The organism is Spartobacteria bacterium UBA695 (assembly GCA_002298145.1).
GTDB lineage: Bacteria > Verrucomicrobiota > Verrucomicrobiia > Chthoniobacterales > Chthoniobacteraceae > UBA695.
This window is the reverse complement of record DBMP01000024.1, coordinates 1-57,671: the sequence shown is the minus strand read 5'-3', so window position 1 is coordinate 57,671 and position 57,671 is coordinate 1. Positions and strand designations below refer to the sequence as shown.

Sequence of the window (57,671 nt, the reverse complement as noted above, 5' to 3'; positions counted from 1 at the left end):
GGTGGGCATCGACGGTGTAGTTGGAGGCCTGGGGCAGCAGCCGCCAGGCGTCAAGCGTGGCGGTGCGGCTGTCGTTCTCGGGAGCCAGACGGGTCAGAATGGTCCGTAAAAGCGTCTGGTATTTCGTGTTGATCTCGTCGGTTTCCTCGGGCGCGTTGAGGTATTTTTCGAACCGGGAGAGGAAGAGGCGCTGGTTGTTGATGTTCCAGTTTTTGCCATCCCAGGAGAGGATTTCGTTCCCCGGGTTGAGCATCGGGAGGTCTTTCCCCAGAAAGGAGCCGTCCGGCTTGGGCGTGCTGGCCGGGCCGGGGAGGAACGAGGTGACGCCGGGGGCCGACGGCGCGGGCTGGGCCGGGGCAGCCGCTCCGGGAAGCACGGGAGCGTCGGGAACCTGAGCTAAAACGGGGGCGACGGTGGCCGCGCAGAGGAGAGTGCAGAGGAGGCGTTTCATGCTTTGGTGAGGCTTTTCACGGTCAGGATTCCCTTTTCATTGACCTCGACGGAGAAGTTAAAGTGCTGGCCTTTCTGGATGTTGACGCCGTTGAACTCGGCCGGGATGAAGAGGGGCAGGATTTCCGCCGGGCCGCCATTGCCGCTGCCGCTACCGCCGGTCTCCACCGAAAAGAGCCGCCCCGTGGCGGTATCGCTGGCGAGGTAGTTCCAGATGGAGGCGCTGATTTTGTAGCTGTTGCCCCGCAGGCTGTTGGCGTTTTCAAGGTAGGCGGGGACGTCCAGCGGGGCGAGCGTCCGGTACGGGTCGTTGACACGGCCGACCAGGAAACGCCCCGCGGAAATCGCCGCGACGACTAGAACGAGAACCGCGACGATCCAAAGGGGGTGAATGGAGAAACTTGCGCGACGAGCCATGGTGATTTTGTAGGAGGGGCGGGGCGGGAATGCAATCCGCAGTTGTCGTTATAGATAAAGCTTTTGGCGCCGGTTTGGGGTGAAATTCTATTCCCACCGGCTTCGAATGCAACCGAGATAGGAAACAATGAGGCCGATGATGACATGGCAGGCGAGCGTCCAGACGCAGATCTCGGCGGGCAGCAGGTCGGTGGGCGAAACGGAGGCAACGATGTCGTAGTAGCGCGTGTCACGCATGGTCTGCAAGATTCCCGACCAGCTCCAGTAGGCCGCGATGAAGGGGCGCGTGATCCAGCCAAAAAAGTCCGGCAGCCCTAGCACCGCCCCAGAGAGCGGGAGCTGGAAGCCGACGAGGTAAATGGAAACCAGCGACGCCTGCTCGGGCGATTTCATGAGGCTCGAAATGGCCAGGCAAACCGACGTCATGGCGGCATTGGCCAAAAGCAGCAGCGTGATCTGCCCGCCAAGCTCGCCGGGGAGGTGGCAGATGTGGTTGACGAAGATGGCCATCCAGCACGATTGCAGCGCCACCAGTACGAAGAGGAACGCAGCCTTGCTGGCGAGGTAGCTCAGCGGCCGCAAGCCCCCCAGCTTTTCTTTCTCGAAAATAAGCCTCTCGGCGGCGATCTCGCGCGCGGAGTTGTTGGAGCCCATCAAGGTTAAGAGCACCACTTGCATGATCACCAACCCGGAAACGAGCTGCCCCACCTTGGCCGACTGGATCGTAAACGCAATGGCCTGCCGGAGCTGCTCAACGACGTTGATGTCGGCCGTCATGCCGGGGTTCTGGATCTGCGGCATCCCGCCAAGAGCGAAGATGGCCACCAGGCACGGGAAGCCAAGCAGGAGGGCCAGGTGCAGCCAGACCTGGCTGCGGTCGCGGAAAAAAATCCTCCAGCGGCGGGCGAGCAGCACGGCGAATTGCGCGAACGCCCCGGGGAGGGCCGTTTCCTTGCGGGTCCCCTGCCAACTTTGCACGGTTTCCTCGTCCATCACCTCACCTTCGAGCGCCAACACGGGCGCCTGGCTCGCGACGGGTTGCGCGGCGTCCTGAGGGGCCTCCTTTGGCTCGATCTCAGCGCGTTTCGTCGTCCACTGAGTCTCCCACTCCTGCGGGGTGCGCTTGGCGAGCCGGAGAAAAACGTCCTCGGGCGTTTCGGCGCGAAAATACTCCAGCATATCCGGTAGCGAACCGTGAAAAGCCATCACACCGTGGAACATAACGACCACGGAGTCGCACAGCGAAAGGTGGCGCAGGTTGTGCGTCACCGCCAGGACGATGCGCTGGCTGCCACGCGTGAGGTCGTACATGAGGCGCATGATCTCCTCCTCGGACTTCGGATCGAGCCCGCTCGTAACCTCGTCGGCGATGAGCAGCGAGGGGAAGGTGGCCAACTCCAGGGCCAGCCCAAGCCGCCGCTTTTCGCCGCCGGAAAGGAACCGCACCTTGCGCCCCGAGATGCCGAGGATGCCGACCTGGTTGAGGATCGACTTGGCCCGGAAGTAGCGCGCCTCTTCGCCGAGCCCCTTGACCCGCAGGCGCAGGGCGTCAATGAGGCTTTCCCAGACCGTCAGGTGATCAAAGGCGATGCTGAACTGGGGCACGTAGCCGATGTCGTAGGGGGCGAGGTCCTCTTCGTCGAGGTCGCGCCCGCACCAGTGGACGCTCCCCTCCGTCGGCTCGTGAAGCCCTGCGATGACCTTGATGAGCGTGCTCTTGCCGCTGCCAGCCGGGCCGACGATGCCGACCAGGCGACCCGCGGAAATTTGGAGAGAAACGCGGTTGAGAAGCGGAGCGGGAGCGGAGGCGACTTCGAGCGTGATATCGTGGAGGGAAAGCACTTCGCTGTTGTTTTTACGAGATATCGCCCCTGTTTGACAATTTCAATGATTGCGAGAATGCGGGGCCATGCGTATCTAGTTGCCATGCCTCCCATTCGAAAAACGGCCCCAAGATGGGGGACCCTCGTGCTGCGCTTCGGCATCGGCCTGGTCATCCTGGGCGTCGCCGCCTACCTCGCGGCCTCCTACGCGCTGAACCGTTACCTCCACGGCGAAGCCTTCCGCGCGCTGCTTGGCGAGAAGACCTCGGCCTCTCTCGCCGCCGACGGCCATTACGAGCCGATCCAGATCAGCGGCTTCTCCTTCTACTCCGACGGCTACACGGCCCGGGGCCTCTCCGGCAGCCCGATCCAGGCGATTAAAGCCGACCAGATTCGCGCGGAATTCGAACCGGCGGCGCTTTTCGAAGGGGCATGGAAGATCGGCAGCGTGCAAATTCAGCGCGTGAAGGTGGACCTACGGGAACCCATCTCCGCTACCGCCGCCGAACCGGCCCCAACAGCCCCTAGCCCCTCGCCCACTGCCGCCCCCTCGCCCGTCAAGATCCCCTCCTGGATTCCGAGCCGCTTCGAGCTCAAGGCGGCCAAGATCGAGGAAGCCACCCTCACCTGGTCGCATCCGGGCCGCGAAGGGGCGCTCAACCGCACCCGCCTGCTCCTGGAGCCCAACGGCCACGTGCTCAACGCTACGGGCTACGGCGGCACGCTCACCCAGGCGGGCCTGCCCACGCTCAACGTCGATCATTTTAAAATCCGCTACCATCACCCGCAGCTTTACGTCACCGACAGCCTGCTCCAGCTCGGCGAGGGCGAGGCGCTCGACGTCAGCGGCCAGGCCGATCTCGGGCTCGCGCGCTCGTTTGATTTCCTCGTAAAATACAGCGGCGTCACCATCTCCCCCTACCTGCCCGCAGACTGGCGGGCCGGGGTCAGCGGAAAGGCCAACGGCGAAGCCCGCGTCACCGGCGACGGAAGCACCCTCCAAGCCGCCGGAAACGTCGCCCTCACCGGAGCCCGGCTGGAAGCCCTCCCCGTTCTGGAAAAAATCGCCGCCTTCACCCGCACCCGGCAGTTCCGGCAATTCACGCTCCAAAAAGCGGAGGCCGACTATGTCTGGACCCCGGGGAAACTGGTCTTTAGCAACCTCAACGCCGAATCCGAAGGGCTCATCCGCATTTCCGGCACGCTCAGCGTCGAGAACGGGCACGCCCAGGGGGATTTCCAAATCGGCGTCACCCCGTCGAGCCTGAAATGGCTCCCCGGCTCGCGCAACCGCGTCTTTACCCAGGAGCACGACGGCTACGCCTGGACCTCCCTGAAAGTCAGCGGCCCCGTCAACCACATGAACGAGGACCTCACGGCCCGGCTCACCGCCGCCGCCGGGGAGGAACTCATCGAAGGCGTCAAGGGCTCGATCGAAAACGGGGTCAAATCGCTCTTTGACTTGATCAAACCGCAGTCGCGCTAAAGCAGACCGCAACCGCCGCCCCGGGCGCGGGCAGAGCCATTCCCCAAATTTCGGCTTCTCATCCGCCTGTTTTTACCCGATTCTCCCGGGGCTCATACGCTATGAAAGAACATTCTCTCTGGGATCGTTATACCACCCATTTGCTTCGCTACGAAGACCTCGGATTCTCTCTCGACATCAGCCGCATGCGCTTCGCTGATGATTTTTTCTCCACCTTGGAGCCCAAAGCCCAAGCCGCGTTCGCCGCCATGGATCAGCTTGAGGCGGGCGCCATCGCCAACCCGGACGAAAACCGCATGGTCGGCCACTACTGGCTGCGCACCCCCGCCCTCGCGCCCACGCCCGAGCTGCGCAAGGTAGTCCTCGAAACCAAGGCCGACATCAGCCTCTTCGCCGCGGGCATCCACTCCGGCAACATCGCCGCGCCCGGCGGAAAAAAATTCACCGACGTCCTCGTCGTCGGCATCGGCGGCTCGGCCCTCGGGCCGCAGTTCGTCGCCGACGCCCTCGGCTCCAGCTCCGATCCGATCGACGTCCACTTCCTCGACAACACCGACCCGGACGGCTTTGACCGCGCCTTTGACCTCCTGAGCGACCGGCTCACGACCACGCTCGTCGTCGTCATCTCCAAGAGCGGCGGCACCAAGGAAACCCGCAACGGCATGGTCGAGACCCAGGCCGCCTTCGAAGAACGCGGGCTCGATTTCGCCAAACACGCCGTCGCCATCACCGGCGAAGGCTCCGAACTCGATAAAGTCGCCGTAAAGAACGGCTGGCTTAAGCGCTTCCCGATGTGGGACTGGGTCGGCGGGCGCACGTCCGTCATGAGCGCCGTAGGGCTGCTCCCCATGGCCCTCCAGGGGCTCGACATCGACGCCTTCCTCTCCGGCGCGGCCGCCATGGACGCCAAAACGCGCTCCAAGACCACCGCCAACAACGCCTCCATGCTGCTCGCCCTCATGTGGTACTACGCCACCGACGGCAAGGGCAAAAAAGACCTGGTGCTGCTCCCCTACAAAGACCGGCTCGTCCTGTTCTCCAAGTACCTCCAGCAGCTCATCATGGAGTCCATCGGCAAACAAGAGGACCTCGATGGCAACAAAGTCAACCAGGGCCTCACCGTCTACGGCAACAAAGGCTCCACCGACCAGCACGCCTACGTCCAGCAGCTCCGCGACGGCGTGGCGAACTTCTTTGTCACCTTCGTCGAAGTGCTCCAAGGCCGCCACGGCCAGCCCGTGCAAGTCGAGCCCGGAGTGACCAGCGGGGATTACCTCCAAGGCTTCCTGCGCGGAACCCGCACGGCCTTATACGAGGGCGGGCGCGATTCCATCACGATCTCGATTCCGCAAGTCAACGCATTCCAGGTCGGTCTCCTGGTGGCGCTTTTTGAACGCGCGGTCGGGTTCTACGCAACGCTCGTGAACATCAACGCCTACCATCAGCCGGGTGTGGAAGCGGGGAAAAAGGCGGCCACCGCCGTCCTCTCCCTCCAGCAGACCGTGCGCGAAGCCCTCAAGCCCGAGGCCCAGAGCGCCGCCGAGCTGGCCCGCGCCATCAAGGCCGACCCGGAAGCGGTGTTCCACGTCCTCACCCACCTTTCCTCCAATGACCGCGGCGTCAAACGCATCCCCGGGGCCAACGCCGCCGAGGACCGTTTCTCCACCGCGGCCTAAATTCCACTGCGATGAACACACCCAACCCGCCCGGCGAAATCACAGTCCCCCTGGAGCGGGTTGCGCGCTTTGTCCGGCAGTTGACGCACGACGTTCGCAACGGCCTGAGCGCCGTCGACCTGGAAACCGCCTTCATTGCGGAAATTTCGGCCGATGAAGAAGTCCTCGCGGAGCTGCACAAGCTCCGCGAGATGATCGCGGAAACGGCGAAAATGCTTCGCCGCGTATCCCAGTATTTTCACCCGATCGCCGCCCACCCCATCCAGTGGTCGGCGGCCACGGTGATGCAGGAAATTCAAAAAACGGCGGAAATCGAGTTTCCCGACGAGGAAGTCGGCTTCGAAAACCGCTTCCAGACCGAGTCGGTGGAGATCGATCTTCAGCTCACCCTGACCATCGTGCTCTCCGTGCTGCGCAATGCCCTGCAATTCCGGCGCGACGAGAGCCCCATCACCGTGACGGGAACCGTTTTCAACGGGAAACCGGCCATCGAAATCCTCGAACGGCGGGTGGAAAACCCGATCCCGCCCGCCCAATGGGGCACCGAGCCGCTGCTCTCCACGCGGCCCGGCGGTTACGGCCTGGAGCTTTACCAGGCCCGGCAGATCGTCGCCGAACAGGGAGGCAGCCTCGACATCGAGCCCTCCGGGGAGCAGTTGCTGACCCGGCTGACGCTGCCGATCGAAGCGCCAAAGGAGGAGTAAGTTTTTTCACCACGGAAGGAAGGGACCGGTGGTGAGGCAGCACCTACATGCTCGCACATCACAAAAACACGGAAGGGACGGCGGGGCGGAAGATCCTCATTATCGATGACGACCGCGCGGTGGTGACTACCCTGGGCGGGTGGCTGGAGCGGAATGGTTTTCTCGTTTCCTCAGCGCCCACGGCGGCTGGCGGCCTTGCGTCCATTGCCCGGGACGAACCAGACGTCATCCTGCTCGACCTCGGCCTGCCCGATACCCCGGGCCTGGAAACCCTGGCGGAAATCCGCTCCCGCAAGCCCCAGGTAGCCGTCATCATCGTCACCGCCCACGACTCGCTCGACAACGCCATCGAGTCCATCAAGCGCGGCGCCTTCCATTTCATCAGCAAGCCCTACGTCCCCGAGGAGCTCCTCTCCCTCATCCGCCGTGCGGCGGAAAAGCGGGAACTGGTCCGCGAGACCGCGCATCTGCGCTCCCGGGCCGAGCTCCTCTCCCGGCGGCTGGAGGCAGCCGAGCAGCAGCTCGCCCCCTCCTTCCCCAGCTCCCAGATGAAGGAGGTCGAGGCGCTCATCTGCCGCGTGGCCCCGACCGATGCCAACGTCCTCCTGGCGGGCGAAAGCGGGGTCGGCAAAGAGGTCCTGGCCAATCGGCTCCACCGGCTGAGCTGCCGCGCCGACCGCCCGATGATCCGGCTCAACTGCGCCGCCTTCCCCGCCAACCTGATCGAGGGGGAGCTTTTCGGCTACGTCAAAGGGGCCTTCACCGGCGCCGTAAACGACTTTCCCGGCATGATCGCCCAGGCCCAGGGCGGCACCCTCTTTCTGGACGAGATTGTCGAGATGCCCCCGGAGCTCCAGACCCGCTTCCTTCGCGCCCTCCAGGAGCGCGAATACCGCCCGCTCGGCAGCACCAAGACCCATTCCGCCGATTTCCGCCTCATCGCCGCCACCAACCGCCCCATCCCCGAGGCCATCAAATCCGGCCAGCTCCGGCCCGACCTGTACTACCGGATCAACACCTTCCAGATCGAGATTCCCCCGCTCCGGGAGCGCAAAGAGGACATCCCCTCGCTCGTCGCCACTTTTTTAAAACACTTCGCCACCCAGCTCGGGAGGCCGATCCCGGCAATCGACCCAGCCGTCTTCGCCCGCTTGAAAGCCTACGACTGGCCGGGAAACATCCGCGAACTGCAAAACGCCGTTGAATACGGAATGGTCCTCACTCATGGCGACCATCTCACGGAAAAAGAGCTGCCCAAAGAGCTGCTCCTGCCCGCCTCCCTGCGCCCCGGAGCGGGCGGAGTGGTCCCCGGCGGCTCCCTCAACCTCGAAGCCCTGGAACGCGAAGCCATTCTGGCCGCACTAACAAAATCCGCTGGAAATAAAAAGAAAGCTGCACAACTTCTTGGCATTCATCGTCCGACCCTTTACAGCATGATGAAGCGCCACCGAATTCCATTGTGACTCCTTTCCTAAGACGACCCAAACAACCCGTCGCGGCGAAACCCGAACCCGCCGCCGCGCCGGTAGAACCCATTTCTCCCCTCTTCTCGGCCATGGCCGCCCGCTCGGCCCGGCACCGCGAGCTGGTCCTCGCCCACGCCGAGCAGGAGCTGGCCTCCCAGGGAATGGACGACGAGCCCCGGCTGCTCACACTGTACAAGAAATTCCTGCGCATCGAGAACCACCGCCTGCGCCTCAAACACCAAGCGGGCGGCGGCGGTCGCGAGATCGCCCAACAGCGGGCCGTGCTCGTGGACATCGTCCTGCGCCACCTCTACCGGGCCGCCAATAAACTGGCCAAGGCCCAGGACGCCCCCTGCCGCGTGGCCATCGCCGCCATCGGCGGGTTCGGCCGGGGCGAGCTCTGTCCCTGTAGCGACGTCGATCTGATGTTCCTCCACGACGAGTGTTCCAAGATGCCCGAGCAGACCGGAGCGATGATCGAGGCGCTCCTGCGGACCCTCTGGGACGTCGGCTTCAAGGTCGGCCACTCCACCCGGTCCGTGGCCGAGGCCATCCGCCAGGCCAATCTCGACATGCAGTCCAAAACGGCCCTCCTGGAAGCCCGCTTCATCGTCGGCGACAAGGGGCTTTTCGAGACCTTCCAGGCCGAGTTTGAGAAAAAGTGCATCAACGGCCACGAAAAAGAATACGTCCTCCAGCGGCTCGAAAACCAGCGGGAGCGGCACCTCAAGGCGGGCAGCAAGATCACCATGCAAGAGCCGAACGTAAAAAACGGCTGCGGCTCGCTGCGCGACTACCAGAACCTCCTCTGGGTCTCCATCTTTACCCAGCGCGTCAACAGCACCGCCAAGCTGGTGGCCAAAAAGCTCCTCTCCGAGACCGAACGGCGGCGGCTCGACAGGGCCTACGACTTCCTGCTGCGCGTCCGCACCGAACTGCACTACCTGACCAAGCGCGAAGTCGATACGCTCAACCTGATCCACCAGCTCCCCGTGGCCACCAAGCTCGGCTACAGCCAGAAGAGCCAGCTGCGGCGGATCGAGGAATTCATGCGCGACTACTACCGCCATTCGCGCGACATTTTCCAGATCACCGAGAGCACAGCGGCCAAGTTCTCCTTCCCCGGCCTCGAAGCCCCCAAGGGGATGCTCTCCTTCCTCAAGCGCAAGAAAAAGCGGGAGTGTTTCGACGGATTCTACCTCGTCGACGGGGTACTCTACCCCGAGTCGCGCGAGATTTTTAAAGAAGACCCCTTCCGCATGATGCGGGCCTTCCAGCACATCCAGCAGCGCCATGCCCGGTTCGCTCCGGAGCTGGAGATCCTCATCCGCCGCAACCTCCCCCTGATCGACCGGACCTACTGCTACGCCCGGGCCGCGAGGGAGACCTTCATGGCCATCCTGAGCCGCAAGGGCGAGGTGGGCCGGATCGTGCGCCTCATGCACGAATGCGACTTCCTCGGGAAATACCTCCCGGAATTCGCCCCGATGACCTGCCTCGTACAGCACGAGTTTTTCCACCGCTACACCGCCGACGAACACACCGTCATCTGCCTGGAGAAGCTCGATGAGCTGATCGACACCGAGGAAGAGCGCCTGAAGGGCTACCGGGAGATCTTCCAGAAAATCGAAGACCCCTTCGTGCTCTACCTGGCCATGCTCCTCCACGACGTGGGCAAGGCCTCCAACGTCCGCTACCACGCCGACGCCAGCGCCATGGCCGCCTCGCGCATCGGAGCCCGGCTCCAGATCACCCCGGAGCAGCGGAAAATGCTCATCCTCCTGGTCGATCAGCACACGCTACTCTCCTCCACGGCCCAGCGCCGCAACCTGGACGACCCGGCCACTATCTCGGAATTCGCCGACGCCGTTCGCAACCAGACCTACCTGGACGCCCTGATGCTCGTCACCCTGGCCGACGGCATGGGCGTCGGCGACAACGCCGTCTGGAGCGACTGGAAGGAATCCCTCGTCTGGCAGCTCTACCGCAGCGCAAGCCGCTACCTGGCCGAGGGCGAGGCCTTCTTTGAAGAGCGCGCCCGGCAGCGCCAGACGACCCACGAGGGCGTCCTCAAGCGCCTCGGCTCCCCCTACGCGGGCGAAGTGGAGGCCCACTTCGAGTTCATGCCGGACACGTACTTCAACATGTTCGACGAGAACGCCATCGCCTCCCACATCCGCCTCTTTCACACCTTCTTTGAAGGGCGCGGCATGGACGGTCTCGCCCCGGCGGTCCGCTGGATTCCCCACCCCGACCGCGGCCACAGCGAGCTCTGGGTCTGCACCTGGGACCGCAAGAACCTCCTGGCGAAAATCGCCGGGGCCCTCGCGCTCGCCAAGCTCAACATCTTGAGCGCCGACATCTACACCCGGCGCGACAACCTCGTTTTCGACGTATTCCGCGTCTGCAACACCCGCTTCCAGGCCGTTAGCGCCGCCAAGGACACGCAGGTCGTCGAAGAGAAGCTCACCGAGGCGCTCTCCAAGGAAGGCTTCGACTTCCCCGCCGCGCTGCGCAAAGAGATGACGCGCAAAACGCACCTCTCCCAGGAGATGGACTTCCCCACCCGCATCGGCATCGACAACGACACCCACCCGATCTACACCGTGGTGGATATCCAGACACCCGACCGCCTGGGGCTCCTCTACAACATCCTGCGCGGCTTTGGCGAAACAGGGCTCAACATCGCCCTCTCCCGCATCGCCACCGAGAAGGGCGCGGCCATCGACAGCTTCTACGTCACCGACGCCGAGGGGGAGAAAATCAAAGAACCCGGTGCCATGGAGCGCCTGCACAAGCTGCTCCAGAAAGCCGCCGAACGCTCCCGCCCCCAACCGGAAAAGGCGAGTTAAGCGCTGGAGACTTGCCGGAAGTTGTCAAACTGACGACAAATCCTAATACCAGCGCGTTTTCCCTGCCTCCGTGATTGCTTTTCCGGCAGCCCCCCGGTAGGGAAATGGGGATGCACCAATCGTACGCTCCTGGCCGGGTGGAACTCCTGGGTAACCACACTGACTATAACGACGGCGTTGTCCTCTCCGCAGCCATCGACCGCGGGATCACGCTCATCGGCGACAGCACCGGGTCTACCCGCGTGCAAGTGGGCGATCCCGTCGCAGGCCTTCACTACGAGACGGATGCCGAGAAGCTCGCCCCGACGAAGGAACAGGATTGGTCCAACTACCTGGTGGGCGTCCTGGATGTTTTCAAGAAAAACGGCCTCCCGGTAAGCGGTTTTTCCGCCGACATTTCCAGCACGCTGCCCCAAGGAGCCGGGCTCTCCAGCTCCGCCGCCCTTGAAGTGGCTACAGCGATGCTCCTCATCAAAATTTATGGCCTTGAGGTGAAACTCATCGACGTCGCCAAGATGTGCCGCCGCGCAGAGAACGAATTCGTCGGGATGAATTGCGGGCTGCTTGACCAGGCCTCCTCCGCCTTCGGCAAAGCCGGGCACGCCATCTTCCTGGACTGCCGCAGCGAAACCGTGGAGAACATCCCCTTCCCCAAGGGTGTGGAACTGCTTATTACCCGCTGTGGCGTCCCTCACCGGCTCATCGGCGGCGAATACAACGAGCGCCGGGCACAATGCTTCGACGCCGCGGCCCGCCTGGGCGTCAAAGCCCTGCGCGACGTTACCAGCGCCCGCCTTGAAGAAGCCAAAGCGACCCTCCCGACCCTTTCCTACCAGCGCGCGGCCCACGTCGTTGGTGAAAACGAGCGCGTCCTCAAAGGCATCGAATTCCTGCGCGAAGGCAACGTCGCCGGATTTGGCGAGCTCATGTTCGCCAGCCACGAAAGCTCCATCCGCAACTTCGAAAACAGCACGCCGGAAATCGACAAACTGGTGGAAATCGCCAAGACCCTGCCAGGCGTGCTCGGCTCCCGCATCACCGGCGGCGGCTTCGGCGGCGCGACCGTCACCCTGCTGCGCAAGGAGAACGCGGAGGAAGTCAAAGAGGCCATCGAAGCGAAATACAAAGAGCAGACCGGCAACACCGCCACGGCCTACATCTGCGAAATCGCCGACGGAGCGCACATCATCGCGTAGTATTTTTTAGTTCCCGGCCTGGCACCCAGGGAACAGCGCATTAAAAAGGCGGCAGGGAATCTCCCGGCCGCCTTTCTTTTTCTAAAGCGTTTTCGATTACTTCAGCGCCGCCCACACGCGGTGGACGTCGTCGTGGTCGTCGAGGCTCTGGAGGAACTCGCCCACGTCGGCGCGGTCGGCTTCCGAAAGCTCAGGGAAGTTCTTCGCCACGTAGCCCAGCTCGCTCGTGACCACGGTCCAGCCGTTCTTGCTGAGCCATTCAGAGACGTCGTGCACGCCGGTGCGCTCGGTGATGAACCGGGCGCCGGTGGCTTCGGCGGGAATGTCGTCGTTCTGCTCGTGCGTGAGGGGCTCGACTTCGTTGGCCCCGGCCTCGATGGCGGCTTCCTCAAGGTCGATCCCCGCGCCCGTCTTGTGGGCTTCCACGAGGCCCACGTGGTCGAAGAGGAACTTATTGCTGCCGGGCGTGCCGAGCTGGCCGCGCTTGAAGAGCACGCGGATTTCCGGCGCGGTGCGGTTGTTGTTATCGGTGAGGACCTCGACGATGACCGGCACCTTGTGGGGCGCGTAACCTTCGTAGGTCACGGTTTCGAGGCTCATCTTTTCGTCACCGGTCCCCGCTCCCTTCTTGATGGCGCGCTCGATGCCCTCGCGCGTACAACTCTCGCGCCGGGCCTTGGCGATGGCAGCAAAAAGGCGGGCGTTGCAATCCGGATCAGGACCGCCGAGTTTCGCGGCGATCATGATTTCTCTGAGTAATTTGCCGTTGGCCTGCCCCTTCTTGAGGTTGGCAACGACGCGTTTAGCTTGTAACCATTGGCGTCCCATAAGTTGGAGAGATGTAGCTGGAAAGCGCCGCCTTTTCAACTGGTCCGTGCGGGTTTCCGCGATTTTGCTTGCCTTTCCATGGGAAAAATTTTACTTCGTGCCACGAACTATACGGAACCACACTATCTCTCCCGTGGAAGAAAAACCATCACCGGAACCCGCTCTCGAATGCGCGGTGGAATTCCTTGAAGTGCTCCCGCTCATCATGGGATCGCTCCACTGCGAGATGCGTCGGGAGACGGCCTCCAAGCTGACGATGGCGCAGTTCCGCGTGCTGACGATTTTAAACCACCAGGGGACGACGTCAGTAACCAAGATCGCCAAACTGATGCACCTGGGGCTGCCCGCCACCTCCAAAATCATCGACGGGCTGGTCTCCTCCAAAGCAGTGATCCGCCGCGGCGACCCGGCCGACCGCCGCCGCGTCCTGCTGGATATTAGCAGCCGGGGCCGCAGCGAACTGCTCGCCACCCGGGCCATCACCCACCAGCACCTGGCCAAGCTGCTCGCCCCGCTCTCCGAAGACAACCGGACCAAGCTGCTCGAGGCTCTGCGCGCCCTGCGCCCGATTTTCGTAAAACTCTCTCCGGACATTCCAGATTTACCACCACCACCCGCAGATGAATAAATACAACCTCTTCTTAAGCGCGGCGCTTGTTTGCGCCACCGCCTCAGCCGCGCCCGATCCGGCCCCTTCGCCCTCGGCAGTTCCGTCCGCCACGGCTTACCCAACGCCAGATCTTTCGCCCACCATTTCCGGAACCTACACGCTTCCCGCCCCAGACCTCGTCCCGCAATCCCTGCCCGCCGCCTCCCTGGAGGCCAAAGCGAGCCCTTCGCCCAAGGCATCCGCAAAAACAAAGGGGGCCAAGGCAGATAAGACGGGGAAACCGGCGGCTGAAAACCGGGTCATCTCGCTCGAAAAAGCCTACGACATGACGCTCTCCTGCGACCAGTCGATCCGCAAAGCGTACTACGAAGTCCGCAAGGCAAACCTCCAGCCCTGGAGCGCACTCGCCAAGATGGGCCCCTCGCTCACCGGCAACGCCAGCTATTCCAACTCCCGGAGCAATACCCATTACGAGACGGTCACAACCTCCCTCAACAACACCGTCACCTCCAGCGCCTACACCCGCTACGCCGGGCTGACCTACTCGCAGACCCTTTTCGACGCCAGCGTCTTCCCGGCCTACCGCTACGGCAAGCTCGCGGCCAAGGCGGCGCGGCTAACGTACAAGCAGACCGTGCGCGAGACGCTCTACGGCGTCGCGCAGGCCTACTACAACGTGCTCAAGGAGCAGAAGCTCGTCGAGGTCAACCAACAGACCGTGGCGCTGGCCCAGGAGCAGCTCACCACGGCGCAAGCCAAGTTCGACGCGGGCTCGGTGGCTCGGATCGACGTGCTCCGCGCGCAATCGACCCTGGAGGACGCCCGCAGCACACTCATCCAGTCCCAGGGCACCCTGAACACCTACCGCGATACCCTGAGCAACATCCTCAACCTGGGCGGCAAAACCAACTTCACCGTAGCGGAGCCGCCGGACGAAGTCGACTCGGGCACGCCGTTCGACCTTTCGCTCTGCACAGCGTTTGAAAAGCGAGAGGACTACGAAGTCAGCATGATCTCCGTGCAGCAGTACGAAGCCCTCAAAGGCGAGGTGCTCGCCCAGTACGCCCCCAAGGTGACGGCCAGCGCCAGCACAGAGTGGAACGGCTACTCCGGCACGGGCTCGGACAGCAACCACGTGGAAACAGCCGTGGTGGCCGTCTCGATGCCGTTTCTCACCGGCGGCCAGCGCGAGATCGACCTCATCACGGCCAACCACAACATCTCCGAAGCCCGCCTGAGCCTTCAGACAACCTGGAAAACGGTGGAATCCGACGTGAAGTCGACCTGGATCGCCGTCCAGACCGGGCGCGAAGCGATCAAGGCGCTCAAGGCAGCCGAAGCGGCCTACGCGCAGAACTACACCGACGTCCAGGCCCAGTACCAGGCCGGGACCTCGACGAGCCTCGACGTCCAGCAGGCGCTCCGCGACCTCAACAACGCCCGCACGTCGCTCACCAACCAGGTCTACGATTACCAGATCGCCCTGCGCGACCTGAAGCGCGCCGAGGCAACCTTCGAGGCCGAGCGCGTAAAAAAAGCGCAGTGCATGGCCAGAATTAAGATCCAATAAAGGAGCCCGTACGATGAAACCGGTGATTCAGCTCGAATGCATCGAAAAGACCTACACCACTGGCGACGTGGAGGTCAAAGCGGTGAGGCCGGTTTCGCTCATCATCGAGAAAGGGGAGTTCGTGGCCTTCATGGGCTCCTCGGGCTCGGGCAAATCGACGCTCATGAACATTCTGGGCTGCCTCGACAAAGCCACCGCCGGGCGTTACCTGCTCGACGGCATCGACGTCTCGCAGTTGAACCGCGACGAGCTGGCGGCAATCCGCAACCACAAGCTGGGTTTTGTCTTCCAGAGCTTCAACCTCCTCTCGCGCACCTCGGCGATCGAGAACGTTGAGCTGCCCATGCTCTACGCCGAGCGCCGGTTTTCCACACACGAGATGCGCGACCGGGCCGAGCATGCGCTTGAGCTGGTGGGACTCGCGGGCCGCACACACCATCACCCCAACGAACTCTCCGGCGGCCAGCAACAGCGCGTCGCCATCGCCCGGGCGCTGATTAACGACCCCGAAGTGCTCCTGGCCGACGAGCCGACCGGGAACCTCGACAGCCAGACGAGCATCGAGATTATGACGATCTTCCAGAAGCTCAACGACAAGGGGATCACCGTCATCATGGTGACGCACGAGCCAGACATCGCCGCCTACACGAAGCGGAACATCGTCATGAAAGATGGGCTCATTAAGAGCGATCTCCGGGTGGAGAACCGGCTCATCGGCGAAGAAGAGCTGGCAAAGTACGTAGCTGTAGCGTAGGCCGGTTCCGCCTGCCTCGCGAGACGCGGGACCTTCCGGGGATATTTACGCACAAGAGGAACCGTGTCGAATATGCTATTTTCTTGGTAGTATCGAGTATTTTGTATAAACATTCCTCCCGCGCCTAACCGAACAACACGGAAGTCGCGACATGAGCATATGCTCGTAAACTATTTTCATATCGTTTTATCCATCCTTTGTTTTCTCGGGATCGGCCTGCTGATCGGCTACCCCATTTCCGCGTTTTTCGCCGGTAGAACGGCTTCGCGGCTGATGCTCGCGCCCACTTTGGGTCTCGGCATTTACGGGGCCGTGGGCATCCCCATCTTCAGCCACATCCCTTTCCGGGCACCTTTTATCCTGGCGTTGATCGGCCTGCTGACTGTGGTCTCCTGGATGATTGGGAAAAAAGCCCAGCCCATCATGCCAGACCAAGCCGCACCCCGTCCGGCGTGGTTTGTCTTAATTGCAATCGTTGCACTGTTGCCAGTCTTCACGATCCTGCCGATTCCAACCCAAGGGAGAGGGTGGGTTTTCGGCGGCCCGGTATTTGACCATACCAAAGTGGTCTTTGTCGATTCCATCGCCAGAAGTGATCTGCCTCCTGTTAATCCCCTTTATTCGGAAATCCCTGCGGCCCATTCCGAAGGCAAACCTCTGGGGCTTAACTACTATTATCTTTGGTATTTTGTTGCTTCGAATGCACTAAAGATTCTGCCAGTAACGGGTTATGAGGCAGATATCGCACTGACCTATTTGACGGCGGCAATATCGCTCTTAACCGTCGGATGGGTGGCGATCGCGGTGGCGGGGAATTGCGCCGTGGTTTGGTGGATTCTTCCCATCGCGTTTATTAGTCAATTGCGACTAATCATCGAAGTTATTAGCGGCCCATATCTTTCCAAGTGGATGCCTTGCCACGGGGTGGAACCTTGGATTATTCAGGCATCCTGGGTTTCCCAGCACCTCTTTTCCGCGACCATGGCAATCGTGGCGCTGGTTGCTTTTACCTATGTCATCAGCCGACCACACAGTTCCTTCATTTTCAGTCTGATCTGGGGAACACTCTCCGCCGCCGCTTACGCGAGTTCCACCTACGTGGGCATGGGACTTGCGCTATCCTATAGTGTAATTGTTCTTTTCTATCTCTCCACACTTTGGGCGAATAAGGGGCGGGCGTTGATGCATTTTGGGCTGGCTTTAACGGTCAGCGTGGCGTGTTCCTTATCCTTTATCCTCCAGCAAGCCGCGCTGGCGGGGCATCGCAAGGTGATGGCGGTCCGAGTTCTTCATGTGTTGGAAGTTAAAGAAGGATTCCAAGGCAACCTCATCAATGGGCTCGCTTATTGGCTCTTGATGCTTCTACTGGACTTCGGCTTTCTCTACCTAATGACCTGGCTTTTTATCTTCTGCAAAAAGGTGAAGAGAGACAGCTTCGAGAGGGATTTAAAAATCCTCCTCGGTGTGGCATTTTTTGTGCCGCTGGTTTCCGGGCAGTTTCTTTGCAGCGTCATTGCGAACAACGATCTCGGATGGAGAATCATCCTGCCTGCCGCTCTGGCGATGATGGTTGCAGCGGCGACCGTCGCTTCAGAAGCGATCAACGGCCAGCTTCCGAAGCTAAAGAATGCCGTGCTGGTTTTGATGGCGGTCACGATGATTCCGGGATGTATCGCGGGGCTGAATTTTATATTCAACGGCATAGCCTGCCGCCTGAATGACAAGCCTTCGCCTCAAATGGTCGAGTTTGGAAACGAACCAGCCCTGTGGAGGGATGTGCGCTCGGTAACCCCTCCAGACGAAAGGGTACTGAACAACCCCATGGCAAATGCCGCCATGACACCATGGCCCACAAATCTGGGGTGGGCTTTATTTGCCAACCGCAGCCACTGTGCTGGGGCCTATGATTTTCTCCGATCCTTTACGCCCACGCTAACGCCAGCAGGGGTGGCCGACAGAGTCAAGTATTTCAACAAATTCTTCAGCGGCGACATTCAGCCCGACGACCTTCGGATGATCAAGGAACGCTATCATTGCGCAACTCTCATAGTCACCAAGCGAGACGGCCTTTGGGATAAACCGATCCTAGAGCACAATGACTTTTTCCACTTGGTGATCGAATCCCCAAAAGGCTGGCGGATCTACCGCTGAGCCACCCATCTAGCGCTGAGCGAGCCCGTTATTCGCCCAGTTCCTGCGCGGTCTTGAAGTGGGTTTTGGCCAGTTCGCGCAAGATACCCGGGCCGTTCTTGGCCGTCAGCTCGCGCGCTGCCGCTTTTACCTGGGCCGAGACGCCCCGGTGAAGCTTGATGCCGTGGTTGCGCCCTGCCCGGTCGAGCCAGTCGATGAACCGCTCGCGGGCGAGAATCGACGCGGCGGCCACCGCGGGGTCGGACTCGGCTTTGGTGCGCTGGTCGAGCTGGATGCCCTGGCCCTTCTCCATCAGCGCCCGCTTAATGAGCGCCGGGTTGGCAAATTGGTCGGATAAAGCGCGGGGGCACTCCGGGCGCTGCTCCAGGAGGTTTTCGATCGTCCGGGCATGGCCCCAGGCCAGCAGGCGGTTCAGGTTGCCGATCTTCTCGTAAAGGGCGTTGTACTTGGCGGGCGGAATGGCGACGACGCTCACGCCGACGCCGGGCGTGTTGCGGATCACCTCGGCCAGGGCGCGGATGCGGGCGTCGGAGCCGATTTTCTTCGAATCCTGGATGCCCGCGTTTTTGAGGGTGCGCGCGATGTCGCCGTCGACGTAAACCCCGGCAATGACCAGCGGGCCAAAGAAATCGCCCTTGCCGCTTTCGTCGATGCCGAAGTGGGGGGCGTAGGCCTCGGGGTCGAGCACTTCCTCGTAGCCGAGCTTCGCCTCGCCAAGGATTTCCGGCTCCAGGCGAAAGGTCACAAATTCGCCGGTTCCTTTCCCTTGAATGACAATTTTCGGGCCTTTTTCGTAAACAGCCACATTGACCTTCCCCTTCCTGCCGTAATAGAGAGTGTATGGCTTTGGCTCGAACTCCCACCCTTCGTCTTCCAACAGCTTGCGAAGCTTCGCGGCTTGGGCGGCGGTCAGGGGGGAGGTGTAGAGAGTGAGGCCGTTTTCAGACATGTCGCCTCATATCAAACCGCATCGCTCCTCGCTCTCCGAGAAAATTCGGCTCGATATCCGGCAATTCCGCTCCGCGCTCACGGACTGGTTCCTAGACCATGCCCGCCCCCTGCCCTGGCGCACCGATCCGCCCCGAGACCCCTACAGTGTCCTGGTTTCCGAGCTGATGCTCCAGCAGACGCAAGTAGCCACGGTAGTCGATTACTTCCAACGCTGGATGAAGCGCTTCCCCACCGTCGCCGCGCTCGCCTCGGCCGATGAAGCCGACGTGCTCCACGCCTGGCAGGGGCTCGGGTACTACTCCCGGGCGCGCAATTTGCAGGCGGCGGCCCGGGCGATCCAGGAGAAGCACGGGGGCCGCTTCCCAACCGAAGCCGAGGCGCTCCAGGCGCTCCCAGGCGTGGGGCCCTACACGGCGGCGGCGGTGGCGACCTTCGCCTTTGACCGGCCCACCCCGCCCATCGACGGCAATCTTTCCCGGGTCACGGCCCGCTTGCTCGATTTTACTAAACCGGTGGACACGGCGCAGGGCCTGGCCTCCATCCGCGAGGCCCTGGAGGAGTGGCAACCGACGCTGGAGGAAGGCGGCGCGGGAATGCTGAACGAGGCCATCATGGAGCTCGGGGCGCTCATCTGCACGCCGCGCGGCCCCCGGTGTACGCTCTGCCCGGTGCGGCTTTTCTGCCACGCGCCGGACCCGGAAGCGCTCCCCGTCCGCAAGCCCCGGCCCAAGACGGTGGAAATGGACGAGCACTGCGCCTGGATCCTGCGCGAGGGCGAGGTGCTCCTGGAGCAGCAGACCGGCCGCCGTTGGCGGGGGATGTGGCGGCTGCCGCTCTTGAACGAACCGCACACGGGGCTTCCGCTGGCCCGGCTGCGCTACCCGTTTACCCATCACCGAGTCAATCTCTCGGTATTCCCGGGGACCATCCCGCTTTTCCTGGCTCCGGCCCAGCGTTGGTTTGCCCTGGACGAGCTGGAGCAGATCGCCATGACGGCCCCTCACCGCAAGGTGTTAAAAAAATTGCTGGCCCTCGACGAGCCCGATGGCATTCTCTTCTAGGTACCCCGAGCAATCCCATTTTATGGCCGATCCCGTCGCAGCTTCCGTTTTACAAGTCATTGACCGCTGGATCGGCGTACCCGTCTGCGCGACCCTGAGCGCTGCCAACCGCCTTCTCAACCTCTTTTTGCCCCCGAAAGAGGCCCTGGACGCGCCGAAAAAGATCCTTTTCGTAAAATTCGCCGAACAGGGCTCGACCGTCCTGGCCCAGCACGCCATTCGGCGGGCGGTCTCGCTGGTGGGCCCGGAGAATGTCTACTTTCTTGTCTTCCAAGAGAACCGCTTCATCCTCGATCTGCTGGCCCTGGTGCCCGAGGAGAACGTCATCACCTTCAAGCGCGATACGCTGCAATTGCTGATCTCCGGTGCGCTCGCGGCGCTGGGGCGGATTCGCGCACTGGAGATCGATACGGCGATCGACATGGAGTTTTTCTCCCGCTCCTCGGCGGCCTTTACCTGGCTGACCCGGGCTCCGCGCCGCATCGGCTTCCACACGTTCTTTGGCGAGGGGCCCTACCGAGGCGACCTCTTCACGCACCGGCTCCTCTACAACCCCTACCAGCACACGAGCCAGATTTTCGAGCAAATGGTGCTCGCCTCGCTCCAGAAGGCGGCCGATCTGCCCACCTGGGCGGCGCCCGCTCCGGCGCTCTGCGAAACGGAGCCAATCTTCACGCCCAAGCCCGGCGAGACGGAGCAACTGGAGGCGATCCTCAAGCAGACGTGCAACGGCGTGGTGCCCAAGTCGATCATCTTGATCAACCCGAACGCGAGCGACCTGCTCCCCATCCGGAAATGGGGCCGCGAACGCTACATTGACCTGGCCAAGCGGCTGCTGGAGCGGTTCCCGGATTCTCACGTGCTGCTTACCGGCGCGGTGAACGAAGCGGGGGCCGCAGGGGAAATCGCCCGGGAAATCGCCTCGCCCCGGTGCATCTCGTTGGCGGGCCGGACCACGCTGAGGCAGCTCTTCGTGCTCTACACGGCGAGCGAACTACTCATTACCAACGACAGCGGCCCGGCGCACTTCGCGGCGCTCACGCCGATCAACGTGCTCGTGCTCTTCGGGCCCGAGACGCCCGCGCTCTTCCGCGCCCCCACCCCGCGCAGCACCTCCATCTGGCTTGGCCTGGCATGCAGCCCGTGCGTCAACGCCTACAACAACCGCCAGTCCCCCTGCAAAAACAACCAGTGCATGCTGGGGATCACCGTGGACCGGGTGTTCGATGAAGCGGTGGAGATTTTGGAGAAACGTCACGCGGCGGTCGCAGCGGAGATTGATTAACTCCGTTCCCGCAAAAACTCCACAATCTGCTCGGCCAATTTCGGCCCGATGCCCGGGATTGCAGCGATCGCCTCCACCGGGGTCCGCTTCAGCCGCGCCACGGAGCCAAAGGCCTTGAGCAGCGCTTCTTTGCGGGTGCGGCTCACGCCGGGGCAGTCATCCAGGATGCTCTCGGCAATGCGCCGTTTCATGAGCAGTTGGTGGTAGCCGTTGGCGAAGCGGTGGGCCTCGTCGCGGATGCGTTGCAGCAGCCGCAGCGCGCCGGAATCCTCCGGGAGCCGCAGCGGATCAGGCCGCCCGGGGCGGTAAATTTCCTCAAACTCCTTGGCCAGGCCGACGATCGGCTGTTCGTGGAGCCCCAGGCGCTGCAATTCCTTGCACGCCGAGGAGAGCTGGCCCTTGCCGCCGTCAACGATCACCAGGTCCGGCAGCCGGACTTTCACCGCCCCCTGGCGGTTGAGCCGCTCCAGAGCCTCAGCGGGCGGTTCCTGGGAATACTCCGCCTCGTCGCCGGGGGAGACCGCCGCCTCGTCCCGCGCTTCGAGTAGCACTCGGGAGTACCTCCGCCGGATCACCTCGGCCATGCTGGCGAAGTCGTTTTGCCCCTCCACGGTCTTGATCCGGTAACGCCGGTAGCTCGACGGGTCGGCCGCGCCGTCGCGGAAGCAGACCATCGAGGCCACGATGTGAGTGTTAGAAATGTTCGCGATGTCAAAGCACTCCATAATGCGCGGCGGGCCCGCCAGTTGCAGGGCATCCTGAAGGGCCTTCATATCGGCCTCGGGGACCACCGTGCTCGGGAGGGTCTGCGCCGTGTAGCGCGTAAAGCGCCGGGTGGGGGCCATGGTGGCGCGCAAATCCGCGAGCATGTTGCGCAGCGTCGCCGCCCGTTCAAAGTCGAGCTTGCCTGCGGCCTTGTGCATCTCCTCCTCCAGCTCCTTAAGCATCTCCTTCGATTGCCCCGCGATGAATTCGCACGCCTCCTCCACCCGCTCGCGGTATTTCGACGGGTCCAGGCCGCTCATTTTGAGGAGCACCTGGAAGGTCGAGGTCTTCAGCTCCCGCTCCGTGGGCGCGCCCCGGCCAAAGGTCAGGATGCCGAAGCGCTTGCGCATGAAATGGAGCGTCTGCCGGAGCGCCCCGGCGTCCGGGTAGGGGCCGAAATACCGGGCGTTGTCTTCGCGTCGGAACCGGGCCAGCCGGAAGCGAGGCCATTCCTCGGCCATGTCCACTTTTACCATCAGGAAGCGCTTGTCGTCGCGGAAGGCGATGTTGTACTTCGGGCGGAATTCTTTGATGAGCCGCCCCTCCAGCAGCAGCGCCTCGGGCTCGCTGCGGACCGTGTGCCACTCCAGGTCCCAGACGCTCTCCAGGAGGGCGCGGGTTTTCGGGTCGGCGGTCCGTTTTTTCGACTCCATGAAGTACTGCCCCACCCGTTTGCGCAGGTCGCGCGCCTTGCCCACGTAGATCACCCGGCCCAGGCGGTCTCGCATGATGTAGACGCCGGGCTGGTGCGGTAAATCGTGCACCTTGGGTCGCAGGTCGGGCTTGTCTTTGGGGTGAGGCAGGGTCATAAATCTTCGTTAGGGTCCCCAGATTACTGGAAAAACGCGGTAATCTGCTAATATATACAACCAATTCCTAATGAAACGCTCTCTTTCGATCGCTTTTAGCCTCCTCCTCATGCCAGCCGCCCTGATGGCCCAGGGGGATAGCGCCGCCAAGGTGGCCGCCGCCGTCTCCACCAAGGGGTCCGACGTCACCCTTTGGAACCTCTTTCAATCCGGCGGCTTCACCATGCTGCCCCTGGCTTTCATGTCCATCCTGGCGGTGATGCTCGTTTTCGCCTTCTGGATCACGCTGCGCCGGGGCTCGGTCGTCTCCAACCAGTTCATGAACACCGCCGAGGTGCTCATCAAGAAGGGGGACTACGCGGGGCTGCTCGCCATCGCCAACCGCCACGGCGAGGCGGTCGCCCGGATCGTTCGCCGCACGCTCGATTTCGCCTCCAAGAACCCTCAGGCCCCCTTCGAGGTCGTCCGGGAGATCGCCCAGACGGAAGGGGCGGCCCACGCGGCCTCGCTGCAAAACCGGATCACCTACCTCGCCGACATCGCCGTCCTCTCTCCGATGGTCGGGCTGCTCGGAACGGTCTTTGGGATCATCCGCTCCTTCGGCGTCATGGCCAGCGCCTCGGCTACCGAAGCCAGCCGCCCGGTGCTGCTCGCCCGGGGCGTTTCCGAAGCCCTCGTGGCCACCGGAACGGGCCTCGTCATCGGTATCCTCTCCATGGCGTTCTACGCGCTCTTCCGCAATAAAGTGCAGAATCTCCTTTCGGAACTGGAACGGGCCACGGCCCACTTGCTCGGGCTCATGTCGGTGCTCTTCGTCCCCGCTCCCGCCGCCGCCGCGCCCGAAGCGGCCCCGCGCCGTGCCGAGGAGCCCCCCTCGGACTCGAAACCGCGCCGCGCTCCTGAAACCGGCCGCCGCCCGTCGGTGACGGTTGAGGACGAATTTTAGGCTCCTTTTTCCAAAACATGAATTTCCGAAAACGCGCCCAGCCTCAAACCCTCGGCTTTCAGATTGCCCCGATGGTGGACATTCTGCTGGTTTTGCTGGTTTTCTTCATCGTCACGTGGAACTACGCGATGACGGAAAACGAGCTTGATGTGAAGGTCCCCACGGCCACCGCCGCCAAGGAACAACAGCCCGTGGCCAACCAAACGGTGCTCAACGTGCGCCGCGACGGCACGGTGGTCATGAACCGCAAACAGATCAGCCTCGACGAGCTTCGCGCCCGGCTCTTGCAGCTCTCCGAGCTTTACCCGGACTACGCTATCATCGTCCGGGGCGACCAGGAGCTTTCGTTCAACAACCTCATGGCCGTCATGGACATCTGTCGGCAGGCCAACATCTGGAACGTCGCCTTTGCCACGGCGGTCGTAAGCCAGTAAACTCCGGGCTTGCCTTAAAAAGTTGGCGGCCCCGCGCTCTTTTCGTTACGATTTGAACCTTATGCTCCGGCGTCTTTTCATCCTGACCCTTGGCCTCTGGATCGCGGCCCAGCCCGCCCAGGCCGATACGTGGCTCCAGCGCTACCTGCGCGAACGCCGCGCAAAAGACGACGCCAAGAAGGCCATCGTCGATGACGACACCAACCCGGGCGAGGAAATCCGCCGTCCGGAGCCGGTCAATCCTCAGGACGTTGTTGATCCGACCGCCACTACCACCACGCCCTCCAGCCCCTCTACCCCCGCCACGGCTCCCGCCCCGGGCGAGGAACGAGTCCTGGTGCCCACGCCGGTCACCCCCGTCCCCGTAGCCACGCCCGAGCCGGTGCGGCGAGCCCAGCCCGTGGCGCCCCCGCAGGAGATTGGAACCCCCGCCGTCATTACCCGCCAGGCCCCCACCCCGGCCCCGAGCGTTCGCCCGAGATCGACCCCGCCTGCCACGGCCACCGTGGTGGTCAACCCAGCCTCCTCGCCAACGCCCGCCGCCACCCCGGCCCCGCAACCCGAGGAAACGCCCCGCGATGAGATGGACCCGAAAACCGAGGTCATCCGCATCTCTCCCTCCAACCAGCAGCAGGCCCCGGACTTGGTCCAGTTCAACTACGCCAACGGGTACTACGTAAAGAAGGACTTCTCCCGCGCCGCCGCCGAGTACGACCGCTACCTGATGAGCTACCCCACGGGAGCCGACCGCCAGGCGGCCCTCTTTCGGATGGCCGAGTCCCACCGGCAGTTGCAGAACTTCAACGCCGCCCGCCGAACCTACGAGCAGCTCGTCCTCGACTTCCGCCAGGGCGATTTCGTCGGGCCCGCGTCGTTCCGGCTCGCTGAACTCTGCTTCCAGGATAAAAGCTACCCCGACGCGCTGGCCTACTACCGCAAAGCCTCGGTGGAGTTAACCGACCCGGCCCTCATCCTTTCAGCCAAATACAACGCCGCCCGCTGCCAGGAGGCGCTCCGGGCCTCCTCCGCAGCCGTCGAGGATTACGCCGAGGTCATCAAAACGCCCGGCGAGAACCCCTACCGCGATGCGAGCCGCCTCTCCACAGCCCGCCTGCTGGCCGACATGGGCCGCCGCAAGGAAGCCGTAGCGCAGTACGAAACGCTCATTGCCGAGACAACCCGCCCCGCAGTCAAGGCCGAGGCGACCGTGCGGGAAGGCTTGCTCCTGCCCGACATGGGCGAGGCCGACAAGGCCATCACCGTTCTGAAAAGAGCGATCCAGATGCCCGAGGTCGGCCCGTGGAAGGAAACCGCCGCCGTCGGCCTGCTCCGCGCCGCCTACAACGCGCAAAAATACGCCGACGTGCTCACCGGCTACAAAGACGGCACGTTCTCCGACGACGCCAAGCCCGAGGTGCTCCTCATCGTGGCCAACTCCAACCGCCAGCTCGGCAAGGACAAGGAGGCGCGCGATCTTTACGAATCGCTCGTTCGCGATTTCCCCAACTCCTCCTACGCCAAGGAGGCCCAGTATGGGCGGCTGATCTCCCTCTACAACACCAACGCGCCCGAACTCGTCCAGGAAGTGGACAACTACCTCGCTCAGAACCCCGACGCGACCGACAAGCGCGACCAGCTCACGCTCCTCAAAGCCGAGGCCCTCTACAAGACCAAGAAATACGCCGCCGCCGCGCCGCTCTACGCCTCGCTGGAGGATTCCCTCCTCAACCCCACGCTCAAGGCCGAGGCGCGCTTCAAACAGGGCTGGTGCTCCACCCAGGCCCAGCCGCGCGACAACGCCGGGACCATCAAGGCCTTCACTGCGTTCCTCAAGGAATACCCCACGCACAAGCTCGCCCCCACGGCCCTGGCCCAGCGCGCGCTCAGCTACCAGCAGACGAACAATCTCAAGGCGGCGCTCGCCGATTTCGACCAGATCATCTCGCGCTACCCGCAGGCGGCCAAGGAACAGGAGCTGGCCTATGAACAGAAGGCGCTGATCCTCGGCCAGCAGAACGACAACCAGGGGATGTCCGAGACGTTCTCGGCGCTGGTGCGCAAGTACCCGAACAGCCCCGCCGCGGGCAAGGCGAACTACTGGATCGGCTGGGCCGCCTGCACCGCCAAGAACTACAAGGAAGCCATCAAGCCGCTGCAAACCGCCCGCAAGCTCGACAAGGAGCACTTTGGCGAAAAAGCGAGCCGCCTCCTGCTCCAGGCGCTGCGGGCGGAGGAAGACCGCCAGGGCATGGCCGAGGAGGTCGCCCAGTCCGAGGCCAACAAAGTCAAAATCCCCGCCGAATACCTCCGCTGGCTCGGCACGGAATTCTACAACTCGGGCAATGCGGCGGATTCGGAAAAGTTCCTGGCTCTGCTGACTGCGCAGGCCACTCCGGCGGAATTGCAGCCGGAGGACTGGCTGATGCTGGGGAGCGCACGGGCCAAGCAGTCGAAGTGGGCGGATTCTGAAAAATCGCTGAAAGTCTATCTGGGCAAAGTCACCGAACCAGCCCAGCAAGCCACGGGCTATCTGGCGCTCGGCGAGACGCAGCTCGGAGCCAGGGACTTCGAGGCCGCCTCGAAATCAGCCGATTCCGCCCTCTCGCTCCAGCCCGAGGGCCGCCTCAACGCCCAGGGCCGGATGCTCTCCGGCGACATTGCCATGGCCCGGGGGGATTTCCCGGCGGCGGCCAAGCTTTACCTGAGCATTTCCGTGGTTTTTGGCGACGACCGGGAGATCACGCCCAAGGCGCTGGCTCAAGCCTACGTGGCCTACAAGAAAGCCGGAGACACCCCGCAATCCGCCAAAACGCTCAACCAGCTGCAAAGCCGCTACCCGGAATACCCGGTACCGAAGGTGAACTAGGCATCCCAAGAGGGCGCGCGCAAAGGGTGAAAAGGAAGAGGGCTCACGCAAAGCCGCAAAGCCGCAAAGGCGCAAAGTTCAGAGTTCCCATTCTTTGCGGCTTTGCGTGAAAATAAAATTGGCTCCTCCGGGTGTTACCCCAAAGGAGCCACAGCTTTTTTTCGCTAAGCCATCCGCTAGGCGGCGGCAGCCACGAGCGCACGGTCAAGCTCGTGGGTGACCACGTCGGCGCGCTTGAGCCTGCGGCCCATGAATTCCGCCAGGCTGCTGACGCCGCCGCGGAAGTTCGCGGGCGGGCAGTTGTGCTTGAGCAGAATCGCCGAGGCTTTGTCGTAAAGTTGTTTCATCGAATCCGAGCTGGGCACATCGGCGCCGGTTTCGCGCTTGAGTTTGCGCCCAAGGCCGCCGACCAGGAACGGCGTGAGCAGCGTCGGAACACCGATACTGGCAAATTGTTCGAACCCATCCAGTAATCTCTTCTCATTTTGAATCCCGGCGATCAACTGGGTGGCCACTTCGCCGGGGAAGATCTCCTTCGCCTTTCGGAACGCCTTGAGGTAATCGGCGATGGGCCGGAAGCCCTTGGCGTTGGGCATCATGGCGCGGCGCTCGTCGGTGTCGTACACGTCAACGTCCATCTGGATGTCGGTGTAACCGGCGTCGCGCAAGGCATAGAGCCATTTTTCGTCGTGCGGCGGCTCGATGACGGCGCGAATGTAGGAGGCCTTGGGCAGGTAACCGAGCCGGGCTTTGATCGCTTCGAGCACCTTGATGTAGACGCTGGCGCCCTTGTCGGCTCCGGGCAGCGTGCCCGCATCCACCGTGATGGAGAATTTGCCGATCTCGTCGCCGATTTCGTCCACCGCCGCCTTCACCGCTTCGCCTAATCCCTCGAACCAGCCCTCTTGTTTATAGAGGACCTTGTCCTCGTCGTAGTTCCCGGGAATGCAGCAAAACCGGCAGGCATTCTTCGACTTCGTGTAGGTGCATCCCCACGAAGGCCAGATGCATAGCCCGTTGTAACAAGCCAGCGAGACAAACGGGAATTTGCCGCCGGTGAGTTCCAGGGTCGTGTTCTCGTTTTCCGGGAAATCCTCCTGGCCGCACGGGGTGAGCACACTGGAGATGCCCTCATCGAGAAAAATGCTGTTGGAGGCCCCGCCCTCCGCGTTTTTCTTGAACGCCCACTGGTGGCCCCAGAACTTCGGGCGCTTGTAGAAGGCAATGTTGGTGTAGAACTTGCCGTTCTCCCACACCTGCAACTGCCCGTCGATGCGCTTGACCTCAAAGGGCGACGTATTGCTGCCGTAGGCGTTGAACGAAAACGGCCCCGTAATATCGTCGCGCAGCCAGGTCAGCGGCGCGTGGTAGTACCCTTCGTCGAGAAGCGTTTGCTTGAGTTCCGGCGAGATAGTGAGACCCCGCCCCATGATTCTGATTTTTTGATCAACTGCACTGTCAATAACTGACATACGATAATCCTTCCTAGATTATTACATTTAGTGGTGATCCCGATACTGCTCGAGCGTAGGTCGGGGCCAGGTGCGAATGCCTCCTGGGTTAATCTCTATTAACGCGATTGAGATTGTCGTAATTCACGGAATCTGTCAAGAGGTTTATGCGAGGCCCCAAAACGGCCGCTTTTCAGCCCCGAAAGTTTCCAAAATGCCTTTGACGAATCCCCCCATTCTTTGTAATAAAATCCTACAAACTCTATGGGTTATATAGAGTTTAAACAACCATGACTTCTCCAGCTTCTTCATCCAGCCTGCCTTCCCGCCCCGACCTGAAGCGCTTTGACGACATTCGCGAATTGATCGGCAACCCCGACAACCCCACGCCACTTGTTAAGCTCAACCGGGTCATCCAGAAGGATTCCTTTCCCCTTTTCCTGAAGCTGGAGTGGTTCAACCCGTTTGGCTCCATCAAAGACCGCACCGCCGCCTATCTCCTGCGCGGCCTGGAAAAGCGCGGTGCCCTCACGGAAGGCAAGCAACTCGTCGAGCCGACCTCCGGCAACACCGGCATCGCCCTGGCTGCCCTGGCCACGCTGCGCGGCACGAAGCTGACCGTCACCATCCCGGACGGCGTGCCGGATGAAAAGAAGCTCCTCATCCGGATGCTCGGGGCCGAGGTGTGGGCCACCCCGGACGATCTCTGCCCGGTCAATCACCCCAAGGACGGTGCCATCGCGCTGGCTTACTCGTTCATCACCGGCCCCGCGACCAAGGACCAGTACGTCATGCCCAACCAGTACGAAAACCCGGACAACGTGGCGGCCCACTACGAGACCACGGGGCCGGAAATCTGGAAGCAGACCGAGGGGAAAATCCGCTACTTCTTCGCCGGATACGGCACCTGCGGCACCATCACCGGCGTCGCCAAGTATCTCAAGGAACAGGACCCGTCGATCCAGATCATCGCCGTCGAGCCGCAGAAGGGCCACCACATCCCGGGGCTGAAAAACTTCAAGGAAGCCAAGCAACCGGCCATTCTCGACCCCTGCCTCATTGATCACGTCATCCAGGTCAACGACGAACCGGCCTACGCCATGACCAAGCGCCTTTTCCGCGAGGAAGGGCTCATCATCGGGCCGTCCACGGGGGCGATTGTCCACGCAGCCAACGAGTTTTCGAAAGACCACGAGGGGCTCGCCGTCGGCATCTCGCCGGATAGCGGCTTCAAGTACGCCTCATATTTCCAGGATCTCCTCGGTGACGAGGGCAACCCCGCCGCCTAACCCGCCGCCTTATTTTATCGCCATGACTACCCAATCTTCCCGTCTCTGGAACCTCCCTGCCTCGCTGCCGGAGGACTTGCAGAAGTTCCAGTCCATGACCTCGCAATTTAAAGAGGGCTCCATCTCCGCGACACAATACCAGGTATTCCGCGTGCCGCAGGGCGTCTACGAACAGCGCGAAAACGGCTCGTTTATGCTGCGCGTACGCCTGCCTGGCGGCGCGGTGCTGGCTCATCAGCTCCGCACCCTGGCCGATACCGCCGCGAAATTCGGCAACGGCGTGCTGCACGTGACTACGCGCCAGGATTTCCAGGTTCACCAGGTGGCCGTCGATTCGATCCAGCCCGCGCTGGAGCAGCTCGCCGAGGCGGGCCTCTCCACCAAGGGCGGCGGCGGCAATACGGTACGAAATATTATCGGATGCCCCCACGCTGGAACGTGCTCCCGAGAGGCCTTTGACGTCACGCCGCACCTGATCGCGCTGACGGAGTACCTCCTGGCCGACCAGAACTCCTTCCAGCTTCCGCGTAAATACAAGATCGCCTTCTCCGGCTGCGGCAACGACTGCGCCGGGGCCACGGTGAACGACCTTGGCTTGATCGCAAAAATCAAGGACGGCGTGGAAGGCTTCAAGGTCTACGTCGCGGGCGGCCTCGGCTCCGGCAGTCGCGTGGCCGACGTGCTGGAGGAATTCGCCCCAGCCTCCGATATTCCGCTCATCGCCGAAGCCATCAAGCGCGTTTTCTATCAGCACGGCAACCGCAAGGACAAGCGCCAGGCGCGCATCCGCTACCTCGTGCGCCAGCTCGGGAGCGAAAAATTCGTCCAGCTCTACCGCGAGGAATTGGCGGAGTTGCGCAGCCAAGCCCCCGCCACACCCGCGCCGCGCCCCATCACCTTCAACGCGCCCACGGTGGCCGCCGCCTCGGTCGCCGAACCCGCCACCGAGAGCTACCGCGCCTGGAAACAGCACAACGTCAAGGCGCAGAAGCAGGCTGGGTACAACCGGGTGGAGATCCCGCTCGTCCTGGGCGACATCGCCTCCGCGACGCTCAACGGCCTGGCCGACCTAGTCGAAACCACCGGTGAGCAATCGCTCCGCGCCACCTCCACGCAGAGCCTAATTCTGCGTTGGGTCCACGACTCGGAGCTGCCGCACGTTTTCCAGGAGCTTGATAAGCTCGGCCTCGCCGTGGCGCAACCGGCCGTCCTGCGCCGCCTGGTTTCGTGCACCGGGGCCTCGACGTGCAAGCTCGGCATCTGCCTCTCGCGCGGGCTCTCGAAAGCCATTGACCGCGAACTGACCAAGAGCAGCGTCGACCTCACCGCGCTGGGCGATCTCTCCATCCACATCAGCGGCTGCCCGAACTCCTGCGGCCGCCACCAGATCGCCGACATCGGCCTTCACGGAGCCGCCCGGCGCGTCAACGATCACCTTGTGCCGCAGTATGCGCTGCAATTCGGCGGCCACGTGGCGGAGGGCGATACCGTGCTGGCCACGGGTCAGCACACGCTCCCGGCCCGCAACGTCCCCAAGTTCCTGGCCGAGCTGCTCGCCAGCTACGAAAAGGCCCCATCGCATGACGATTTCCGCGCGTTCCTGAAGAACGGTGGCAGCGCCACGGTCGATGCCCTGGCGGAAAAATACAAACCGGTGCCGGACTTCGACGAAGACAAGAACTTCTACTACGACTGGGGCGCTGACGAACCCTTCTCGATGGCAGGCCGTGGCCCGGGCGAATGCGGCGCGGGGGTGTTCGACCTGATCGACGTGGACCTTAAGAGCGCGGCACAGTCGCTCGCCGAGGGCCTCTACTTCAAGGCGGCAGCCCTGGCGGCCCGTGCGCTCCTGGTGACGCGCGGCGAACAGGCCGAGACCGACCGGGACGCCTTTGCGCTCTTTAACAAACACTTCGTGCAAGCCGGGCTCGCCGACGCGCGCTTCCAGCCGTTGCTCGAAGCGGGCGAAAGCGCGGCGGCAGCGGCCAACCCGGCCGGGGCCTTCACCGTCGCGGCGGCGGAAGTGACCGAGTTTGTCACCTCCATCCAGAACCTCTTCCAGAGCATGGATGCCTCGTTGCAATTCCCGAAGCCATCCACGGGGGCGGCCCCGACGCAGCCCGCGCCCGAAGCGCCCAAGCCCGTGGCGGCGGCGGTCGCAGCGGATCTGGAGAAGGACTTCCGAGGCATCGTCTGCCCGCTCAATTACGTGAAAACGAAAATGGCACTCGGGACCATTAAATCAGGTCAGGTGCTCTCCATCCTGCTGGACGAGGCCGGGGCGCGTAACGTCCCTGAAAGCGCCGCCAAAGACGGCAACGAGATTCTCACCGTCGCCCAGGAAGCCGGAGCCTGGCGGGTGATTATCCGGAAAGGATAAGGCTAGACCGCGTTGACGAATTAAAAGAGGAAACGGAAGTTTCCAGATGGGATGCAAGGGACAATGTCCCTTGCCGGGGGCCGGGGCAGAGCCCCGGAAGCCAAAACCATCGGCAAGGCGGGCGCAAAAAGCCGTACTTTTGTGTAACGGCCATCAACGCCCCGCCTTGCTCTCGCTGGAGAGCGAAGCGACTCCGCCAAGCGCCTTGGGCGCTTATCTTTGGGCGGCCCGCTCCCCGAAAATTCGCTGCGCTCTTTTCGGGGAGGCAAGGCGGGCACTGGGACAAAGGTGACGCGGGTTTAATCAGAGAGCACCGCTTTGGAATGTTGGGTTGAGGCCCGCCTTGTTGGGGAGATGGGAGGCGCTGCCTCCCAAACCCTCCGGCAGGGTGTTAAAGGATTTCCGCCGCTTTCGTAAGGCTTTGGTTCTGTGCGCCTTCTGTCGTGCATTGCGAAAACAAGGATCGCATAAAAGCGCAAGAAATGGAAGGCGTTTGTCCTGCTTTTGTCATGGTGGACTCAACTGGGCCGGGCAACTGTGACGCACCCAAAAGTTCGCCCAGGTAAAGTTTCGCTGCCGCTCGCCGAAGTTCCGCGCTTGATGAACCCCTCACGACCCTCGACACCGAATACTTCAGCGGTATCGCTATCAGCATCAGCAGGTGGACATGCTCGTAAAGCGCCTTGCACCTGCGTTTTAGGATACAGCACGTGGTATTTGCAATCCCATTTCGTTTGCGATAATGATTGGCAGTCGTTCAAGTTGAGTCTTTCTGTTGTGGTGCCTTAAGCGGTTCACATCAAAAGACTCACGGGAGGTTTGGAATTGTCAAACTCAAGGAGTCTCCTCAGGAGAGCTGTGGGCTTACCTTGGTATTAATATATGCAACCCTCTATGGTGTCGTTTCGCTCAGATGGCACTTTTTGATGGAAAATTATGAAGATTGTGAACAGATTTTACCCGATTTATGGGTCTTGTATTTGAAAGCCATGCATCCCGACGACAAAATCACTTCTTTCTACCAGCTTGCAACGCGATATCTGATTGGCGAAGCGTCATCCACGGAACGCGAGCAGTTGGTCTTCCGTCTCAGAGACATTGAGTGTCGGGATCTCTTTGCTGAAATGAGCAAAGGGTGGGAAAATGACCCGGAGAATTGCCAGAAGGGGTTTGATATTGACGCCATTTCACACCTTGTTGAAGCGGCGGTTGACTCGGAACGGTCTGCGGGACAAGAGGAACAATCGATGACCTCGATGGAAGCCGGAGAGGGGCGCAGCCGCTGGTTTACGCGTCCGGCAACGGTGGCGGCGCTGGCGGCTTCGCTCGCGCTTATTGCGATTCCGGCAACCCTTTATTTTAAATCCGGGCGTAGCGTCCTTACGTCGGCATCCCAGCCAATACAGTGGATTCAGAGATCGGCCGGCCCCAGTGAGCGGCTGGTTGTGACATTGAATGATGGCACTCAGATCACCCTCAATAGCGGCAGCTCTCTCTCTTATCCGGAAACGTTTGGGCCGCGTGCCCGCTTGGTTCGGTTGATGGGTGAGGCTTTCTTTGACGTAACCCATGATGAGACACACCCTTTCGTAGTCGAAACGCCAACGATCCGTATAAAGGTGCTCGGCACGCAATTCAATGTCCACGCCTTTGCCGACGGATCGGAGGCCAAAGTGTCCCTGATCAAAGGGAGAGTACAGGTTACAGACTTGACCGTGGGGGCGCGGGGATCGGAAAAACCGTTCAGTTTGGCGCCTGGGGAGGAGTTTGGATTTTCTCCGGAATCCCGGGTTTCCAAGATAACGCCCATTTCCGTGCAGGCGGCTACCGGCTGGATGCAGGATGTCTTCGTTTGGAAGAGGGAGCCGATTTTCTCGGCCATGCACCAGTTGGAGCGGCGTTTCGGTATTACCGTTGAGTTTGCCGACCCCGCGTTGGTTAGTGAAAGGGTAAGCGGCAGCTTTGAGAGGGAATCCTTGGAGGAAATCTTTGAAACCTTGCAAATGACGGGCGTTTTCAATTTCCAAATCATCCGGGACCAGGGCAAAATTGCGCGCGTGATCCTTTCGCGTGGCCAGCGGGGTTAGCGCGAAAGCCAGTCCTTGTTAATGAAATCAGACCAATCTGGAAGCGCCGCCGCGATCTTGCGCCGGGCGTGGGTCATGTGTTTTTGGACCACGGACACCGAAATTCCAAGAGCGCAAGCGATGTCTTTGTAGCGAAGATTTTCGAAACAGTTCATTCTGAAAACCTGCTGACATTCCGTCGGCAGGGTCTTCAGCATGGATTCGACGGCGTCGGCGAACTCGCGATATTGTAATTCACTGTCCGCCGCGGTTTTCCGCATGAACTCCCCGGCCGGGACTTCATCAATGGAGATATCGCCCGCGTGAATTTGGCTTCGGTGCAATTTTAACGAATGATGGCATGCGGCGGTGAAAAGGTAGGCCCTCACGTTGGTTTTGATGTGCAAGATTTCGCGGCGTTGCCAAAGCGTGATGAACACGTTTGCCACGGCTTCTTGAGCCAAGTCATGCCGATGCAGAATGGAATCGGCAAATTGGCACAAGTGCGGCGAGTATTTCCGCAAAAGCACTTGTAAGGCCGCCTCATCCCCGAGACCAATACTGGCTATAAGCTGTTTGTCTTCCTGGGCCGCGGCTTTCATGACGCTTGTTTTATGGTTGTATGGCGCCGACTTTTGCCGGAGCGCCCGCGGAGGCCAGGGGTGTGCGAACGATGATTTTCAAACCGTGCCTTTGGAAAATCACGTTGGATAATGAAGAAATGTTGGAAAATAACTGGGCCAGGGATTCGGTCGAGCCAGGTTCGATAACCATTTTCCCGTCGATCGGAATCCGGGTGGAAACATAAACAAAACGGTATTGGGTCTGGCCTTCGACGATGTTGAGAATGGCTTCCATTGAAAGACCCTTGCTGTTGATGGAACTGGTGTTGATCCATGTGTCAACCAGTGTTTTGTCGGCAAAATAATCCACAGGTTCTGCCCCGGCATTTTCGCATGAAGTCAAACAGCCCCATGCGATGGCCAAGCCAATGCCTTGGCGCATAATTCCTTGCAGACGATCAGCAAACCGAGATGGTTGGAACCGTTTGATCATACAAGAATACCGAGCCGAACTATGCATGATCGGCCCATGAAATTTGTCATTTTCGCCGGTTTCATATTGTATGGAAATTTCAGCATCTTCGGCTCATCTCATCCTCATTGTTGGGCCGTTTCTATTTTCTTATGCCGGGGAAGAAACTTCATCAAGGAAATTGGGAGCCGAGGGAGGACGATCTTTCTTGTCATCTGATTGTAACAACAAATCCGGAAGATTCTGCCCGGAAGAGGGGTCTTTAAAGTAGAACCAACTATTTTCATCCATCCAAAACAGGCTCGTAAAAACAACGACAGCATGAACAAACTCATTAAGCGAAATACATTTAAGACTGCGTTCGGTGCCTTAGCCGCCGCATTGCTGTTGGCGGGGGGATCGTTGCAAGCTGGCACGACGACGACAACTATTGCAACGGGAACGACATCCACCACAACCATCGCGAGTGATTTCAACACCTCGTCGGATCAGGACTATTTTAATTACACGTTCTCGGGAGCCTCCGCGACCTACAGTTCCAGCGCGGGAGTAAACAGCACCGGGGGATTCAGTGTCCCCTACAGTGTTGGCAGTCACTCGCTTTGGACCTCCAAGACAGCATTGAACAATGCGCAGGGGAACGCCTTGACGATCAGCGGCGCCTTTTATAACACTAATTCAAACTATGAGGTCCCCGAAGGCTATGGTTTGATCGGTTTTTCCTCGTTAAGCTCGAATGCGTTGAGCCCCGACTATCCAGCGGCGATTTCCTCCGGCATTGAATTCGCATTTTATGATGAAGGTGGCTATTTCATTAAAAACGGATCCATCGTGGGGTACTATAATTGGAACACGGCTAACGGAGAGCATGTCCTCGCAGTAAACACGTGGTTCAATGTAAGTCTTTCGCTTACCCTGGATGCCAGCAGCGACTATACCTTTCTCTTGACGATCTCCAAGTTGTCAGGGGATGTTATTTACAGCACATCCTATACATTTGATGACGCCGCCTTGGCCGCCGCCGCCTCAATCTACGGATTCGCGGGAACATCGAATGCAAGAATTACAGCGCTCGACAACGTTTCTGTTGCTGAAACCGTGCCAGAGCCTTCCACGTATGCATCCCTTATGGCGGGCGGCGTCGCGTTACTTGGACTAATGCGTCGTGGACGGGGGGAAAAACGGAATCAATGAAATGAGGAATGGAAGGGGGACGATCTTCGTAATCTGATTGTAACATTAAATCCGGAAGATTCTGCCCGGAAGAGGGGTCTTAATAACAGAACTACGTATCGTCAGCCATTCAAAACAGCCCTGTGAAATCAGTACACATCTTTAGTTTAGCTTTCTTGTTATTAGCCGTTTGCGCCGTCACGCTGGGCGCGGCGGAGCCCGCCGCGACCCAACCGCAGGCTGCGGCGCCTTCGCGGATCGACATATTTGAATATAAGGTATTGGGAGTGACTAAGTTAACGGCGGAGGAGGTGGAGGCGACGGTGTATCCGTTGCTTGGGGAGGCGCGGACGCCGGAGGATGTGGAGGGGGCGCGGGTGGCGCTGGAGAAGCTTTATCAGAAGCGGGGTTACCAAACGGTGTCGGTGGTGGTGCCGCAACAGCGGGTGGCGGATGCGACGGTGGTGATTCAGGTGGTGGAGGGGAAGGTGGGGCGGTTGCGGATTCACGGGTCGCGCTATTTTGATCATAATACGATTAAGGAAAAGGTGCCGTCGGTGGCGGAGGGTGAGGTGCCGGATTTCAATGCGTTTACGCGGGAGATGGTGGGGCTAAACCAGTCGGCGGATTGCAGGGTGACGCCTTCTTTAAGAGCCGGGGTGGTGCCGGGGACGGTGGATGTGGATTTGAATGTGGAGGATCATTCGCCACTGCACGGGAGTTTAGAGTTGAATAACCGGTATAGTGCAAACACGACTCAAACGCGCCTCAATGGTGCATTGAGCTACTCGAATTTGTGGCAGTTGGGGCACACCATTGGGGGGAGTTTTCAGGTGGCGCCGGAGAACCCGGATGATGCGAAGGTGTATTCGGGCTATTACATGATGCCCATCCCGGATACGCCGGTGAAGATGCTGCTCCAAGGGACGAAGCAGGATAGCGATGTCTCGACGCTGGGCGCGTTTGACGTGGCGGGGCGGGGCGAAACGGTAGGGTTGCAAGCGATCGTGGCGCTGCCGAGCACGGAAACGTATGTGCACAGTTTTACGGTGGGCATGGACTATAAGCACTATGAGGAGCTGCTGTCTTTGACGGGGACTTCTGCGACGACCCAGACGCCGATCACCTATTTCCCGATAGCCCTTGGCTATTCGGGATCGCTGATCGAGAAGCGAGTGATGACGCAGGTCAATGGGAGTGTGAATTTTAGCGCGCGGGGGATGGGGAGTTCGACGGAGGAGTTTGATAACAAGCGGTTCAATTCCACTGGTAGCTATATTTATTTCCGCGGTGATCTCTCGCAGACGCGGGACGTGATTGATGACGTGCAGCTTTTTGGGAAGGTGCAGGGGCAAGTATCGAGCGGACCGCTGATTTCTTCGGAGGAGTTTGGGGCGGGGGGCTTGAGCACGGTGCGCGGGTATTTGGAAAGTGCGGCGATGGGAGACAACGCGGTGGTCGGGACGTTCGAAGTGCGCACGCCTCCCTTTACGCTTGCCGGATATGTGGATGAATGGCGGGCGTATGTGTTCACTGATTGGGCGTATTTGACGGTGATGGATACGCTTGCGGAACAAACCTCCAGCTATTGCCTTGGGAGCGTGGGCGTGGGCTCGCTCTTGAAGTTTCACAAGCATTTCAACGGAACAATCGACCTGGGTTTCCCGCTGCAAAGCGAGGGGGACACCGAGCAGTATCACCCGCGGCTGACCTTCCGAGTATGGGCCGAATTTTAACCTTTGATCGTAGCAAATTACCCTTCAACCAAAAACCGTCTCCTATGATACGAACGACTCGAAACTGGCTAAAGAACGCGCTGCTGGCCATGTTGGCCTGCCTATGTGTGCCGAACGCAGCCCACGCCGCCTGGTGGAAAAGCGACTGGGCGCTACGCAAGAAAATCACGGTGGACACCACCAGTAACGGAGCCGGTGTTACGGAATCCGTTGGCGGCGTGCCGGTGCTGGTGCGGCTGCACGTTGGGAATTTCCAATTTGACCTGGCCAAGCAGGACGGATCGGATATCCGTTTCGTCAACGCGGATGATAAGACGGTGCTCCCGCATCATATTGCATCGTATGACGCGATGCTCGGAGAAGCCTTTGTGTGGGTGCGGGTGCCGGAGGTGAAGGGGGCGGCGCAAACGATCTTCTGGCTTTATTATGGCAACCAGGCGGCGCCTTCGGCCGAGAACTCGAAGGGGACCTACGACGCGGGGACTGAACTGGTGTGGCACTTTGGCGAACGCGGTCAGCCCGCGCGGGATTTTTCGGGCAACGAAAACAACGCGGCCAATGCGGGGATTCCCGCGGAGGGAACGCTCATTGGAACGGGCCTGCACTTTGACGGGAAATCACTAGTGAGCGTCCCGGCCTCTCCATCGCTGGCGTGGAGCGCCAATGGACCCATGACATGGTCGGTGTGGGTTAAGCCTGCGGACGCCCGGGGGCATTTGATTTTGTTCAGCCGCCGTGAGGGTCAGAACGCCTTTTCGATCGTGACCGAAGCGGGAGTGCCGTTTGTGGAAGTGACGAGCGGCGGGACGGTTTCCCGCACACCCGGAGCGGCCCCGCTGGTGGCTAATGCGTGGCATCACGTGGCGGCGGTTGCGGATGGAGGAACCGTGACGCTTTGGATTGATGGGCAGGTTTATGGCAAAATGGAGGCGGGCCTTCCCGCGCTCAACAGCCCGGCAACGCTGGGCGGCGAAAGAGCAGCCGACGGAACGGTTGCCTCGGGTTTCAATGGGGACGTGGTCGAGATGGAACTTGCCGGGGCAGTCCGTTCCGCGGGTTATCTTAAATTTGAGGCCATGACGCAGGGGGGCGAATCGGGGCCGAAGTCGGTGGTGTTTGGCGAGGAAGAAGGCGGCAAACGCAGCGGTGGGGGCTCGGGCTATATCGGCGTTATCGTTCGCAGCCTTACCGCGGACGGCTGGGTGGTCATTTGCCTGCTCGCCGTGATGAGCGTTTTAAGTATTACCGTGATGGTGCTGAAGAACCGCTACATCGCCGGCGCTCTCAAAGGCAACGAGTGCTTCCTGCGGCTTTTCGAGGAACGCGTTGGCGACGACCTGACCGTCCTTGAAAGCGCTGCAACCCAGCATTTTTCCTCCTCCGTCGGTGGCGAGTTGAGCAAGGAGGACGGCAACGCAGTGTCTCTCTCGCCCCTTTACCGGCTCTACCACATCGGCGCTCGCGAAATCCGCAAGCGCATCGCCGAAGAACACGACGTGCACAGCAAGAAGCCGCTCTCTGGCGCGGCGATCCGGGCAATCAACGTTAGCATGGATGCGGGCCGTGCCCGTGAGTTGCAACGGCTCCAGAAGTGGATGGTGCTGCTCACGATCGCCATTTCCGGCGGACCCTTCCTGGGGCTGCTCGGAACGGTGGTTGGCGTCATGATCACCTTTGCCGCCGTGGCCCAGGCGGGCGACGTCAATGTCAACGCCATCGCCCCCGGCATCGCCGCCGCGCTGCTGGCAACCGTGGCCGGTCTGGCCGTCGCGATTCCCGCGCTCTTTGGCTATAACTACCTGCTCTCGCGGCTTAAGGAAGTGACCGTCGATATGCAGGTATTCGTCGACGAATTCGTCGCAAAGGTCACCGAGTTTTATTCCAAGCGCCGCGAAAAATCGGCGGTATCCGTCGAGGTCTGATTCCTTTTTCATCTCAAGCGCCATGAATGTTCAAGACGAAGACAAGCCCTACGACGATATCAACATCACGCCGATGCTGGACCTGGCGTACGTGCTGCTCGTCATCTTTATTCTCATGTGCACGGCGTCGGTGGCCGGGACGAAAGTGAACCTGCCGAAATCGAGCAACACCCCGGCGAGCCTGGCCAAACCAAAGACCAAGGCCATCACAGTCAACAACGAAGGGCACATCTTCCTGGACACCGTGCCGGTCTCGCTCTCCGAGTTGGAGCAGCGGCTCAATTCGCAGAAGTCGGCCACACCGGAGTTTCCGGTGGTGGTGCGGGGCGATAGCCTCACGCACTACCAGGGCGTGATGGATGTCTTGGACGTGCTTGGACGGGTTGGAATTTCACAGGTCGGTCTCGCGACCAAATCGGGAAAATAACTAGTCATGGCACCAGAAATTCATACAGCGCCATCCCGCCCGAAACAACAACAGGCCAACCAGCGCAATGCCATGGCGTTTTTGCGCAGGAACGGCGTGGTTATCGCCGTTGCCGTAGTAGGCATCGCCGCGCTGGTCTGGGTTGTTCGCACGGTGGCGGGTTCCAAAACAGTCGCCAACAAACCGCAGGAGTTTTCCATGGTGCGGATCGCGCTGCCGCCGCCGCCCACGCCGCTTCCCCAAATTCAAAAGAAAGAGGAGCCGCCGAAGGTCTATGACAAACAGCAAATGATCGAGCAGGAGCCGGTGGCCAATAATGAGCAAAAGCCCGCCGAACAACCCAAGCCCGAGGAAGAAGCCGCGCCGATGGGGACGAACATCCAGGGCAATGGGCCTGACGCCTTCGGCCTCGTGGGGCGCGGCAACGGCGGGATCATCGGGGGCCGCGGAACCGGCAACGGCTCCGGCGGTGGAGGCGGGCGCTGGGGATGGTATGCCGGGCAAGTCCAGTCCGCCATCCAGTCCGCGCTGAGCCGCAATAGCAAGACGCGCACGGCAACCCTCGATATCTCGGTTCGCATCTGGCCGGACTCCACCGGGCGGGTAGAGCGCGCTCAGCTCATCACATCCACGGGCGACCGCGAGATCGACGACGCCCTCCAGAACGAAGTCCTCAAGGGCCTGACCCTGCGCGAGCCGCCTCCCGCGGATATGCCCAGCCCTATCGTCCTGCGGCTCACCGGCCGCCGTCCCTAATTTCAACACCTCTCCATCCTACCAACAACCATGACAACTTCGCTGCCACGCACCCGCCGCCACGGGCCCCGGCTTCCCCGAATCCTATCCACCGCCTGCCTTTCCGCGCTGATCGTTGCGGCCCAGGCCGCCGACCCCAAGGCGCCCGCTGTCGCGCCCGCATCCGATGAGGCGCCCTCGCTGATGCCCGTCGCCGCATCCACCAACGCGATGGTGAACCTAGTCAACTTGCTCGTCCAGCAGGGCGTGGTGAAAAAAGAACAAGGCGACGCGCTCATCGCCCAGGCCGAAACCGAGGCCGCCACCGCGAGAGCCGCCCAGGAACGAGCGGCCTCCGTGGCCGGTCCCGTCAGCAGTTATCCCCCGGTCGACGCCGTGCCCTATTCCACCCGAGGCGGCGACGGCGCAATCCGCGTCACGTACGTGCCCGAGTCGGTGCGGCGACAACTGCGCGAAGACATCAAGCAGGACGTCATGAAAGAGCAACTGGCGGAAGGCTGGGCGCTGCCCGAGCAGGTCGCCCCGTGGACCAAGGCAATTCGCATCAGCGGCGACGTGCGCGCCCGCTATGAGGGGGACTTTTTCCCGTCCGGTAACGACGCACTGGGCTACCCGAACTTCAACGCCATCAACAACGGCTCGCCCTACAACGCATCCCAAAGTAACACCAAGTATCCACCGATCTACAACGTTGACCAGGACCGCGAGCGGATGCGCATACGGGCCCGCTTGGCGCTCGATGCCAACCTGGGCGAAGGTTTCTCCGCCGGCATCCGGTTGGCTACCGGCAACGACAACTCGCCCATCTCCACCAACCAGACGCTCGGTTCCAACGGCCTCGGCGCAAAGTACGCCGCATGGGTGGACCGTGCGTTCATCCGCTACGATTTGCAGGGCTTCGAAGACACCAAGGCGAGCTTTGTGGTGGGCCGCTTTGACAACCCGTTCTTTTCAACCGACCTCATTTGGGACGACGACCTCGGTTTCGACGGCGTGGTCGCGCACGTGAGCCAGCGCCTGGGCCGCTTTACCCCGTGGCTGACCTTGGGATCGTTCCCGGTTTACAACACCGACTTCAACTTCTCCACCAACGAGGCGGCGAAGGTCGAGAGCAAGGACAAGTGGCTCATTGGCGCGCAAATCGGTACCGACATCACCATCACCAAAGACCTCACCACGAGGGCTGGCGTGGCCTTTTACGACTTCCTCGACATCCAAGGCGAGCTTTCCGACCCGATCTATTTCACGGACGAGGATGGCAACACCGACATCACCCGGCCGTCGTTCGCGCAAAAAGGCAACACCTACATGGAGCTGCGCAATAACGCCTACTATACCGATTCGTCCTCGAGTTATTACGGAAAATATGACTATCAGTATTACGGACTAGCCACGCCGTTCCGTGAATTGGCCTACACGCAGAAGATCGACTTCTCCCGGTTCGATCCCTTCCACATGTCGCTCGAAGGCGAGTTCGTTAAAAACGTAGCCTACGACGCAAACCGCATCAACTATTACGGCGCGCAGAATAACCTTGGCGACCACTCCACCAAGGTGGACGGCGGCGACACCGGCTGGCTTCTCAAGTTCACCGTCGGCATGCCAGTCATCGAGCAGCGCTGGGATTGGCAAACCTTCGTCGGCTACCGCTACCTCGAAACCGATGCCGTGGTGGACGCATTCGCCGATTCCGATTTCGGCTTGGGCGGCACCAATTTGAAAGGCTTCTTCGTCGGCGGCAAACTCGGTCTTTCCAAAAACGTTTGGGCCGGGCTGCGCTGGATGAGCGCCAACAACGTCTCTAGCTCGCCCTTTTCCGCCGACGTCATCCAAGTCGATCTCTCCGCCAAATTCTAGCACCTATTCCCGTCATGAAATCCCTACGATCCCTCGGCACCCTTCTCTTACTGGTGACGCTACCGCTCGGCGCCTTTGCCCAGCAAACGCAGGACAACAACGAAGCGAAGCTGCGTGACGCGCTGCGCAACTCCACCCTCCAACTGCGCAAAGCCCAGAGCGACACCGCCGCCCTTCAAGTTACCCAGGCCGAGGCGGAGAGCGAGCGCGACACGCTCAAAAAACAGCTCGATGACCTCACCAAGCGAAGCGAAAAAGATCGCGCGAAAGCCGAAAAGGAAATCGCCGATCTTACCACAAAGTCTACGACCCTGGAGGCTAACAACGCCAAGCTCCTCACCGAACTCAACAAGACCCGGGAAGCTTTCCAGCAAGCCGCGGACCTAGCCAAAACCAAGGAACTCGCCCGGTCGAACCTGGAAATCCGCATTGCCGAACTTGAACGGACCGTGGCCGACCGAGAAAGCAAGAACGTCGCGCTCGTCAAAGTTGGCCAGGAAATATTGAACCGCCTGGAGCGCTTCGGGCTGGGCGACGCCATCAAAGCCAAGGAGCCATTCATCGGAGCCAAGCGCGTGCAAATCCAGGCGCTCGTGCAGGATTACAACGACAAAATCCTCGACCAGAAATACCAGCCCGGAACCCCTGCTACCGCTCCTGCTCCATCGGCAACGCCAAAGCCCGAACCCAAGGCGCAAACGGCCAAGGCACAGCCCTCGCCGACCCCATCGACTCACTAGCTTAAAACCGACCCAAACCATGACTACACTTTACTCCACCAAATTTACCGCCGCCATGTACCGCAACGCGATCACCCTGGCAGTCGCCGTGAGCCTCATTTCCAACGCGTTCGCGGCCGACAGCATCCTGGCCCGCGTCAACGGCACCGACGTCAAAGCCGACGAAATCCGCCCGCTGCTGGAGAGCCTCAACCCGCAGGCCCAGGCCGAACTGGCCGCCAAACCGGCCGAGTTGAACCAAGCCATCCGCATGCTCTTAATCCGCCGCGTCGTTCTCGCCGAAGCCCAGGCACAAAAGTGGGACCAGAACCCGGCTTTCACGAGTCAACTGGACAAACTGCGTGAAACCGCGCTGGTCGAAAGCTACCTCCAATCCCAAACCGAGCCGCTCGCCGATTACCCCGCCGAGGCTGATCTGAAGGCCGCCTACGAAGCCAACAAAACCGCGCTCATGGCCCCGCGTCAATATCACCTGGCGCAGATTTTCGTTGCCGCTCCGAAAGGTGCCGACACCGACGTGCTCAAAAAAGCACAGGCCAAGCTCGACGGGATCAGCAAACAACTCGCCAAGTCCGGCACGGATTTCGCCGCCATCGCTCAAAAAGAAAGCGACGAGAAGGAATCCGCGACCAAGGGCGGCGAACTCGGCTGGCTCGCCGAGACGCAAATCCGGCCCGAGATCCGCGACAGTGTTACGGCTCTTTCCAAAGGAGCCGTCAGCAAACCGATCCAGCTCGCCGACGGCTGGCACATCCTTAAATTGCTCGAAGTCCGTGAAAGCCGCCAGCTCACCTTTGACGAAGTCAAAAGCGAACTCGGCAAACGGCTGCGCACCAAGCAAGCCCAGGTCAACCGCCAGGCCTACCTCGGCAAGCTGCTCGAAAAAAATCCCATCACGGTCAACGAACTCGCCGTGGCTCAGATGCTCACCCCATCCACTCCAAGCAAGTAATATTCGGAGCGTTCATGGCGGATTCCCCCGCCATGAACGGTATCGATTTTTTGGGTCGCCGGATTTGGGTGCGCTCGGGTGAGCACACCTGAGTCCGGTCACTTCCCACACTTTTTGCAGGTCTTTTCCCAGTCTCTCCTCAACACTGTTTTTCCCGATCCCATCTTTTCCTATGAACCGCCTTGTCCGCTTTAAGAGGTACTCGCTCACAGTCCTTGCCGCCCTTCCCGCCGCAATGCTTTGGACCGCCGACTTTATCGCGTGCTCGATCAAGGCGGCCTTCTGCATCCTGCTCGTCCTCCTGGTCCCCGCGCCGATGAGTATGGCCAGCCTGGTGGGCAACATGCGCGTCAAGTCCCCCGCCTCCAGCACCACCGGCAACAATTCATCTTCCTCCAGCGTCTCAGGCGGCAGCAGTACCGATAGCACCGCCTCCGCGCTCGCCGAACGTCAGTCGCTCGTGCGGACGACGCAGACCATCGCCGCCGTCCGGGCCGCCCAGGCTGCGGCGCGCGCTGCAGCCAAGTCTAGCGCCAGCAGCGTTCCCAACGGTCTGACTTCCGGCGGCCTTGTCGTTGCCTCCGGCGCTACGCCCGGCACCGATCTCTGGCAGGGAGCCGCCGCTCCGACGCAGTCTGTACAGAACGGCCGGACCGTGGTGGACATCCAACAGCAGACTGCAAAAGCCATCCTCACTTGGGAGACATTCAACGTCGGTCGCGAAACCACCGTCAATTTCGACCAGGGAGGCCGCGACTGGGTTGCCCTCAATCGCGTCACTGATCCCAGCGCCTCCCCCTCGCAAATACTCGGCCAGATCAACGCCCCTGGTTCCGTCTACATCATCAACCGCAACGGCATCATCTTCGGCGGTGCATCCCAGGTGAATGTCCACAACCTCGTTGCTGCCGCCGCGAATATTTCCAATAGCCAGTTCCTCAATAGCGGCATCTATTCCACTCAAGTGGGCTCCACCTACGCGCCCGCCTTTACCGACGCTTTTGGCAATGTCATTGTCGAGGCTGGGGCTGAAATCACCACCGCCGTCCCATCCAGTGTGACCAGCGGCGGCGGTTTCGTTCTGTTGCTTGGTAGCGAAGTTGACAACCACGGCATGATCACGACTCCGAAGGGACAGACGGAACTCGCCGCTGGCGACGACTTCATTCTGCGGCCCGGCTATAGCACAACCAGCAATTCGTATTCGACCACGCGTGGTAACGAAATTGCGCCGATCTTCGACGTCAACTCCTCGGCAGGAAGTGTGACCAACACAGGCTTTATCACCGCCGCGCAAGGCGACATCACGCTTGCCGGACGCACTGTCACCCAAGACGGCGTCCTCATTGCCAGCACGTCGGTCAACCAGCGTGGCACCATTCACCTGCTCAATTCTGCCACAAACGCAGACGGTTCTATTACGCTTACCGGCAACAGCCTTACCGCCATCCTGCCTGAACTCGACAGTGATACCACCGCGCTCGACAGCCAGCGCGATGCACTGATCGCCGATTCCGCCACGCAGAATACCGCTCGGGCCAATGCCGCATTCGGCCAGTTCGACAACCTTTCCAAGCTCGACGACCGCGAGGACCAGTCCCGCGTCGAGATCGCGACCGGCGGCAGCGTCGTCTTCAAAGGCGGCTCGGAAACCCAGGCCCAGGGCGGCCAGATCGCGGTTTCCGCCGCGGGCCGCATTATTACCGAAAGCGGAGCCGACCTCGATGTTTCCGGCGTTAGCGGTGTGTCACTGGCCATGTCGATCAACAACATCATGGTCAATATCCAGGGCAACGAATTGCGCGATTCGCCGCTCAATCGGGACTCGAAGGCTCTGAAAAGCAACAACGTCTGGATCAACATTAGCGACTTGGTCTACGTCCCCGCCGGAACCGGCGGCTACACCTCCGACCGCTATTATACATCGGGAGGGCTTCTTGAAGTCGGCGGCTACCTCTCCAACCTCGGCCATACCATTGGCGAGTGGACGGCTGTTGGTGGCAATATCATGCTTTCCGCCAACGAGGTCGTTGCGCAAGCCGGCTCTTCCTTTAACATCTCCGGCGGCTCTGTCGATTATGCCTCCGGCGTTATCAAATCCACCCGCCTCCTGGGCAGCGACGGAAGATATTACTCCATTGAGGACGCGCCGTCGTACCTTACTTATATCATTGCCAATAACGTCTTCAACGTCGATCACGCAAAGTGGAATGTTACCGAAAGTTATTACAGCCCGCTTACCGACAGAAGCACCATTTATACATCGGTGGACGGCTACACCGTAGGGCGCGACGCGGGCAGACTTATTCTCAATACGTCCAAAGGAAATTTTTACGGTTCGATTACCGCTGGCGTTGTCAACGGTTCCAGCCAAACCGGAGCGCGCTCCTCTGGCGTGACGGATGGCTACAAGCTGCCGGGCGGCACCGTGGCTCTTCCCGGCTCGCTTACGGTGCACAATAACGACTATTCGGCAGGAACAAAGCACCCGGTCACAGGCGATGTGACGATCTCGCCGGTCAAACCCGCCGATACCGCCGAGATATGGCTTGACGAAACGGCGCTCAACAGTGCCGGTTTGGGTGGCTTGCAGGTTGCGGCTACGGGCGCGGTAACCGTTGCCGGAGACCTTGCGCTGGCTCCGGGCGGAAGCCTCAGTCTTTACGGAGGCACCGTCACCGTGAACGGCGATATCACGGCTCGCGGCGGCTCGGTCGCACTTGGCCAGAATACGGACGGTTTTGTAACGAACATCGCTGTCACCGTCGCAGAGAATGTCACCATCGACACTCGGGGGCTCTGGAGCAATGCGCTAACCGATCCCGCGACCGAGTGGATGCAGGCTTTCGCTGACGGCGGCGACGTAACCATCCGCTCCACCGGCGATGTCACCCTTGGCTCAGGCTCTCTCATCAACGCCTCCGCGGGCGGTTTCGTTTCCGAGAAAGGCGCGACTATCGGCGGCGCCGGTGGCGACATCACGCTCATCGCCAGCTACACGATGAACTCGAAGGCGCCGGGCAACCACGGCGACCTGACGCTGGGCGGCACCCTCCTCTCCTACGGCTTTACCAAGGGGGGCAAACTGACACTGGAAACCGGCGGTGTTTTGTCGGTTGGCGAGGACGTTGCCAGCATTGGCGACACGCTCACAGCCGGCACGGCCGCACCCTATGCTCTGACCCTGAGCGAGGACACGGTCATTCCCGAGGGGACGGTCCTTCCCATTGCCGCGACGCTCAAGCTCGATACGCTTCCCGCCGGCGGCACCCTGCCGGTTGGCTACTGGTCGTTTGTCCTCTATGGTGTCCGGGATTATAAGGATTTCGACGGCGACAGGAATACGAGCGAATATCTTGTGACCCACGCGGCTTGGACCAACATCCCGGTCCAAACAAGCATTATCACGAGCGCCGGCAATTCGGTGACCATTGGCAAGGGTGGAACGATCCCCGCCGGGTCGCAGATCACCGGATTCGACAGCAGTTTCACCAACACTGCGGTCACATTTCCCGCGAACGTGTTCCCTCAAGGCGTGCCGATCATGCACGGAGGTGGATTCGCGGAGACGTATTGGACCGTCCCGGTATCTCTGGCGGCGGGGTCCATCGCAACCGCTGACGTCACGCTTGCCGCCGGCACCGTGCTGGCCAAGGGCACGGTGGTGGCGCGGGATGTGGCGGTCATACCGATCCAGTCCACCACCTTGCCAACCTCCCTGTTCCAGTCGGGGTTTTCGTCCTATTCGGTCAACGGCCAAAGCGGCCTGATTGTCCCGGACGGGGTTGCTATCAACGGGGTGATGCCGGCCTATTGCTTCACCGACGCGGCCTATGGGGCCTCCACCGGCAGCGATATCGCCGACGTTGCGAAGCTCTGGACGCCAACGCTCTATCAGGAGAACGCAAAAACGGCCACGCTGACCCGGCGCGCCGGAGCAAGCATCGCCCTGCTTTCGGGCATCGGCGCCGACGGTACCGACTACGGTTGCACGCAGGGCTTTCTGACCATCGGCAAGGGGGCGTCGATCACAGTCGATGACGGTCAGAGCGTGCGGATTGCCTCCAGCGGCCAGGTGACGGTAAACGGGGCCATCACCGCGCGGGGCGGGACCATCGATATTGTCAACACCTACACCCAGGAACACTACGTCGATCCCGGTGCACTCTCGGTGTGGATCGGCGGCGACGCGGTGCTGGACGCGTCGGCCAGGGCCTATATCGCCACCGATAGCCTGGGCCGCCTCTACGGTGTGGTTCCCGACGGCGGCACAATCAATATTGGCAGCACCGGCGGCAGCTTCACGGCGATTGGCGACGGCGGTCCCTATAAGCCGGGCATCGAGGCGTCAACCCATGCCTATGTAATCATCCGCCCCGGCGCAGTGCTCGACGCCTCGGGTGCCAGCGGCGAACTCGACGTTGTCGGCGCCGGGCTCTCCTCCCGGCGGGTAACGGTCGCAAGCGACGGCGGCACCATCGCGCTGCGGAGCTGGTCCGGCATCCGGGCCGAGGGCACGCTGCGAGCCTTGGCGGGCGGAGCGGGAGCCTCGGGCGGCACGCTCATCGTCAACCTCGAATCGCCCCTCCAGGCGAACTACGACTACTTTACCATTCCGACGGCGCTGGGGGTGGGCCGGGTGCTGACGGTTTCGCAGGAGGTGACGGACGCGCTCTCGGCGGACGTGGAGCCGGGCGAAAGCGACGCCAACCTCATCCTCGGGCAGGGCGGCATCGCCGTCTCGCAGATCAAGTCCGGCGGTTTTGACTCGGTGTCGCTGCTGGGCCGCACGGCGCTGCTGTTCGACGGCGACGTATCCTTAGGTGTCGCCCGCAGCCTGTCGCTGAAGGCGGGCACCTATGCCAGCGTGTCAGGCGGCAGCGTGCTGCTGTCCGCCGCCTACATGCTGCTGGCGGGGCAGGACAAGCTCAACTTCAACTACGCCAAGGTGCCGGAGACGCTCTCAACCACCTACACGGCGGACGGCACCCTGTCGGTGAGCGCCAATCTCATCGATGTGTCCGGCACCATCATCGCCCCATTCGCCGACATCGGCCTGGCCAGCAGCGGCGATCTGCGCTTCATCGCCAGCGACACCGTTTCTTCCCCCATCTTTTATGCCGCCCACGATCTCACCCTCTCGGCGGCGCGCATCTACCCGGCCAGCGGAGTGACCGCCACCGTGGAGGCCGGCTACACGCAGGGTTTCTACAGCAGCGGCAACGGCGGCAATGCCGCGCCATCCCCCAGCCTCACCGACATTGCGGCGGTGCTATCTATTACCCGGCCCAATCCCTCCGCGTCAGTTGAAACGCCCTATTCGGCCTTCGGCAGCCTGACCCTGGCGGCCTCCAGCATCCTTCAAGGCGGCGCTCTGTTTGCCCCCTTCGGCACCCTCAATTTATCCGCTCTCACCACCGACTTCGGCTATGGGACCAGCAGCACCGACGCCTTGGTGAAGCTTCTCGCCGGCAGCATCACCTCGGTGAGCGGAAAAGGGCTGGTGATGCCTTATGGCGGCACCACGGACGACGAAACCTGGACCGTAAACGGCGCCAGCGCCGGCACCATCAACCTGGTGTCGGCCCAATACAACACCAGCAACGGCACGACGGGCTCCCCCACAGGCATCAACCTTCAGGGCACCGGCATCATTGCCGAAGCGGGGGCCACCGTCGATCTGTCGGGCGGCGGCACGCTGACCGGTGCCGCCTTCGTCTCCGGGCGCGGCGGCTCGGTGGACACGTTGCTCTACCCGCTCCATTCCGGCGGTGCCGTCTACGCACTGGTGCCGGGGGTGGTGACGGCACCGGCGGCGGGCGGTTACTACACGGCATGGACTGGCGCCACGCCGGGCATCGGCCAGACCATCACCATCCCGGCGGGGGTGCCAGGCCTGCCTGCCGGCACCTATACCCTGATGCCCGCCAATTATGCGCTGCTGCCCGGAGCCTACCGGGTGGAACTGGGAGCCACCAGCACCACGGCGGTTCGTGGCGTGGCGACGCTCAGCAACGGCTCCTACCTATTGTCGGGCTACCAGGGGGTGGCCAACACCTCCATTCACGACGCTCTGCCGACTTCCATAACGATCACCCCGGCCGCCACGGTTCGGACCTATTCCCATTACAACGAAACCGGCTACGCCAGCTTCCTCGTTGCCCAGGCGGCCACCGTCGGCGCGCTGCGGCCGATGATCGAGGCAGACGCCAAGCATCTTTCCCTGATATTTGGCAGCACCAGCACCGGCCATGCGGCGTTCTCCTGGGATGCCATGACAGAAATGAATGGAAACGGGAACAGCGCCTATGACGGCGTTCTCTCCATCACCACAGCCTATATCGGTTCCAATGCCTACCAGAGTATTGCCATCGTCGCCGACGACGATAATACCACCCGCTCATCCGCGCGGGTGGTGCTTCGGGCCTCGGATATCGACGCCTTCGGAGCCGCCAGCCTATTTATCGGCGGCAGGCCCATGACCGACACCACCAACCCCAGCGACACGTCCTACATCGTCCTTGGCGATCCGGCCTCGCGCGCCAGCGTGGCTCAATCGGTGACGCTGGGCAGCGGCGCCGTGCTCACCGCCGGGCAGGTGGTGTTGAGCGTCATTCAAGGGGGGGCCATCCGCCTCGATCCGGGTTCCCTGATCGATACCCGCGCCTACGACAGCGCCGCCCGGCTGCTGGATGCCTCGACCGGCACCTATCTGGGCGGCGGCACCCCGCTCTTGGTCGTCTCCAACGGGAACGTCACGCTCAATACCACCATAGCCCAAAACGCCACCGGTGCCATCAGCATCGGCGATGGCGCGGCCCTCTACGCCGACGGCACCATCGGCTTCCTTTCCAAGACCGGCGCGACCTTTGACGGCACGCCGCTCCTGGGCGCGAAAACCCTCGACCTCACGGTGGACTCCATCAACATCGGCACCGCAGACGCCCTCGCGGCGGCCGAGGCTGCCGGTACCCTGGCGGTCGGCCTCAACCTGACACAGGATCTGTTCGCATCGCTGGTAGCCGGCGACGTGGCCCGGGATATCCCCGGGGTAAGCTCCCTGCATCTGGGGGCCGGCAACTCGGTCAACCTCTACGGTTCGGCGAACCTCGATCTGACAGCGCTCGGCTCCCTGGTGCTGACCACCCCGGCTATCTACGGCGCCGGGGCCGCCGGTGATGCCATCCGCATTGAAGTGGGCGACTTCACCTGGAACGTCGCGCGGCGGCTTGACTCCACCAGTGGCTACGCCAGCGCCCTGCCCGGCGCCATCACCACCGGCGGGGCGGGGACCGGCCTGGGCAGCCTGACCATCGCGGCCGACACCATCACCCTGGGCCACCCGGCCAGGCTCACCGGCGGCTCGACGGTGACCTTCAACCACCTGCTGCTGGGCTTCTCCGGCGTGACGCTCTCGGCCTCGGAGCGCATCACCAGCGTGGGCAATGTCTCGCTCTCGGCCTGGCAGCGCGGCCCCGATCCCTCCGCCAGCTTCGATCCCGCGACCTATGCGGGCATCGGCGGCTCCCTCACCTTGCTGACCCCGCTGTTGACGGCCAATGCTGGCAGCGTCGCCAGCTACCACGCGGGCGGCTCCCTCACCGTGGCGCTGCCCGCCGGGGCCACCGCCGCCGACACCGGGGCGGAAACGGCGCTGGGCGGCCGCATCAACTTGGTTTCCTCGGGCGGAGCCATCACCCTCGATACCGCCGTCGCCCTGCCCAGCGGCACGCTGACGGCGACGGCGGCGGGCGACATCGTGCTCGGCGTAAACAGTCGGCTCGACCTTTCCGCGCGCACCGTCCTCATGGAGGACAAGACCGAATACTCCTGGGGCGGCGCTGTGGCGCTGGAATCTACTTATGGCGACATTACCCAGCAGCAGGGCTCGGTCATCGACGTCTCGGCCTCCAACAACGACGCGGGCAGCATCACCCTGACCTCCACCGGCGACGCCCACGGCCACGTCATCCTTGGCGGCATCCTGAAAGGCGCAGGCGGCAGCGGCAGCAAGGGCGGCTCGATCGACCTCCGCGCCCAAGTGCTGGGCCGTGATCCGGCCAGCCTCAGCGCCAATTTTGCCGCCCTCAACGCGGCGCTGACTACCGGTGGCTTCACTGAAAGCCGCGGCTTCGACATCAAGCAGGGCGATCTGGTCATCGGCGACGGGCTCAAGGCGCACAGCGTTTCAGTCTCTATCGACGGCGGCTCCCTCACCGTCAATGGCACGATCGACGCCAGCGGGAAGGCCCCCGGCAGCATCAGCCTCGCCGCGCACAACAATTTGACAATCGCCTCAAGCGCCGTGCTTGATGTCCACGGCACGGTGTTGCAGGTGGACAGCTACGGAGCCGCAGTGGAGGCCAAGAACCGTGGCACCATCGATCTCTCCACATCCCAGCCCGGCTGGCTCATCCTTGAGGGTGGCGCCAAGCTGGACCTTGGCTCGCCCGACGGTGTGGCGCGCGGCGAGGTGGACCTCAACGCCTGGCGTGTCAGCGAAACCGGCGGTGACGTGAAGATCAGCGCGCCCGACCCCGTTACGATCCTGGGCGCAAAGAGCGTCTCGGTCCACGGCTTCTGGAGTTACAGCCCGACCGATGCCGATGGCACGGTGGTGCAGAACAATGGCGGCTCCGCACCCGTGGCGCTCGACGGCTCGGTGGGGCTCAACCAAATCGACACGCGCAGCCAGTTGTTCATCAAAAACGCCCTGGCCAACCCCAGTCTGCAAGCGCGACTGAAGGGTTTGACGGGCGCGGAGTTGCTGCCTGGAGTCGATATCGTCGCGCAAGTCGTGAAACAGGACGCATCGCGCTTGATCTCGGCCAACACGACGACCCTGCCGGATTGGCTGAACGCGAGTTATATCGGCAAGACGGTCAAGTTCACCGCGACGGGCTCCATGCCGTGGTATTGGGAGATTTACGGCGGCGACGGCACCTATCCGCTGTTTACCGTGTATGACAGGGATGGCAACCTAGTGTCCAATACGATAGTGGATGTCGGGTATCAACTCCCCGGCTCGGTCAGCGATCTTATCGTAGGTCAGCAATACACACTCGTCGTCACCAAAGAGATGGTCTCCGACGTGCGCGTGCTGAAGCGGGCCCTGAAAGAGTTTTTCCCGGACGGGCTGTATTTGGGCACGCCGGTTACCAGCGGCAATCTCACGGTGAAAGGCGATATCGACCTTTCCGGCTACCGCTACGGGCCGGACGCCGACCGCAACACCTCCTCCGCCACCTATGGCGCGGGCGGGGCGATGAAACTCGTGATGCGCGCCGCGGGCGACTTGACCATCGGCGGCAGTATCTCCGACGGGTTCAAGGGCAGGCCGGGGGTGCCAGGAACGCCAAATACCTATGACGGCATTACGACGGCCTCGGATTCTTCTACTGGCTACTATCTGAATGATTTCGGATACGCAAACCAAACATATGCCAGCGACGGAGGTGCATATTATTACTTTGCTCAGGACTGGGTTATTCCAAATACTGCTTTTTATCGGGATAACGGCGCCCAGACGAGCAGAAGATTCTATTCGGTGGGCCAGACGATCCCAGCCGGTACCAAATTCTCAACGTATGACATGTACTTTGACAGTGGTGCGCCGCTCCCGGCCTTTGCGACAACGGTCACCCTAGGCACCCCGGCCATTCCGGCGATATCCGGCGTATCGGCCGCTGCGGCCATGCAGGCACCGGGTACGCAGTCGGCGTCGATCCGCCTGGTGGCGGGGGCCGACGTCGCCGCCGCCTCGTCGCGCATCTTGCTGGCGGCCAGCACGCTCGGCGACTCCGGCAATCTGGTGCTCAATAACACCCAGTCCGGCGCCACTGACAGCAACGGCATCCCCGTTCCCAGCGTTCTGCGCACCGGCGTTGGCGCTCTTGACCTGGCGGCTGGTGGCGATTTTATCGAGAAAACCCTGTACGGCGTCTATACCGCCGGCACCGACACCGACGCCAGAGGCATCGCCTCGGGCACCTACATGCCGGACCACGGCGGCGACCTAACGCTCATCGCCCAAGGCGACGTCACCGGCTACACGTACACCGATACCGATGACGGCGTCCGTTTCTACTCCCCCGACAACTGGCTGCTGCGCAGCGTCGATGCCGACGGGCTCGCCTCGTGGTCGATCCGCTTTGGCGCCAGCGTCACCAGCAAAGGAATCTCCTACCTCACCGGCTTCACCGGCATCGGCACCCTGGGCGGCGGCAACGTCACCGTGAGCGCCGGCGGCAACGCTGGGGCCATGACCAGCACCTTTAGTGGTAATGGCTCGTCCCAGACCTACGGCTCCTTGCAGGTGACGGTGGCCTCCAGCGGCAAGGTGACCTCGGTCACCACCGACGGCGACAACGTTACCGGCGGCACCCTGGTACAGACCGGCGGTGGCGATCTGACGGTCACGGTGCGCGGCACCCTCAATTCCGGCGACAACTCCACGCCTCAAAACGCCCAAGCGGCGGAAGGCTCGCCCAGTATTTTCACCGACCTGCGCGGCAACATTGAGATCACCGCCGGGGCCATCGGCGCGGTCTCCTACGTCTACGGCCTCAAGGAAACCAACGACCCGCGCGCGCTCGACGCCGCAACCGCCACCGTCGCCATGGCCGCAGGCGGCATCGCCCTGGTGCCCGGTGACGGCAGCGTGACCGTACGCACCGCCGGAGACTTGGTGGTCAGCGCCTATGCCGACGCCGGGCAGATCGGCACCACCACCTCCTCCACCGCCTACTTCTCGCTGTGGCGGCCGGAGGCCACCTCGGTCAGCCTGTTCTCCGCCGGCGGCAACCTCGTACCGGTGACCGACAGCGGCCTCGGCAATGCCATTTGGAAGCGCTCGGGCTTTTCTGGCACCCTAATCGTCGTGCCGGGGCTGTTTAGCGCCGTGGCGGCGGAAGGCAGCATCTACCTGGGCGGCCCTTTTGCCCACACCCTGGAACTGGCCCCATCGGCAAACGGATCGCTGGAGCTTCTGGCAGGGCAGTCCATCTACGGCGCGGGTCTGATAGCGGGGTCCGCCACCAACACCGCCTCGCTGCGTATCGACGTCTCCGGCGCCGGAACCGGGGTCAACGACATTCCCAACCCCTTCAAGCCGGTCACTGTCGCCAGCAACTCTAGTTACTACAACTTCGCCTCGTTCCAGAATGACACCGTCAGCGACAACCTGCACGAAGGCGACACCGACCCGATCCGCATCTATGCGGTGAACGGCGACATCGTCAACGTCGCCTTGGGCGAGATCGCCGGCGTCTATACCGACTCCCTGAGCACGACGCTCTACATCGCCTCCGAAGCGGCCAGGGTGATCGCGGGCGGCGACATCGTCAATTTCGGTGCAGGCAGCGCGGGCACCACAGCCGGCCTGATCCTGAACGCCAACGCCAACGACGTCTCGCTGATCCAGGCCGGGGGCGACATCTGGTATCTCAACCTCAACATCGCCGGACCCGGCACGCTGGATGTGACGGCGGGCAGCACCATCTACCAGGGCAGCAAGGGCTCCATCACCTCCATCGGCGCGCTGGCCACCGGCGACACCCGCTCCGGCGCTTCCATCTCCGTGACAGCGGGCGCGGGCTCCGCGGGCCTCGCCTACACCGACTTCGCCGCGCGCTACCTCGATCCGGACAACCTGGCTGTCAGCGGCACACCGCTCGCCGACCAACCCGGCAAAGTGGCCCACACCTACGAGGAAGAATTAATCGAGTGGCTCAAAGAACACTACGGCCACGCCGCCACCGACGCCGCCGAGGCCCTGGCCTACTTCGACGCGCTCCCCCTCGCGCAGCGGGCCGTCTTCCTGCGGGAAATCTACTACGCCGAACTCAAGGCCGCGGGCCGCGAATACAACGACGCATCGAGCACCCGCTACGGCTCCTACCTGCGCGGACGCAAGGCCATCGCCGCGCTCTTCCCCGAGGGCCACGCCTACAGCGGCGACCTGGTCATGTTCGGCGGCTCCGGCATCCGCACCCTCTTTGGCGGCGACATCTCGGTGCTGACCCCCGGCGGCAAGACCATCGTGGGCGTAGAGGGAATGGTGCCCGCCTCGACCGCGGGCCTCGTAACCCAAGGCACGGGCGACATCGGCATCTACAGCAAGGGGAGCATCCTGCTGGGCCTCTCGCGCATCATGACCACCTACGGCGGCAACATCCTGGCATGGTCGGCGGAGGGCGACATCAACGCCGGGCGAGGCGCCAAAACCACCGTGGTCTACACTCCGCCCAAGCGCGTCTACGACGCCTATGGCAACGTTACGCTCTCGCCCGTAGTGCCCTCCAATGGCGCGGGCATCGCCACGCTGAACCCGATTCCTGAGATTCCGCCGGGCGACATCGACCTCATCGCGCCGCTGGGTACGGTGGACGCGGGCGAGGCGGGCATCCGGGTATCGGGTAATATCAACATCGCCGCGCTGCAAGTGCTTAACGCAGCCAACATTCAGGTGCAGGGCAACAGCACGGGCGTCTCCATCGCCCCGGTCGCGCCGAACATCGCCGCGCTGACCGCCGCATCGACGGCTGCCGGCGCGGCCACCAACGCCATGAACAGCGTGGATACCAACCGCGCGTCGGCCACCCAAGAAGCCGCTCCTTCGGTCTTCCAAGTGCAGGTGATCGGCTACGGAATGTATGACGACAGCACCACGGATGCAAAAAAACAGTTGAACAACATAATCGGGCCGGCGACGGCTACCGCCGAGGTCATCTTTGCCAAGCAAAATCCGTAGCGATCAGGAATAGCATGAGGAGTGGAAGATACAGCA

General features: G+C 61.8%; 36 protein-coding genes (1 of these 36 running past the window's edge). 27 read left to right on the top strand and 9 right to left on the bottom strand.

Features of this window, described 5'->3' with window-relative positions; genetic code table 11:
• The 3 genes from B2828_RS13625 to B2828_RS13615 form a co-directional block, all read right to left on the bottom strand.
• On the bottom strand, positions 1 to 451 hold the start of the coding sequence (locus B2828_RS13625; RefSeq protein WP_479634308.1) for a hypothetical protein. The gene continues 1,460 nt to the left of window position 1, outside the view; the window shows 451 of its 1,911 coding nt (coding positions 1-451); its start codon is at positions 449 to 451; the stop codon falls past the left edge of the window.
• Complete coding sequence (locus B2828_RS13620; RefSeq protein WP_479634307.1) at positions 448 to 867, bottom strand: hypothetical protein; 420 nt, start codon at positions 865 to 867, stop codon at positions 448 to 450. Before B2828_RS13620 ends, B2828_RS13625 begins: the two co-directional genes overlap by 4 nt.
• 87 nt (positions 868 to 954) lie before the next feature.
• Positions 955 to 2,709: an ATP-binding cassette domain-containing protein gene (locus tag B2828_RS13615; RefSeq protein ID WP_479634306.1), complete on the bottom strand. Its 1,755-nt coding sequence runs from the start codon at positions 2,707 to 2,709 to the stop codon at positions 955 to 957.
• A gap of 84 nt (positions 2,710 to 2,793) precedes the next feature.
• On the opposite strand from B2828_RS13615, the gene B2828_RS13610 reads away from it, so the two are divergent.
• The 6 genes from B2828_RS13610 (at position 2,794) to galK (ending at position 12,070) form a co-directional block, all read left to right on the top strand.
• Complete coding sequence (locus B2828_RS13610) at positions 2,794 to 4,176, top strand: hypothetical protein (protein WP_479634305.1); 1,383 nt, start codon at positions 2,794 to 2,796, stop codon at positions 4,174 to 4,176.
• A gap of 101 nt (positions 4,177 to 4,277) precedes the next feature.
• Positions 4,278 to 5,852 carry a glucose-6-phosphate isomerase gene (locus tag B2828_RS13605; RefSeq protein ID WP_479634304.1) on the top strand — a complete coding sequence of 525 codons (1,575 nt, stop codon included), beginning with the start codon at positions 4,278 to 4,280 and terminating at the stop codon, positions 5,850 to 5,852.
• Between the two features lie 11 nt (positions 5,853 to 5,863).
• The gene (locus B2828_RS13600; protein WP_479634303.1) at positions 5,864 to 6,556 is read left to right on the top strand and encodes a histidine kinase; all 693 of its coding nucleotides are present in this window, start codon (positions 5,864 to 5,866) and stop codon (positions 6,554 to 6,556) included.
• A gap of 47 nt (positions 6,557 to 6,603) precedes the next feature.
• Positions 6,604 to 8,019, top strand: a complete 1,416-nt coding sequence (locus B2828_RS13595; protein WP_479634302.1) for a sigma-54-dependent transcriptional regulator — start codon at positions 6,604 to 6,606, stop codon at positions 8,017 to 8,019.
• A gap of 92 nt (positions 8,020 to 8,111) precedes the next feature.
• Positions 8,112 to 10,874 (top strand): [protein-PII] uridylyltransferase, encoded by a 2,763-nt coding sequence (glnD, locus tag B2828_RS13590; RefSeq protein ID WP_479634301.1) that lies wholly within the window; start codon positions 8,112 to 8,114, stop codon positions 10,872 to 10,874.
• 110 nt (positions 10,875 to 10,984) lie between these two features.
• Positions 10,985 to 12,070, top strand: coding sequence for a galactokinase (gene galK / locus B2828_RS13585; protein ID WP_479634300.1), 1,086 nt, complete (start codon positions 10,985 to 10,987; stop codon positions 12,068 to 12,070).
• 96 nt (positions 12,071 to 12,166) lie between these two features.
• On the opposite strand, the gene B2828_RS13580 is transcribed toward galK, so the two are convergent.
• Entirely contained in the window at positions 12,167 to 12,898 is a 732-nt protein-coding gene (locus tag B2828_RS13580) for a YebC/PmpR family DNA-binding transcriptional regulator (RefSeq protein ID WP_479634298.1), read from the bottom strand.
• A gap of 133 nt (positions 12,899 to 13,031) precedes the next feature.
• Here B2828_RS13580 and B2828_RS13575 point away from each other — a divergent pair, with 133 nt between their 5' ends.
• From B2828_RS13575 to B2828_RS13560, 4 genes are all read left to right on the top strand, one after another.
• Entirely contained in the window at positions 13,032 to 13,526 is a 495-nt protein-coding gene (locus B2828_RS13575) for a MarR family winged helix-turn-helix transcriptional regulator (RefSeq protein WP_479634297.1), read from the top strand.
• Positions 13,519 to 15,078, top strand: a complete 1,560-nt coding sequence (locus tag B2828_RS13570) for a TolC family protein (RefSeq protein ID WP_479634296.1) — start codon at positions 13,519 to 13,521, stop codon at positions 15,076 to 15,078. The genes B2828_RS13575 and B2828_RS13570 overlap by 8 nt, the downstream gene beginning before the upstream one ends.
• A gap of 13 nt (positions 15,079 to 15,091) precedes the next feature.
• Positions 15,092 to 15,832 carry an ABC transporter ATP-binding protein gene (locus B2828_RS13565; RefSeq protein WP_479634295.1) on the top strand — a complete coding sequence of 247 codons (741 nt, stop codon included), beginning with the start codon at positions 15,092 to 15,094 and terminating at the stop codon, positions 15,830 to 15,832.
• Between the two features lie 159 nt (positions 15,833 to 15,991).
• Entirely contained in the window at positions 15,992 to 17,983 is a 1,992-nt protein-coding gene (locus B2828_RS13560; protein WP_479634294.1) for a hypothetical protein, read from the top strand.
• A gap of 28 nt (positions 17,984 to 18,011) precedes the next feature.
• On the opposite strand, the gene rnhC is transcribed toward B2828_RS13560, so the two are convergent.
• Positions 18,012 to 18,932, bottom strand: a complete 921-nt coding sequence (rnhC, locus tag B2828_RS13555) for a ribonuclease HIII (protein ID WP_479634293.1) — start codon at positions 18,930 to 18,932, stop codon at positions 18,012 to 18,014.
• Here rnhC and B2828_RS13550 point away from each other — a divergent pair.
• Positions 18,931 to 19,995: an A/G-specific adenine glycosylase gene (locus B2828_RS13550; RefSeq protein ID WP_479634292.1), complete on the top strand. Its 1,065-nt coding sequence runs from the start codon at positions 18,931 to 18,933 to the stop codon at positions 19,993 to 19,995. The two genes, rnhC and B2828_RS13550, sit on opposite strands and share 2 nt — an antisense overlap.
• Positions 19,996 to 20,017: 22 nt before the next feature.
• Positions 20,018 to 21,280 (top strand): glycosyltransferase family 9 protein, encoded by a 1,263-nt coding sequence (locus B2828_RS13545; protein WP_479634291.1) that lies wholly within the window; start codon positions 20,018 to 20,020, stop codon positions 21,278 to 21,280.
• Here B2828_RS13545 and B2828_RS13540 read toward each other — a convergent pair.
• A complete protein-coding gene (locus tag B2828_RS13540) occupies positions 21,277 to 22,854 on the bottom strand; it encodes an excinuclease ABC subunit UvrC (protein ID WP_479634290.1) in 1,578 nt (525 codons plus the stop codon). The genes B2828_RS13545 and B2828_RS13540 overlap by 4 nt on opposite strands.
• A gap of 70 nt (positions 22,855 to 22,924) precedes the next feature.
• Here B2828_RS13540 and B2828_RS13535 point away from each other — a divergent pair, with 70 nt between their 5' ends.
• The 3 genes from B2828_RS13535 to B2828_RS13525 all read left to right on the top strand — a co-directional run bounded on the left by B2828_RS13535 (position 22,925) and on the right by B2828_RS13525 (position 27,100).
• Positions 22,925 to 23,800 carry a MotA/TolQ/ExbB proton channel family protein gene (locus B2828_RS13535; RefSeq protein WP_479634289.1) on the top strand — a complete coding sequence of 292 codons (876 nt, stop codon included), beginning with the start codon at positions 22,925 to 22,927 and terminating at the stop codon, positions 23,798 to 23,800.
• 17 nt (positions 23,801 to 23,817) lie between these two features.
• Entirely contained in the window at positions 23,818 to 24,234 is a 417-nt protein-coding gene (locus tag B2828_RS13530) for an ExbD/TolR family protein (RefSeq protein WP_479634288.1), read from the top strand.
• Between the two features lie 61 nt (positions 24,235 to 24,295).
• Positions 24,296 to 27,100, top strand: a complete 2,805-nt coding sequence (locus B2828_RS13525) for a tetratricopeptide repeat protein (protein ID WP_479634402.1) — start codon at positions 24,296 to 24,298, stop codon at positions 27,098 to 27,100.
• 176 nt (positions 27,101 to 27,276) lie between these two features.
• On the opposite strand, the gene B2828_RS13520 is transcribed toward B2828_RS13525, so the two are convergent.
• Positions 27,277 to 28,530: a radical SAM protein gene (locus B2828_RS13520; RefSeq protein WP_479634287.1), complete on the bottom strand. Its 1,254-nt coding sequence runs from the start codon at positions 28,528 to 28,530 to the stop codon at positions 27,277 to 27,279.
• A gap of 311 nt (positions 28,531 to 28,841) precedes the next feature.
• Here B2828_RS13520 and B2828_RS13515 point away from each other — a divergent pair, with 311 nt between their 5' ends.
• The 3 genes from B2828_RS13515 (at position 28,842) to B2828_RS13505 (ending at position 34,307) form a co-directional block, all read left to right on the top strand.
• Entirely contained in the window at positions 28,842 to 29,840 is a 999-nt protein-coding gene (locus B2828_RS13515; RefSeq protein WP_479634286.1) for a PLP-dependent cysteine synthase family protein, read from the top strand.
• 22 nt (positions 29,841 to 29,862) lie between these two features.
• Positions 29,863 to 32,220: a sulfurtransferase TusA family protein gene (locus tag B2828_RS13510; RefSeq protein WP_479634285.1), complete on the top strand. Its 2,358-nt coding sequence runs from the start codon at positions 29,863 to 29,865 to the stop codon at positions 32,218 to 32,220.
• A gap of 926 nt (positions 32,221 to 33,146) precedes the next feature.
• On the top strand, positions 33,147 to 34,307 hold the full coding sequence (locus B2828_RS13505) for a FecR family protein (RefSeq protein ID WP_479634284.1): 1,161 nt from the start codon (positions 33,147 to 33,149) through the stop codon (positions 34,305 to 34,307).
• Here B2828_RS13505 and B2828_RS13500 read toward each other — a convergent pair.
• Together B2828_RS13500 and B2828_RS13495 are read right to left on the bottom strand one after the other, a co-directional pair.
• The gene (locus B2828_RS13500; protein ID WP_479634283.1) at positions 34,304 to 34,888 is read right to left on the bottom strand and encodes an RNA polymerase sigma factor; all 585 of its coding nucleotides are present in this window, start codon (positions 34,886 to 34,888) and stop codon (positions 34,304 to 34,306) included. The genes B2828_RS13505 and B2828_RS13500 overlap by 4 nt on opposite strands.
• Before the next feature lie 10 nt (positions 34,889 to 34,898).
• Positions 34,899 to 35,342: a hypothetical protein gene (locus B2828_RS13495; protein ID WP_479634282.1), complete on the bottom strand. Its 444-nt coding sequence runs from the start codon at positions 35,340 to 35,342 to the stop codon at positions 34,899 to 34,901.
• Between the two features lie 300 nt (positions 35,343 to 35,642).
• Here B2828_RS13495 and B2828_RS13490 point away from each other — a divergent pair, with 300 nt between their 5' ends.
• From B2828_RS13490 to B2828_RS13450, 9 genes are all read left to right on the top strand, one after another.
• Entirely contained in the window at positions 35,643 to 36,515 is an 873-nt protein-coding gene (locus B2828_RS13490) for a PEP-CTERM sorting domain-containing protein (protein ID WP_479634281.1), read from the top strand.
• 122 nt (positions 36,516 to 36,637) lie between these two features.
• Positions 36,638 to 38,230: a ShlB/FhaC/HecB family hemolysin secretion/activation protein gene (locus B2828_RS13485; RefSeq protein WP_479634280.1), complete on the top strand. Its 1,593-nt coding sequence runs from the start codon at positions 36,638 to 36,640 to the stop codon at positions 38,228 to 38,230.
• Between the two features lie 44 nt (positions 38,231 to 38,274).
• A complete protein-coding gene (locus tag B2828_RS13480; RefSeq protein ID WP_479634279.1) occupies positions 38,275 to 40,152 on the top strand; it encodes a DUF2341 domain-containing protein in 1,878 nt (625 codons plus the stop codon).
• A 22-nt stretch (positions 40,153 to 40,174) separates the two neighbouring features.
• Positions 40,175 to 40,579, top strand: a complete 405-nt coding sequence (locus tag B2828_RS13475; protein WP_479634278.1) for an ExbD/TolR family protein — start codon at positions 40,175 to 40,177, stop codon at positions 40,577 to 40,579.
• A gap of 6 nt (positions 40,580 to 40,585) precedes the next feature.
• On the top strand, positions 40,586 to 41,335 hold the full coding sequence (locus B2828_RS13470; RefSeq protein WP_479634277.1) for a TonB C-terminal domain-containing protein: 750 nt from the start codon (positions 40,586 to 40,588) through the stop codon (positions 41,333 to 41,335).
• A 30-nt stretch (positions 41,336 to 41,365) separates the two neighbouring features.
• On the top strand, positions 41,366 to 43,192 hold the full coding sequence (locus B2828_RS13465) for a putative porin (protein ID WP_479634276.1): 1,827 nt from the start codon (positions 41,366 to 41,368) through the stop codon (positions 43,190 to 43,192).
• A gap of 14 nt (positions 43,193 to 43,206) precedes the next feature.
• Positions 43,207 to 43,932, top strand: a complete 726-nt coding sequence (locus tag B2828_RS13460) for a phage major capsid protein (protein WP_479634275.1) — start codon at positions 43,207 to 43,209, stop codon at positions 43,930 to 43,932.
• A 19-nt stretch (positions 43,933 to 43,951) separates the two neighbouring features.
• A complete protein-coding gene (locus B2828_RS13455; RefSeq protein ID WP_479634274.1) occupies positions 43,952 to 44,884 on the top strand; it encodes a peptidylprolyl isomerase in 933 nt (310 codons plus the stop codon).
• Between the two features lie 172 nt (positions 44,885 to 45,056).
• Positions 45,057 to 57,635, top strand: a complete 12,579-nt coding sequence (locus B2828_RS13450; RefSeq protein ID WP_479634273.1) for a filamentous haemagglutinin family protein — start codon at positions 45,057 to 45,059, stop codon at positions 57,633 to 57,635.
• The last annotated feature ends 36 nt before the right edge of the window (positions 57,636 to 57,671 follow it).

What these genes read in the sequence shown, in the direction of transcription:
- B2828_RS13620 (WP_479634307.1), bottom strand. Translation starts at nt 867, where the DNA reads ATGGCTCGTCGCGCAAGTTTCTCCATTCACCCCCTTTGGATCGTCGCG.
- B2828_RS13450 (WP_479634273.1), top strand. Translation starts at nt 45,057, where the DNA reads ATGAACCGCCTTGTCCGCTTTAAGAGGTACTCGCTCACAGTCCTTGCC.
- rnhC (WP_479634293.1), bottom strand. Translation starts at nt 18,932, where the DNA reads ATGTCTGAAAACGGCCTCACTCTCTACACCTCCCCCCTGACCGCCGCC.
- B2828_RS13540 (WP_479634290.1), bottom strand. Translation starts at nt 22,854, where the DNA reads ATGACCCTGCCTCACCCCAAAGACAAGCCCGACCTGCGACCCAAGGTG.
- B2828_RS13465 (WP_479634276.1), top strand. Translation starts at nt 41,366, where the DNA reads ATGACAACTTCGCTGCCACGCACCCGCCGCCACGGGCCCCGGCTTCCC.
- B2828_RS13475 (WP_479634278.1), top strand. Translation starts at nt 40,175, where the DNA reads ATGAATGTTCAAGACGAAGACAAGCCCTACGACGATATCAACATCACG.
- B2828_RS13600 (WP_479634303.1), top strand. Translation starts at nt 5,864, where the DNA reads ATGAACACACCCAACCCGCCCGGCGAAATCACAGTCCCCCTGGAGCGG.
- B2828_RS13460 (WP_479634275.1), top strand. Translation starts at nt 43,207, where the DNA reads ATGAAATCCCTACGATCCCTCGGCACCCTTCTCTTACTGGTGACGCTA.
- B2828_RS13530 (WP_479634288.1), top strand. Translation starts at nt 23,818, where the DNA reads ATGAATTTCCGAAAACGCGCCCAGCCTCAAACCCTCGGCTTTCAGATT.
- B2828_RS13515 (WP_479634286.1), top strand. Translation starts at nt 28,842, where the DNA reads ATGACTTCTCCAGCTTCTTCATCCAGCCTGCCTTCCCGCCCCGACCTG.
- B2828_RS13550 (WP_479634292.1), top strand. Translation starts at nt 18,931, where the DNA reads ATGTCGCCTCATATCAAACCGCATCGCTCCTCGCTCTCCGAGAAAATT.
- B2828_RS13545 (WP_479634291.1), top strand. Translation starts at nt 20,018, where the DNA reads ATGGCCGATCCCGTCGCAGCTTCCGTTTTACAAGTCATTGACCGCTGG.
- B2828_RS13565 (WP_479634295.1), top strand. Translation starts at nt 15,092, where the DNA reads ATGAAACCGGTGATTCAGCTCGAATGCATCGAAAAGACCTACACCACT.
- B2828_RS13470 (WP_479634277.1), top strand. Translation starts at nt 40,586, where the DNA reads ATGGCACCAGAAATTCATACAGCGCCATCCCGCCCGAAACAACAACAG.
- B2828_RS13455 (WP_479634274.1), top strand. Translation starts at nt 43,952, where the DNA reads ATGACTACACTTTACTCCACCAAATTTACCGCCGCCATGTACCGCAAC.
- B2828_RS13495 (WP_479634282.1), bottom strand. Translation starts at nt 35,342, where the DNA reads ATGATCAAACGGTTCCAACCATCTCGGTTTGCTGATCGTCTGCAAGGA.
- B2828_RS13520 (WP_479634287.1), bottom strand. Translation starts at nt 28,530, where the DNA reads ATGGGGCGGGGTCTCACTATCTCGCCGGAACTCAAGCAAACGCTTCTC.
- B2828_RS13500 (WP_479634283.1), bottom strand. Translation starts at nt 34,888, where the DNA reads ATGAAAGCCGCGGCCCAGGAAGACAAACAGCTTATAGCCAGTATTGGT.
- B2828_RS13510 (WP_479634285.1), top strand. Translation starts at nt 29,863, where the DNA reads ATGACTACCCAATCTTCCCGTCTCTGGAACCTCCCTGCCTCGCTGCCG.
- B2828_RS13480 (WP_479634279.1), top strand. Translation starts at nt 38,275, where the DNA reads ATGATACGAACGACTCGAAACTGGCTAAAGAACGCGCTGCTGGCCATG.
- B2828_RS13505 (WP_479634284.1), top strand. Translation starts at nt 33,147, where the DNA reads ATGGAAAATTATGAAGATTGTGAACAGATTTTACCCGATTTATGGGTC.
- B2828_RS13525 (WP_479634402.1), top strand. Translation starts at nt 24,296, where the DNA reads ATGCTCCGGCGTCTTTTCATCCTGACCCTTGGCCTCTGGATCGCGGCC.
- B2828_RS13580 (WP_479634298.1), bottom strand. Translation starts at nt 12,898, where the DNA reads ATGGGACGCCAATGGTTACAAGCTAAACGCGTCGTTGCCAACCTCAAG.
- B2828_RS13570 (WP_479634296.1), top strand. Translation starts at nt 13,519, where the DNA reads ATGAATAAATACAACCTCTTCTTAAGCGCGGCGCTTGTTTGCGCCACC.
- B2828_RS13490 (WP_479634281.1), top strand. Translation starts at nt 35,643, where the DNA reads ATGAACAAACTCATTAAGCGAAATACATTTAAGACTGCGTTCGGTGCC.
- galK (WP_479634300.1), top strand. Translation starts at nt 10,985, where the DNA reads ATGCACCAATCGTACGCTCCTGGCCGGGTGGAACTCCTGGGTAACCAC.
- B2828_RS13605 (WP_479634304.1), top strand. Translation starts at nt 4,278, where the DNA reads ATGAAAGAACATTCTCTCTGGGATCGTTATACCACCCATTTGCTTCGC.
- B2828_RS13535 (WP_479634289.1), top strand. Translation starts at nt 22,925, where the DNA reads ATGAAACGCTCTCTTTCGATCGCTTTTAGCCTCCTCCTCATGCCAGCC.
- B2828_RS13560 (WP_479634294.1), top strand. Translation starts at nt 15,992, where the DNA reads ATGCTCGTAAACTATTTTCATATCGTTTTATCCATCCTTTGTTTTCTC.
- B2828_RS13610 (WP_479634305.1), top strand. Translation starts at nt 2,794, where the DNA reads ATGCCTCCCATTCGAAAAACGGCCCCAAGATGGGGGACCCTCGTGCTG.
- glnD (WP_479634301.1), top strand. Translation starts at nt 8,112, where the DNA reads ATGGCCGCCCGCTCGGCCCGGCACCGCGAGCTGGTCCTCGCCCACGCC.
- B2828_RS13595 (WP_479634302.1), top strand. Translation starts at nt 6,604, where the DNA reads ATGCTCGCACATCACAAAAACACGGAAGGGACGGCGGGGCGGAAGATC.